Origin of the sequence: Bradyrhizobium sp. WSM2254, assembly GCF_000472645.1 — a bacterium.
Classification (GTDB): domain Bacteria; phylum Pseudomonadota; class Alphaproteobacteria; order Rhizobiales; family Xanthobacteraceae; genus Bradyrhizobium; species Bradyrhizobium niftali.
The window spans coordinates 172,739-230,222 of the sequence record NZ_AXAB01000014.1; the positions used below are offsets into that span (position 1 = coordinate 172,739).

At 64.9% G+C, this 57,484-nt stretch carries 48 protein-coding genes and 1 pseudogene (2 of these 49 cut by a window edge); 17 read left to right on the top strand and 32 right to left on the bottom strand.

The genetic code is table 11. The features are described 5' to 3' along the window. The 6 genes from A3M7_RS0111605 to A3M7_RS0111630 all read right to left on the bottom strand — a co-directional run. On the bottom strand, positions 1–16 hold the 5' portion of the coding sequence (locus A3M7_RS0111605) for an aspartate aminotransferase family protein (protein ID WP_027544095.1). The gene continues 1,313 nt to the left of window position 1, outside the view; only the first 16 of its 1,329 coding nucleotides appear in the window; it begins with the start codon at positions 14–16; its stop codon lies off the left edge, out of view. Beyond that, positions 13–828: a phosphonoacetaldehyde hydrolase gene (phnX, locus tag A3M7_RS0111610; RefSeq protein WP_027544096.1), complete on the bottom strand. Its 816-nt coding sequence runs from the start codon at positions 826–828 to the stop codon at positions 13–15. The genes A3M7_RS0111605 and phnX overlap by 4 nt, the downstream gene beginning before the upstream one ends. A 3-nt stretch (positions 829–831) precedes the next feature. Beyond that, positions 832–1,968 carry a TIGR03364 family FAD-dependent oxidoreductase gene (locus A3M7_RS0111615; protein WP_027544097.1) on the bottom strand — a complete coding sequence of 379 codons (1,137 nt, stop codon included), beginning with the start codon at positions 1,966–1,968 and terminating at the stop codon, positions 832–834. Between the two features lie 2 nt (positions 1,969–1,970). Continuing rightward, positions 1,971–3,689 carry a putative 2-aminoethylphosphonate ABC transporter permease subunit gene (locus tag A3M7_RS0111620; protein WP_027544098.1) on the bottom strand — a complete coding sequence of 573 codons (1,719 nt, stop codon included), beginning with the start codon at positions 3,687–3,689 and terminating at the stop codon, positions 1,971–1,973. Positions 3,690–3,704: 15 nt separating this feature from the next. Continuing rightward, entirely contained in the window at positions 3,705–4,805 is a 1,101-nt protein-coding gene (locus A3M7_RS0111625; protein WP_027544099.1) for a putative 2-aminoethylphosphonate ABC transporter ATP-binding protein, read from the bottom strand. A 77-nt stretch (positions 4,806–4,882) separates the two neighbouring features. After that, a complete protein-coding gene (locus tag A3M7_RS0111630) occupies positions 4,883–5,920 on the bottom strand; it encodes a putative 2-aminoethylphosphonate ABC transporter substrate-binding protein (RefSeq protein ID WP_049823332.1) in 1,038 nt (345 codons plus the stop codon). A 621-nt stretch (positions 5,921–6,541) separates the two neighbouring features. Here A3M7_RS0111630 and A3M7_RS0111635 point away from each other — a divergent pair. Next, positions 6,542–8,224: a methyl-accepting chemotaxis protein gene (locus A3M7_RS0111635; RefSeq protein ID WP_027544101.1), complete on the top strand. Its 1,683-nt coding sequence runs from the start codon at positions 6,542–6,544 to the stop codon at positions 8,222–8,224. A 79-nt stretch (positions 8,225–8,303) separates the two neighbouring features. Here the strand turns inward: A3M7_RS0111635 and hpnH are convergent, their stop codons facing one another. Beyond that, entirely contained in the window at positions 8,304–9,464 is a 1,161-nt protein-coding gene (gene hpnH, locus A3M7_RS0111640; RefSeq protein WP_027544102.1) for an adenosyl-hopene transferase HpnH, read from the bottom strand. A gap of 35 nt (positions 9,465–9,499) precedes the next feature. Then, a complete protein-coding gene (ispH, locus tag A3M7_RS0111645) occupies positions 9,500–10,426 on the bottom strand; it encodes a 4-hydroxy-3-methylbut-2-enyl diphosphate reductase (RefSeq protein ID WP_027544103.1) in 927 nt (308 codons plus the stop codon). Between the two features lie 462 nt (positions 10,427–10,888). Between ispH and A3M7_RS0111650 the strand changes: the two genes are divergently transcribed. Continuing rightward, positions 10,889–13,477, top strand: coding sequence for an MMPL family transporter (locus tag A3M7_RS0111650; RefSeq protein WP_027544104.1), 2,589 nt, complete (start codon positions 10,889–10,891; stop codon positions 13,475–13,477). Here A3M7_RS0111650 and A3M7_RS0111655 read toward each other — a convergent pair. Beyond that, entirely contained in the window at positions 13,445–14,128 is a 684-nt protein-coding gene (locus tag A3M7_RS0111655; protein ID WP_027544105.1) for a DUF2147 domain-containing protein, read from the bottom strand. The genes A3M7_RS0111650 and A3M7_RS0111655 overlap by 33 nt on opposite strands. A gap of 141 nt (positions 14,129–14,269) precedes the next feature. Here A3M7_RS0111655 and hpnO point away from each other — a divergent pair, with 141 nt between their 5' ends. Beyond that, positions 14,270–15,661 (top strand): aminobacteriohopanetriol synthase HpnO, encoded by a 1,392-nt coding sequence (gene hpnO / locus A3M7_RS0111660; protein WP_027544106.1) that lies wholly within the window; start codon positions 14,270–14,272, stop codon positions 15,659–15,661. An 8-nt stretch (positions 15,662–15,669) separates the two neighbouring features. Here the strand turns inward: hpnO and A3M7_RS0111665 are convergent, their stop codons facing one another. From A3M7_RS0111665 to A3M7_RS0111700, 8 genes are all read right to left on the bottom strand, one after another. After that, positions 15,670–15,978 (bottom strand): HigA family addiction module antitoxin, encoded by a 309-nt coding sequence (locus tag A3M7_RS0111665; RefSeq protein ID WP_027544107.1) that lies wholly within the window; start codon positions 15,976–15,978, stop codon positions 15,670–15,672. Positions 15,979–15,989: 11 nt separating this feature from the next. After that, positions 15,990–16,271: a type II toxin-antitoxin system RelE/ParE family toxin gene (locus A3M7_RS0111670; protein WP_027544108.1), complete on the bottom strand. Its 282-nt coding sequence runs from the start codon at positions 16,269–16,271 to the stop codon at positions 15,990–15,992. Between the two features lie 72 nt (positions 16,272–16,343). Next, on the bottom strand, positions 16,344–17,111 hold the full coding sequence (locus tag A3M7_RS0111675; RefSeq protein ID WP_027544109.1) for an anti-sigma factor: 768 nt from the start codon (positions 17,109–17,111) through the stop codon (positions 16,344–16,346). Further along, on the bottom strand, positions 17,108–17,656 hold the full coding sequence (locus tag A3M7_RS0111680) for a sigma-70 family RNA polymerase sigma factor (RefSeq protein ID WP_027544110.1): 549 nt from the start codon (positions 17,654–17,656) through the stop codon (positions 17,108–17,110). The genes A3M7_RS0111675 and A3M7_RS0111680 overlap by 4 nt, the downstream gene beginning before the upstream one ends. A gap of 127 nt (positions 17,657–17,783) precedes the next feature. Next, a complete protein-coding gene (locus A3M7_RS0111685) occupies positions 17,784–18,107 on the bottom strand; it encodes a cupredoxin family copper-binding protein (RefSeq protein WP_027544111.1) in 324 nt (107 codons plus the stop codon). A gap of 13 nt (positions 18,108–18,120) precedes the next feature. Beyond that, positions 18,121–19,065 carry a metallophosphoesterase gene (locus A3M7_RS0111690; RefSeq protein ID WP_027544112.1) on the bottom strand — a complete coding sequence of 315 codons (945 nt, stop codon included), beginning with the start codon at positions 19,063–19,065 and terminating at the stop codon, positions 18,121–18,123. A gap of 178 nt (positions 19,066–19,243) precedes the next feature. Further along, positions 19,244–20,134: an alpha/beta fold hydrolase gene (locus A3M7_RS0111695; RefSeq protein WP_027544113.1), complete on the bottom strand. Its 891-nt coding sequence runs from the start codon at positions 20,132–20,134 to the stop codon at positions 19,244–19,246. 12 nt (positions 20,135–20,146) lie between these two features. Further along, positions 20,147–21,766, bottom strand: a complete 1,620-nt coding sequence (locus A3M7_RS0111700) for a GMC family oxidoreductase (protein WP_027544114.1) — start codon at positions 21,764–21,766, stop codon at positions 20,147–20,149. Positions 21,767–21,967: 201 nt separating this feature from the next. On the opposite strand from A3M7_RS0111700, the gene A3M7_RS0111705 reads away from it, so the two are divergent. After that, positions 21,968–23,140: a M20 aminoacylase family protein gene (locus A3M7_RS0111705; protein ID WP_027544115.1), complete on the top strand. Its 1,173-nt coding sequence runs from the start codon at positions 21,968–21,970 to the stop codon at positions 23,138–23,140. A 72-nt stretch (positions 23,141–23,212) separates the two neighbouring features. Here A3M7_RS0111705 and A3M7_RS0111710 read toward each other — a convergent pair whose 3' ends face one another. Beyond that, positions 23,213–24,841: an inorganic phosphate transporter gene (locus A3M7_RS0111710; RefSeq protein ID WP_027544116.1), complete on the bottom strand. Its 1,629-nt coding sequence runs from the start codon at positions 24,839–24,841 to the stop codon at positions 23,213–23,215. A gap of 98 nt (positions 24,842–24,939) precedes the next feature. Next, positions 24,940–26,361, bottom strand: coding sequence for a UdgX family uracil-DNA binding protein (locus tag A3M7_RS0111715; RefSeq protein WP_027544117.1), 1,422 nt, complete (start codon positions 26,359–26,361; stop codon positions 24,940–24,942). Positions 26,362–26,524: 163 nt separating this feature from the next. Between A3M7_RS0111715 and A3M7_RS0111720 the strand changes: the two genes are divergently transcribed. Genes A3M7_RS0111720 through A3M7_RS0111730 form a run of 3 tightly spaced genes read left to right on the top strand, consistent with a single transcriptional unit; the run spans position 26,525 to position 32,254 of the window. After that, complete coding sequence (locus A3M7_RS0111720; RefSeq protein WP_027544118.1) at positions 26,525–27,313, top strand: ImuA family protein; 789 nt, start codon at positions 26,525–26,527, stop codon at positions 27,311–27,313. Continuing rightward, positions 27,210–28,802: a DNA polymerase Y family protein gene (locus A3M7_RS0111725; RefSeq protein WP_049823328.1), complete on the top strand. Its 1,593-nt coding sequence runs from the start codon at positions 27,210–27,212 to the stop codon at positions 28,800–28,802. The genes A3M7_RS0111720 and A3M7_RS0111725 overlap by 104 nt, the downstream gene beginning before the upstream one ends. Continuing rightward, a complete protein-coding gene (locus A3M7_RS0111730) occupies positions 28,799–32,254 on the top strand; it encodes an error-prone DNA polymerase (protein ID WP_027544120.1) in 3,456 nt (1,151 codons plus the stop codon). The genes A3M7_RS0111725 and A3M7_RS0111730 overlap by 4 nt, the downstream gene beginning before the upstream one ends. A gap of 296 nt (positions 32,255–32,550) precedes the next feature. Here A3M7_RS0111730 and A3M7_RS0111740 read toward each other — a convergent pair whose 3' ends face one another. Both A3M7_RS0111740 and A3M7_RS0111745 read right to left on the bottom strand, forming a co-directional pair. Continuing rightward, a complete protein-coding gene (locus A3M7_RS0111740) occupies positions 32,551–33,321 on the bottom strand; it encodes an SDR family NAD(P)-dependent oxidoreductase (RefSeq protein ID WP_027544122.1) in 771 nt (256 codons plus the stop codon). A 226-nt stretch (positions 33,322–33,547) separates the two neighbouring features. Then, positions 33,548–33,835: a hypothetical protein gene (locus A3M7_RS0111745; protein WP_027544123.1), complete on the bottom strand. Its 288-nt coding sequence runs from the start codon at positions 33,833–33,835 to the stop codon at positions 33,548–33,550. Between the two features lie 123 nt (positions 33,836–33,958). Here A3M7_RS0111745 and A3M7_RS0111750 point away from each other — a divergent pair, with 123 nt between their 5' ends. The 3 genes from A3M7_RS0111750 (at position 33,959) to A3M7_RS0111760 (ending at position 39,940) form a co-directional block, all read left to right on the top strand. Then, on the top strand, positions 33,959–35,371 hold the full coding sequence (locus A3M7_RS0111750) for a CoA transferase (protein ID WP_027544124.1): 1,413 nt from the start codon (positions 33,959–33,961) through the stop codon (positions 35,369–35,371). A gap of 169 nt (positions 35,372–35,540) precedes the next feature. Continuing rightward, positions 35,541–36,785: an efflux RND transporter periplasmic adaptor subunit gene (locus A3M7_RS0111755; protein ID WP_027544125.1), complete on the top strand. Its 1,245-nt coding sequence runs from the start codon at positions 35,541–35,543 to the stop codon at positions 36,783–36,785. Between the two features lie 38 nt (positions 36,786–36,823). Then, positions 36,824–39,940 (top strand): efflux RND transporter permease subunit, encoded by a 3,117-nt coding sequence (locus A3M7_RS0111760; protein ID WP_027544126.1) that lies wholly within the window; start codon positions 36,824–36,826, stop codon positions 39,938–39,940. A 20-nt stretch (positions 39,941–39,960) separates the two neighbouring features. Here the strand turns inward: A3M7_RS0111760 and A3M7_RS0111765 are convergent, their stop codons facing one another. From A3M7_RS0111765 to A3M7_RS0111795, 7 genes are all read right to left on the bottom strand, one after another. Further along, positions 39,961–40,923 (bottom strand): amidohydrolase family protein, encoded by a 963-nt coding sequence (locus A3M7_RS0111765; RefSeq protein ID WP_027544127.1) that lies wholly within the window; start codon positions 40,921–40,923, stop codon positions 39,961–39,963. A gap of 50 nt (positions 40,924–40,973) precedes the next feature. Further along, on the bottom strand, positions 40,974–41,531 hold the full coding sequence (locus tag A3M7_RS0111770) for a hypothetical protein (RefSeq protein WP_027544128.1): 558 nt from the start codon (positions 41,529–41,531) through the stop codon (positions 40,974–40,976). A gap of 88 nt (positions 41,532–41,619) precedes the next feature. Beyond that, positions 41,620–41,970, bottom strand: coding sequence for an addiction module antidote protein (locus A3M7_RS0111775; RefSeq protein ID WP_027544129.1), 351 nt, complete (start codon positions 41,968–41,970; stop codon positions 41,620–41,622). After that, positions 41,970–42,260 (bottom strand): type II toxin-antitoxin system RelE/ParE family toxin, encoded by a 291-nt coding sequence (locus A3M7_RS0111780; protein ID WP_027544130.1) that lies wholly within the window; start codon positions 42,258–42,260, stop codon positions 41,970–41,972. The genes A3M7_RS0111775 and A3M7_RS0111780 overlap by 1 nt, the downstream gene beginning before the upstream one ends. Positions 42,261–42,358: 98 nt before the next feature. Then, positions 42,359–43,789: a TolC family outer membrane protein gene (locus A3M7_RS0111785; protein ID WP_027544131.1), complete on the bottom strand. Its 1,431-nt coding sequence runs from the start codon at positions 43,787–43,789 to the stop codon at positions 42,359–42,361. A gap of 187 nt (positions 43,790–43,976) precedes the next feature. Then, on the bottom strand, positions 43,977–44,756 hold the full coding sequence (locus A3M7_RS0111790) for an enoyl-CoA hydratase (RefSeq protein WP_027544132.1): 780 nt from the start codon (positions 44,754–44,756) through the stop codon (positions 43,977–43,979). 184 nt (positions 44,757–44,940) lie between these two features. Then, positions 44,941–45,645 (bottom strand): hypothetical protein, encoded by a 705-nt coding sequence (locus tag A3M7_RS0111795; protein WP_027544133.1) that lies wholly within the window; start codon positions 45,643–45,645, stop codon positions 44,941–44,943. Positions 45,646–45,933: 288 nt separating this feature from the next. Between A3M7_RS0111795 and A3M7_RS0111805 the strand changes: the two genes are divergently transcribed. Together A3M7_RS0111805 and A3M7_RS0111810 are read left to right on the top strand one after the other, a co-directional pair. Further along, on the top strand, positions 45,934–46,479 hold the full coding sequence (locus A3M7_RS0111805) for a sigma-70 family RNA polymerase sigma factor (protein WP_027544134.1): 546 nt from the start codon (positions 45,934–45,936) through the stop codon (positions 46,477–46,479). 2 nt (positions 46,480–46,481) lie between these two features. Beyond that, on the top strand, positions 46,482–47,120 hold the full coding sequence (locus tag A3M7_RS0111810; protein ID WP_027544135.1) for an NrsF family protein: 639 nt from the start codon (positions 46,482–46,484) through the stop codon (positions 47,118–47,120). A gap of 61 nt (positions 47,121–47,181) precedes the next feature. Here the strand turns inward: A3M7_RS0111810 and A3M7_RS0111815 are convergent, their stop codons facing one another. Further along, complete coding sequence (locus A3M7_RS0111815; protein ID WP_156936856.1) at positions 47,182–49,212, bottom strand: hypothetical protein; 2,031 nt, start codon at positions 49,210–49,212, stop codon at positions 47,182–47,184. Between the two features lie 112 nt (positions 49,213–49,324). Between A3M7_RS0111815 and A3M7_RS46400 the strand changes: the two are divergent. Further along, positions 49,325–49,460, top strand: a pseudogene (locus tag A3M7_RS46400) (NrsF family protein); the annotation flags it as partial. Positions 49,461–49,657: 197 nt separating this feature from the next. On the opposite strand, the gene A3M7_RS0111820 reads toward A3M7_RS46400, so the two are convergent. Then, positions 49,658–50,761, bottom strand: a complete 1,104-nt coding sequence (locus A3M7_RS0111820) for a DUF2336 domain-containing protein (protein WP_027544137.1) — start codon at positions 50,759–50,761, stop codon at positions 49,658–49,660. A gap of 62 nt (positions 50,762–50,823) precedes the next feature. Then, positions 50,824–51,981, bottom strand: a complete 1,158-nt coding sequence (locus tag A3M7_RS0111825; RefSeq protein WP_027544138.1) for a GGDEF domain-containing protein — start codon at positions 51,979–51,981, stop codon at positions 50,824–50,826. Between the two features lie 439 nt (positions 51,982–52,420). Between A3M7_RS0111825 and A3M7_RS0111830 the strand changes: the two genes are divergently transcribed. The 4 genes from A3M7_RS0111830 (at position 52,421) to A3M7_RS0111845 (ending at position 56,683) form a co-directional block, all read left to right on the top strand. After that, on the top strand, positions 52,421–52,990 hold the full coding sequence (locus A3M7_RS0111830) for a sigma-70 family RNA polymerase sigma factor (RefSeq protein WP_027544139.1): 570 nt from the start codon (positions 52,421–52,423) through the stop codon (positions 52,988–52,990). Then, a complete protein-coding gene (locus tag A3M7_RS0111835; protein ID WP_027544140.1) occupies positions 52,987–53,682 on the top strand; it encodes a hypothetical protein in 696 nt (231 codons plus the stop codon). The genes A3M7_RS0111830 and A3M7_RS0111835 overlap by 4 nt, the downstream gene beginning before the upstream one ends. Before the next feature lie 15 nt (positions 53,683–53,697). Further along, on the top strand, positions 53,698–55,386 hold the full coding sequence (locus A3M7_RS0111840; RefSeq protein WP_027544141.1) for a S8 family serine peptidase: 1,689 nt from the start codon (positions 53,698–53,700) through the stop codon (positions 55,384–55,386). A 484-nt stretch (positions 55,387–55,870) separates the two neighbouring features. Continuing rightward, entirely contained in the window at positions 55,871–56,683 is an 813-nt protein-coding gene (locus A3M7_RS0111845; protein WP_049823334.1) for a TIGR03809 family protein, read from the top strand. A 99-nt stretch (positions 56,684–56,782) separates the two neighbouring features. Here A3M7_RS0111845 and A3M7_RS0111850 read toward each other — a convergent pair whose 3' ends face one another. Then, positions 56,783–57,484 carry the 3' portion of a TIGR03808 family TAT-translocated repetitive protein gene (locus tag A3M7_RS0111850; RefSeq protein ID WP_027544143.1) on the bottom strand. Its footprint extends 669 nt past the window's final position, so only the last 702 of its 1,371 coding nucleotides appear in the window; the start codon falls outside the window, past its right edge; the stop codon is at positions 56,783–56,785.

Genomic DNA, 57,484 nt, shown 5'->3' on the forward strand with positions numbered 1-57,484 from the left:
CCTCGGCGGCACTCATGGCCGCTCTCCGCGGGCCAGCCGGCCATCGATCGCCGCGATCACGGGGATGATATCGGCGACGCCGTCGATGACGTAGTGGGCGCCCGCGGCCTCCAGCCGGCCGGCCGCTGCCGCGCGCCGCTCGGCGAAGGCTTTCGGCGGCAACGCCGCCGTGTCGGCAAGCGACAAGCCGAACACGTTGCCGGTGACGGCAACGCCGACGGTCCAGCAGCCGCCGTTGAGACCTTCTTTGATCCCGACCTCGGTGTCGTCGACCTTGACGCAGCTCCAGGCCGGCCAGACGGCGAGCTCCAGAAAGGCCTTGTAGAGCATGAAGGGCGTGGGTCGGCCGTCGGGCGTGTCCCCGGTGCAAACGATGCTGTCAGGCGAATAGCCCTGCGCCGCCGCAACCGGAATGACCTCGGCCATGATCTCCCGCGTGTAGCCCGTGCTCGAGCCGATCTTCAGGCCGCGGCGCCGCAGGCCGGCGACAGCTTCGGCCACGCCCGGGATCACGTCGGCATAGCGGGCGGCGACCTCGACATTCATCGGCACGAACACGGCGTAGAGCGCATCGATGTCGGCTTCGGTAGGCTCGCGCCCATGCTTGTCGCGCCATGCGGCGGCGATCCGGGGCAAGCGCAGGAGGGCGGCGATGTGCGGGCGCTTGGCCATGCCCATCGGCCCGCGCGCCTCGTCGACCGTGATCGTCACTCCGAAGCGCGCGAATGCCTCGACGAACACGCCCATCGGCGCCAGCGAGCCGTGGTCCACCGTCGTGCCGGCCCAGTCGAACACCACGGCCTGGACGTGCTCGAATTTATCGGTCATGGCTCAGCTCCCGGACGTCAATTCGTCAATCACTTCCTCGGCGATCGCAAACGAGGTGCTGGCGCCGGTGCCACTGGTGATCATGACGAGGCGCACGTTGTCCTGTGGGCGGTCGACCAGCATCAGCCGGTCGGACGCCGAGGCATAGGTGCCGATCCAGCGCTCGCGGATGACAGGCGTTGGCCACGCCAGAACCTGGCGGAATTCGTCCATGATCAACTCGTCGACCGTTTCAGGGGCGAACGGGTCCGGCGTCGCGCCGTAGTGATGGGAATCGCCGACGACGAGCGAGCCATCCTCGCTCTGCACGGCGATCAGATGCACGCCATTGGCCAGATGCTCGCCCTGCTCCGCCTCGAGCCGCTGCTTCAGCGCGGCGGCCTCAGGCAATTCGGCGTAGCCGAGATAGCGCACGAGGCCCAGGTCCGACATCACGGCGGCATTGAACCGCGGCATCGCGGCCGCCGATCCGACCCGCAGCATGTGTAGCTTGCAGCGGACGAGCCCGTAGGCACTGATGCGTTCCGGATAGAGGCCCAGAAAATCGTCGCCCGGGCACACCACGCAGAGCCGGGCGCGGACCGACCCGCGCGTCGTCTCGATCACCGGTGGCGCGACCTCCTTGGCCTGCGTCTGATACATGAAGGTGACGCCGTGCACCTCGGCGAGCCATTTCGCCAGGGCCGGTACCGCGATGCGCGATTCCACCCGCAAATCGTGGGGGCTCGCCAGCACGGCTTGCAGATTGTCGGTGCGTAGCATCGGAAAGCGTCGACCCGCTTCAGTCGGGCTCAAGAGTTCGCAAGCCTCGCCCATCTCGGTCGACCGGAAAGCCTCGAGCACGGCCACGGCTTCCGGTCGCCGCACGGCAACCGCGAGCCCGAAATGCTCGATCCTGATTCCCGCGGCCGAGGCGACTTCGGCCCAGACCTGCCGCGACCGCATCGCGCGCTGCCAGCATGGGCCCTGCTGCTGCCCGGTGACGGTGATAAAGCCGAAATTGCGGATCGAGGCGCCGTTCGCCCTTGCATCGCGCTCAATGACCACGACCTTCAGGCCCCGGCGCACGCTCGCGAGCGCATGGGCGAGGCCGCAGATGCCGCCGCCGATGACAGCCAGATCGAATTCGCCTGTCGCCATGCTCACCGCTTTCTCCACAATTGCGCGCGCGCAAGATAACCCCGTGTGAGCACCATGTAGATGGCGCGTGTCACGGCCGAGGTGGCGAAGATGACGATCGCCATGGCGGCCGCGGGCGCCACGTCGCCCGCATCATCCATGTTGAGCACGGCGATCGCCGCAAGCGTCGTGTGCGGCGCGTAGATGAAGACCACCGCGGAGACTGTCGTCATCGCGTTCACGAACAGATACATGGCGATATCCAGCACGGCCGGCAGGCAGACCGGCAGAGTCACGCGCATGAAGGTACGCCAGAACGGCACCCTGAGCGATGCCGAAACGGTCTCGAACTCCCGGTCGATCTGCTTGAGCGCCGTCACCGCGGTCAGGTGCGCGACGGAGTAGAAATGCGAGATGGTGCAGATCACGAGAATGGCCATGGTGCCGTAGATGAAGTTCAGCGGATTGGCCGGATTGTTGAAGAAGAAGATGTAGCCGAGGCCGAGCACCAGCCCCGGAACGGCCAGGGGAAGCAGCGCGAGAAACTGCACGAAGCCTCTGATAGTGCGAAAGCGCGGGGTCTTCTCGACCAGATAGGCGCCGGCAAAGATCACGGCCGTCCCGAACAGCGCGGTGAGGCCGGCCATGACGAGCGAGTTGAAATAGCTGCGCCAGCCGCCGCCATCCATCATGTCGAAGTCGAAGTTCTTGAAGCTGGGCGTCAGATTGTAGGGCCAGAACGTCGCGATCGAGGCGAAGAAGGACACGCCGAGAATGACCAGAATCGCGAATGCGATCAGCGAACAGATCGCCAGCATCGCGCGATCGATCCAGGCGTCGGGTTTGGGCGCATAGGGTACGGCGCGCGCGGAGAGCAGCGCCAGCTGGCGTCGCTGCATCAGTTGATCGACGGCGAAGGCGAGCACCGCGGGCAGTAGCAGGATCATTCCGACTACCGCGCCCATCTGGAAATTCTGCTGCCCGACCACCTGCTTGTAGATGTCGGTCGCGAGCACGTTGAAGCGGCCCCCGATGACCTTCGGCACGCCGAAATCGGTGATGACAAGCGTGAAGACGACGAAGACTGCGCTGATCAGGCCATAGCGTGCCCCCGGAATGGTCACGGTCCAGAAGGTGCGGCTGGGACTTGCCCGTAGGGCCTCCGCAGCCTCGTACAGACGCGCGTCCGAGATGGCCAGCGCTGTGGTGATGATGATGAGCGCGTGCGGGAAGGTCCAGAAAACCTCGCCCATGACGATGCCGATCGGGCCGTAGATCGACGCGCCGAACAGCATCCATTTGACCAGACCCTGGTTACCGAACAGGTAGACGAGGCTGATCGCTGGCAGCAGCGAGGGTGCGAGAATCGGGATCTGCGCGATGATGCGGAACAGTCCCCGTCCTGGCATGCAGGTGCGGGTGAGTCCGTAGGCGTAGACGAAGGCGAGCAGAACGCAGATGACCGTGCTCAGCAGCGAGACCCAGACCGAGTGCCAGATCGAATTGGCCAACGCAGGGTTGGCGAAATAGGCCTGGAAATTGGCCAAGCCGACGAAGCTGCCATCAGCCGCCTGGAAGCTCTTGGACAGCAGCGCCCAGAGCGGCAGCAGCACGGTCACGACCAGCCAGAGGCCGAGCGCCACGACCGCGCCGCGCATGAGCCAGTCGTCGCGCCCCAGCTTCTGCCTCAGCGGGGCGATCGCGGCGGCACGGTTCGGCAGACTCAATGTCTCGGTCGCCATTGCTGGTCTCCGGTGTCAGGCAGCAGAGGGCGGTTGGGCAAAGACGCGCAACCGGTTCGGCGGCAGCGCGACCTCGATGGTCGCGCCCGACGAAATGCCGAGGTCGCGCACGGCGTTGATGGAAAAGTCGGCCGAGAAGTTCAGGCTCGTGCCCGTCGCATGCAATGTCGTTGCGAAATGATTGCCGATGAATTCCATGACGCCGACCTGGACCGACAGGCGGTTTTGCGGTTGCTCGTCGATGCCGCGCACCACCACGTCCTCCGGCCGGAGGCATACCGTGACGGCGGCGCCTTCGCCGAGCGGCACCTCCTCGCTGAAGTCGAGCACGGCGCCCCTGACATTGGCGCGCTTGCTGGTGACGAGCCGCCCGTCCAGGAAGTTCATCTTGCCGACGAAGTCGGCGACGAAGGCCGTCGCGGGGCGGCCGTAGATCTCGTCGGGCGTACCTACCTGCTCGATCCTGCCATGGCTCATCACCACGATCCGGTCGGACATGGTGAGCGCCTCTTCCTGGTCGTGGGTCACCATGACGGTGGTGAGCCCGAGGCGGCGCTGCAGATCGCGGATCTCGCCGCGCAGGCGCGCCCGGACGCGGGCGTCGAGGGCGGAGAGCGGCTCGTCCAGCAGCAGAAGGCCGGGCGACAGGGCCAGCGCGCGGGCGAGCGCGACGCGCTGCTGTTGGCCTCCCGAGAGCTGGGCCGGATATTTGCCGGCCTGCTCGGGCAGGCCGACAAGTTCGAGAAGCTCCTGGACGCGCTTGTCGATCTCGGCGCGGGGCTTGCCGGTCGACACCAGGCCGTAGGCCACATTGTCCTTGATCGTCAGGTTCGGGAACAGCGCATAGGATTGGAATACGATGCCGAAGTCGCGCGCGGCGACCGGCAGCGTCGAGATGTCGCGCCCGCCCTGATGGATCGACCCAATGGTCTGCACGTCGAGGCCAGAGATGGCGCGCAGCAGCGTGGTCTTGCCGCAACCGGACGGGCCCAGGAAGGAGACGAACTCCCCCGGCATAATGTCGAGGTCGACCTTGTCCAGCGCAGTGAAGGCACCGAACTTTTTCGACACGTTGCGGATGCGGAGATAGGGCTCCGTCGTCGGCATGCTGTCCATGACACTATCCCGCATTGGCCGGCGGCCGCCCATGCACCGCCGGCTTGGTCGATCCCGATAGTCCTGGTTCTTGATCCCTAGTTTTTGGGCTCGGACTTGCCGTCGTAGCGCTTGCTCCACTCCGCCAGGATCTTGTCGCGGTTCTCCGCGGCCCAGGCAAAGTCGTTCTTGATCAGCATCTTGTTGATGTCACCCTGGATGAACTCCATGGAGCTTGCGATGCCGGGCAACGCGACGATGGCGAAGTTCTCGGCGTAGAGCTTGTTGGCCTCCGCCGTCGCGGCCCAGTCGGCAAGCTTCTTCGCCGCCTCGGACTCCTTGGTGGTCTTCATGATCCCGATAGCTTCCATATCCCAGCCGAGGCCTTCCTTGGGCAGGACAATGCTGATGGGCGCTCCACCCTTCTTGGTCTTGTTGGCGCGATATTCGAACGAGAGGCCTATCGTGTACTCGCCGGCGGCGGCCTGTCGGCACGGCTTCGAGCCGGAATGCGTATAGGCCGCGATGTTCTTGTGAAGCTCGTCCATGTACTTCCAGCCCTCGTCCCAGCCGAACATCTGGAGCCAGGCGGAGACCATCAGAAAACCGGTCCCCGAGGAGGCCGGGTTCGGCATGGCGATTTGCCCCTGATAGACCGGCTTGGTCAGATCGGCCCAGGAGGCGGGCTCCGGCAGGTTCTTCTTGCCGGATTCCACGGTGTTGACGCAAAAGGCCGATGCCCAGACGTCCATGCCCACCCACTCCGGCGAGCCAGCGGGATCGCGCATCTTGGCGTCGACCTTGTCGAGACCCGCCGGCGCGTAAGGCATCAGCATGCCTTCCTTCTGCAGCAGCATCAGCGAGGTTGCGGCAAGACCCATGACCACATCGGCCTTGGGGTTTGCCTTTTCCGCGAGGAGCTTCGCGGTGATGATGCCGGTGGAGTCGCGGACCCAGAGGATGTTGATGCCCGGATTGGCCTTCTCGAACGCGGCCTTGTAGGGCTTGATCTGGTCGGCCTCCAGCGCCGTGTAAACGGTGAGGTCCGCCGCGCGAGCTGCAGTGCTGAGGCAGAACATGGCGGCGGTGATCGACACAACAGCGCATCGCAGACCGCTTTTCGTGCACAGGTTCATGTCGGGCTCCATCGATGTTGGCCGCGGGCTGGCACCGTCCGGGCAGGGAACCGATATTGTTAGATGACATTTCCGTCACGTACATGTCGGATTTTGTGCACGGCGCGCCTCGATCGCGGTGTCTCTGCACATCTTGAGTGCAATGTTGCCAGTGCAAGCGTCTGCTCCCGCGGGCCTTGAATCGCGCCCGGCTGACGGCGTGTCCGTCTACGAAGACGAACCCGCCCAGCGGATGCCGCGTTTCTTGCCGTTTCCCGCTGATTTGCTTGACGCGGCAATGGCTTGACGGCACGGGCCCTGTGCCGGCCAGCAGCCGCGGTTCTACTGTGCATGGGGTTGTTTTTCATTTTTTCGCAGAAGGGGCCCGAGGCGGCCAAGCGAGGAGGGTAGGGAGTGCGGCCCGCGGATCCGACTCCGGTCGCCTCGGGCGGTTGCGATGGACAAGAAAAGGCCCGGTCGCCAATGCGACCGGGCCGTTTCTTTTGGTGTCTGTAGCCCGGGAGGGCCGAGACGCCGGGAGGGTTAAGGAAAAGATTGGAACTTCGCAGCTAGGGTTGAGACGACGACGTCCCGACGAAGCATGCCCTTCCCGAAGTCATCCACATCAGCGCCGAAACATTCATGCCGCATCTGGTTGATATGTCGATTCGCGTCCGGACCTTTGTCGCGTTTGGATTGGTCCTGCTCGTTACGATCGGGCTCGGCTCCTTCGCGCTCATTCAGATCGCGGTTGTCGACCGAGCGGCAAACGACCTCGGCGGCAAGGCTATGCCCGCGCTGTTCCAGAGCAGCGAGATGCTCAATGCGGTCATCAATTTTCGGCGGGAGGAAGCCAATCGTCTTCTGAGCGTGACGCCTGAGGACGGGCGATACCGCGAAGGACTGATGGACAAATACGCGACGAAAGCCGTCGACGTCAGGAAGACCTATCAACCCAATTCCGCCGAGGAAAAGACGGCGATCGATCAATTCGATTCGACCTGGCCGGAATTCCAGAAATCCACTTCCACGATAGTCGATGCGCTGAGAGCCGGGGACAGCGCCTCGGCCCGCAAATACTACGTCGCCGAAAATCGAAACCAGTTTGACGCTCTCAACATCACCCTTGCGAAGATTGTCGAGCTGAATGAACGGGCGGGACGCCAATCCTATGATTTGGTCAATGCGGCGACGGATCGGGCGCGCCTCGGCGTCATTGTCGCCCTGGTCGTCGCGACCTGCATCGCGCTCGCCGCCGGCATGGTTACGGTCCTGACCACGGCATCGCCGATCCGGCGGTTGACCGGCGTGATGGCGCAGTTAAGCGGCAACGATTTGCACGTTACGATTCCGGATGCGGACCGGCGCGACGAGATCGGCGCGATGGCGCGCGCCGTCCAGATTTTCAAGAGCGGACTCGTCGAAGCCGACAGGCTGGCCGCGGTTCAAAAGGCGGACGAAGCGGAAAAGACCCGCAGGGTCGGCATGATCGATGCCCTGGTGTCCGACTTCGACGCGCGGTCGTCCGACGCGCTGGCGAGCTTCGGAGCGGCGGCGACGGAGCTCGACTCGACGGCCCAGAGCATGTCGGCACTCGCAAAGCAATCGGCCCAGCAGACCAACATTGCGGCCACGGCAGCGGCCTCGACGACGACCAATGTCCAAAGCGTGGAATCGGCTGCCGAGGCGATGGCAACCAGCATTGCCGACATCAATAGCCAGGTTGGATACGCCAAGGAGATTGCGGACCGCGCGTCTGACGACATCCGGCGAACCAGCACGACCGTTGTCGGCCTGACCCAGGCCACCCAGAAGATCGGAGAGATCGTCACGCTGATCCAGGCGATTGCCGCCCAGACCAATTTGCTGGCGCTGAACGCCACGATCGAAGCGGCTCGGGCCGGCGACGTCGGCAAGGGATTTGCCGTCGTGGCAGCGGAAGTGAAGGGGCTGGCCAACCAAACGGCGAAGGCGACGGACGAGATCGCGACGCAGATCGCCGCGGTTCAGAAGGTCTCCGGCGAAACGTCGTCGGCCATCCAGTCAATTGGCACGACCATCGAGGAGCTCAACGCGATCTCGACCCGCATCGCTGGCGCCATGGACCAGCAGGGCGCTTCGACCCACGACATCAGTCGCAACGTCAAGCAGGCAGCCGCAGGCACCCGAGAGATGGCCGAAACCATGGTCCACGTGACCCGTGCTGCCGGCGAATCCGGCACTGCTTCCGCTCAGGTGTTGCAGGCGGCGTCAGATCTCTCGGTTCGGTCCAAATCCCTACAGTCGCAAGTCGCAACCTTTTTGGCAGCGATCAAGACCGCCTGATTGCGCTTGAACTAAACAAACCAAAAGGCCCGATCGCGATGGCGACCGGGCCTTTCTCGTTTGTAGACGCCTTGCGCGCTTACGCAGCCGTCGAAGCCTTCCGCGCGGCCTTCTGCTCGGCGGCGGCCGCCTCGTCCTTGCGGATCTCGGAGAGCTTCTTCTGGACCTGCTCCGAGAAGATGTACTGCGCCGGGCGCTGCTTGCTCATGTCGATCTCGGGCGCCATGGGACCCGTGGTCTTGACGCCGCGCAGCGACACCCACATCGCCTTCAGCGGATTGTTGAAGGCTGCGGTCGCCGCGGTCGGCTCGTAGCCGCAATGGGCCATACAGTCGGCGCACTTCTCGTACTTGCCGGTGCCGTAGGTCTCCCAGTCGGTGGTGTCCATCAGCTCCTTGAAGGTCTTGGCGTAGCCTTCACCGAGCAGATAGCAGGGCTTCTGCCAGCCGAAGATGTTGCGCGCGGGCATGCCCCAGGGCGTGCACTCGTATTCCTGGTTGCCGGCGAGGAAGTCGAGGAACAGGCCGGAATGCATGAAGTTCCACTTCTTGCCCTTGCCCATCGCGAAGACGTCGCGGAACAGCTTCTTGGTCTTGGTGCGGTTGAGGAAGTGCTCCTGGTCCGGCGCACGCTCATAGGCGTAGCCCGGCGACATCGAGACGCCGACACCGAGCTCGACGGTGAGGTCGAGGAATTTTGCGATCTCCTCGGCCGGATGGCCGTCGAAGATGGTGGCGTTGACGTTGACGGTGAAGCCGCGCGCCTTGGCCGCCTTGATCGCGGAGACGGCGCGGTCGAACACGCCCTTCTGCGACACGGCCTTGTCGTGATGGTCCTTCAGGCCGTCGAGATGCACCGAGAAGAACAGGTACGGCGAGGGCTCGAACAGATCGAGCTTCTTCTCGAGCAGCAGCGCGTTGGTGCAGAGCGAGACGAACTTCTTGCGCGCGACGAGGCCGCGCACGATCTCGCCGATCTCCTTGTGGATCAGCGGCTCGCCGCCGGGAATCGCCACCATCGGCGCGCCGCATTCGTCGGCGGCGTCCCAGCACTCCTGCGCCGTCATGCGACGGTTGAGGATCGCGTCGGGATAGTCGATCTTGCCGCAGCCCACGCAGGCGAGGTTGCAGCGAAACAGCGGCTCCAGCATCAGCACGAGCGGATAGCGCTTGCGGCCAAGCAGTTTCTGCTTGAGCAAATAACCGCCGATACGCATTTCCTTGAAGAAGGGGATAGCCATTACACGTTTCTTTCTGGGCTTGAAATTCGGGTGGGTCAGCTCGCAGCCAGTTCGGCCGGAAGCCGGAATTCGATGTTCTCCTCGCGGCCCGGCAGCACCGAGACCTTGACTGGTCCGATCCGCCGCATCGCCTCGATCACGTCATCCACGAGTACCTCAGGCGCCGAAGCGCCGGCCGTGACGCCGACGGTCTTGGCATCTTTCAACCACTCCGGATTGAGCGCGCTGCCGTCGGCAATCAAATAACTCGCGACGCCGGCCTCAGTGCCGATTTCGCGGAGCCGGTTCGAGTTCGAGCTGTTGGCAGCGCCCACCACCAAGATCACGTCGACCAGCTTGCTCAAGTCCCTTACCGCAGATTGGCGGTTCTGTGTCGCATAGCAGATATCCCGGATATCCGGGCCTTGAATATCTGTAAAGCGGGCCTGAAGGGCCGAAATGATGTCCCGGGTGTCGTCGACCGACAGGGTGGTCTGGGTGATGTAGGCCACTGGCGTACCCGCCGGCAGGACAAGGGCCTTAACCTCTTCAACGCTTTGAACAAGCAGCACCGGCCCCGGAACCTGGCCCATCGTGCCCTCGACCTCGGGGTGGCCGGCATGGCCGATCAGGATCAGCGTGCGGCCCTTGGTGATATAGCGCTTCCCCTGATTGTGAACTTTCGTGACCAGGGGGCAGGTGGCGTTGAGCACCGGAAGGTCGCGCGCGGCGGCCTCTTCCTCGACGCTGCGGGCGACGCCATGGGCGCTGAAAACGGTCACCGCCTTCGGCGGAACCTCGGACAGCTCCTCGACGAAGATGGCGCCTTTGTTCTTCAGGCTCTCGACCACGTATTTGTTGTGCACGATCTCGTGGCGCACGTAGACGGGCGGGCCGTACTTCTCCAGGGCCCGTTCCACGATCTCGATCGCGCGCACCACCCCCGCGCAGAAACCGCGCGGCTGCGCTAGATAAACTTCCATAGGACGCCCATCACGCAAGTTGCACCAATCCGCTTCAAAGTTCCCCGGGGGCACCCGTACTGACCAATGAGTTGCAATATCCGCACCATTGGTTTCGCGCACGCGGTAGCCACCCACCCCCGTCGGGGCTCCGGCGCTTGGAGGCGCAATACTTTGTGTCAAAAAATCGGCAGAAAGGAAAGGTCGGATGGACCTATTGTTCCCCGCCGGCTCAATCGAGGGGTAATATAGTACAGAAAGCGCCGTGAGCAAGATGGCGACATTTGTGCTCACCCCTTCGTCACTTTCCCGCCTCAACTCCCCGGCTATACCGACCGTCCCGCATGATTTTGCCATGGTCTGCGCCGTTTACCTCGAACCTTCGGGCGGCGAGAACCACTCAAAACAGCAATAGGTTTCGCCCGGGAACTCCGATAAAGAGCGGGCGTTTCCGGCAAGCTGTTAACAGCAGAAAGAAAAGAAGTGCTGCAAAGCGTCGTCGTTGCCATCGTCAGGGCCTGCACCCGGTTTGCCTCCCTCGTCGTCGTTCTCGGGCTCCTGCTTTCGGTGGGGGCCGGCTATTACACGTCCCAGCACTTCGCCATCAACACCGACATCAATTCGCTGATTGCCCAGAATCTGGACTGGCGCCAGCGCGACCAGCAGTTCGACCGCGCCTTCGACCGTGACGCGACGATCACGGCAGTGGTCGAGGCCAGGACGCCGGAGATGGCGACCGCGGCGTCGGACGCGCTCTTTGCCAAGCTGAAGGACGACAAGACCAATTTCCAGTCGATGCAGCAGCTCGGCACCGGCGAGTTCTTCGAGAGGAACGGCCTGCTGTTCCTGCCGACCGAAGAGGTCGCCAAGGCCACCGGCCAGTTCGAAGCTGCGGCGCCCCTGATCGAGATCATGGCGGGCGATCCCTCGATCCGCGGCCTGACCGGCGCGCTGGAGACGGGACTTGCCGGCGTCAAGCGCGGCCAGGTCAAGCTCGACAATACCGCGCGGCCTTTCAACCTGATCGCGCAGACGGTCGAAACCGTGCTCAACAAGGGCAATGCGAGCTTCTCGTGGCGCGAGCTCGTCAGCGACGAGCCGCTGTCGGCTTCCGACAAGCGCGCCTTCATCGAGTTCAAGCCGATCCTCGACTACAACGCGCTGGAGCCCGGCAAGGGCGCCACCGACGCGATCCGCAAGGCCGCGGTGGAGCTCGATTTCGCGACCAAATACCAGGCGCGGGTGCGGCTGACCGGCCCGGTGCCGATCGCCAATGAGGAATATGCCACCGTCCAGGAAGGCGCCGTCGTCAACGGCGTCGGCACCGTCCTCGTCGTGCTGCTGATCCTGTGGCTGGCGCTGCATTCGTCGAAGATCATTTTCGCGGTATTCGTCAATCTCTTCGTCGGCCTTGCGCTGACGACCGCTGCCGGCCTGATGATGGTCGGCTCGTTCAATTTGCTGTCGATCGCGTTTGCCGTGCTGTTCGTCGGCCTCGGCGTCGATTTCGGTATCCAGTACAGCGTCCGCTACCGCTCGGAGCGCTACAAGCATAACGATCTCTCCGGCGCGCTGGTGCTTGCCGCCAAGCGCTCCGCGGTGCCGCTGTCGCTGGCGGCAATGGCGACCGCCGCCGGCTTCCTCTGTTTCCTGCCGACCGACTACAAGGGCATCTCCGAGCTCGGCCAGATCGCCGGCGTTGGCATGCTGGTGGCGTTCCTCTCCAGCATCACAGTACTGCCCGCGATGCTCAAGCTGTTGAACCCGCCCGGCGAGCAGGAGCCCGTCGGATACGCCTTCCTGGCGCCGCTCGATCACTTCCTGGAGAAGCACCGTGTGCTGGTGGTGGGCGGCACGCTGCTGCTCGCGCTCGCCGGCCTGCCGCTGCTCTACTTCCTGAAATTCGACTTCAACCCGATGAACCTGCGCAACCCGAGGGCCGAATCGATCGCGACCTTCCTCGACCTGCGCAACGATCCCAACACCGGCGCCAACGCCATCAACGTGATGACGACGTCCGAGGAGCAGGCAAGGCAGGTCGAGGCGAAGCTGGAGAAGGTGCCGGAGGTGCTGCGCGTGATGTCGCTCGACAGCTTCGTGCCGCAAGACCAGCAGCCGAAGCTGAAGCTGATCGCACAGGGCGCCAAGGTGCTGAACCCCGCGCTCAATCCCGACCAGATCGATGCCGCGCCGACGGACAAGGAGAACGTCGACGCGCTGAAATCCTCGGTCGACAATCTGCGCCGGACCGCCGGTGATGCGAAGGGGCCGGGCGCGGTCGCCTCGCGCCGCCTTGCGGACGCGCTCGATAAGCTCGCCAATGCCGACGAGGCCACGCGGAACAGGGCGCAGGCCGTGTTCGTCACGCCGATGAAGATCGTGTTCGACCAGCTCAGGAACGCGCTGCAGGCCGAGCCGGTCACCCTGAAGTCGCTGCCGCCCGATCTCGTCAGCGCCTGGAAGAGCAAGGATGGCATCATCCGTGTCGAGGCGCTGCCCAAGGGCGATCCCAACGACAACGACACGCTGCGCAGATTTGCGGCGGCGGTGCTCGTTGCCGAGCCGACCGCGATCGGCGGGCCGGTCTCGATCCTGAAATCCGGCGACACCGTGGTGAAGGCGTTCATCCATGCCGGCATCTACGCGCTGCTGGTGATCGGCCTTCTGCTGTGGATCACGCTCCGCCGGTTCGTGGACGTGCTGATGACGCTGGTGCCGCTCCTGGTTGCAGGTGCCGTGACGCTCGAGATCTGCGTGCTGATCGGCCTGCCGCTCAACTTCGCCAACATCGTCGCGTTCCCGCTGCTGCTCGGTGTCGGCGTCGCCTTCAAGATCTATTATGTCGTGGCCTGGCGCTCGGGCAGGACAAACCTGCTTCAGACCAGCCTGACACGCGCGATCTTTTTCAGCGCGCTGACGACGGCGACCGCGTTCGGCAGCCTGTGGCTGTCGAGCCATCCCGGCACGTCCAGCATGGGCAAGCTGCTGGCGCTCTCGCTGGTGACGACACTCGCCGCCGTGCTGCTGTTCCAGCCGGCCCTAATGGGCAAACCCCGCAATCTCAGGGAGTAGGCAGATGTCGCCGACGGTGTCGGCGGCGCCCTTCTGACCGGGCTTGGCCGTGGTGGCGGTCTTCGGGGCCGCGGCAGGCGCAGGCGCTGTGGCGCCGGTCGTGCCTTGGGACGTGCCTTGGGGCACTGCGGCTTGGGCTGTGCCTTGTGGTGCCGTGCCTTGGGCTTTCGGCGCCGCGCCGGTAGGCTTCGGCGCGCCCTTGGCCATGGCGTTGGCGGGGCTCAGGGGGATCGGCGGGCCAACCCGGGTCCAGGTCTCGCCACCGCAGAGGAAGCCCATCACGCAGCCCTTGATCTCGAGCTGGTCGGTCCCGGCCGGCGTGATGGTGGCGCTGTAGAGCTGGCCGTCCTTGGCGTTGTAGACCTGTCCTTCCCACTGATCGACGCCGGGCTTCTTCTTCATGTCGATCAGGGTCGCCATGGCCAGCGTCGGCCTGTTCTTTTTCGAGACATCCGGATTGTTCTCGTCGCGGCCGCCGGGCTGCTTTTCCCAGGAAACCGCGCCCCACATGCTGCCATTGCATTGGGCAACGCGAATGTTGGCGACGCCGTCGGCGACCCGCCAGTCGCCGGTGGGATCGGCGGCGAGAGCAGGAGTCAGGCAGGTGTAACCGCCAGCCAGTATAATTCCGGTGTAAAGGGCCAAACGCATGAGTGTTCCTTGGCAGTGCAACATGGTTTAAAGCTGTGCTTGCGAAGATGGTCCGAAAAAGGGCAAAAGGCCGCACAGACCGTTTTGAGTAACGGTCCGTTTTCAGTTGACGAGACGGCCCTCAACCGAAGTATGTAGCGGATGCACAGCCCAAATCCAGACATGTCTCAACTGTTCGCGGACCGTCAGGCCCAGCGCAGTGCCCTGCATAATCGGTATCTGAACGAGCAGTTCGTTCGGGTTCTCAAGACCATCGGCTACGATGTCGGCTTCCAGAAGGGGCAAGGGCAGTACCTCTACGACCGCGACGGGGCGCGCTATCTCGACCTGTTGTCCGGCTTTGGCGTGTTTGCGATCGGGCGCAATCATCCGGTCATGCGCGATGCGCTCAAGAGCGTGCTCGATGCCGACCTGCCCAACCTCGTCCAGTTCGACGTCTCGACGCTCGCCGGCGTGCTCGCCGAGCGCCTGCTGAAATACGTTCCCTATCTCGACAAGGTGTTCTTCGCCAATTCCGGGGCGGAATGCGTCGAGGCCGCGATCAAGTTCGCGCGAGGCGCCACGGGGCGTCCCGGCATCGTCTATTGCGCCCACGGCTATCACGGCCTGACCTATGGCGCGCTGTCGCTGACGGGGGATTCGAACTTCCGCACCGGTTTCGAGCCGCTGCTGCCCGGCTGCACGCCGGTCCCCTTCAACGATCTCGCCGCGCTCGAAAAGGCGCTGGCCTCGCGCGAGGTTGCGGCCTTCGTCGTCGAGCCGATTCAGGGCAAGGGCGTCAACATGCCCACGGACGAGTTCCTGCCGGGTGCGGCCGCACTCTGCAAGAAATACGGCACGCTGTTCGTCGCCGACGAGATCCAGACCGGCATGGGCCGTACCGGCCGCTTCCTCGCGGTCGAGCACTGGAACGTCGAGCCGGACATGGTGCTGCTGTCGAAGTCGCTGTCGGGCGGCCACGTGCCGGTCGGCGCGGTGCTGACGCGCAAGGCCATCTTCGACAAGATCTTCAACCAGATGGACCGTGCGGTGGTGCACGGCTCCACCTTCTCCAAGAACGACCTGGCGATGGCCGCGGGCATCGCCACGCTCGATGTCATGGAGTCCGAGAAGCTGATCGAGTCCGCCGCCAAGCGCGGCGCCGAGCTGCGCCTTGCGCTGACGCGCATGGTGCCCGGCTACGAGCTGATGAAGGAAGTGCGCGGCAAGGGCCTGATGATCGGCGTGGAGTTCGGCCCGCCGAAGTCGCTGCGCCTGCGGGCGTCCTGGAACGTGCTGGAAGCCGCCAACAAGGGCCTGTTCTGCCAGCTCATCACCGTGCCGCTGTTCAAGGACCACAAGATCCTGACGCAAGTGGCCGGCCACGGCAGCCACACCATCAAGCTGCTGCCGCCGCTCACCATCACCGAGGAAGACTGCGGCTGGATCGAGCGCGCCTTCGACGACGTCATCGCCGGCAGCCACAAGGTCCCCGGCGCGATCTGGTCGCTCGGCAAGACGCTGGTGGACAACGCGGTGCGGCGGTCGGCTTAGTTAGGCCGTCATTCAGCCGCTTGCGGCCTGTTCACGGTCTCGATGCGCTCGAGTGCCTTGCCGAGATTGCGCTTCGCGATCTGGATGTCATAATCGTTCTGAAGATTGAGCCAGAGTTCGGTCGTTGTGCCGAGCGCCTTGGCGAGTCGAAGCGCGGTGTCGGCGGTGATTCCGGTCTGCTCATTCGCGATCCGCTCGATGCGCGTGCGCGGCAAGCCGCACGTCTTTGCGAGCGCGCCGGCGGACATGTTCAGCGGAATTAGAAACTCCTCCCGTAGAACCTCACCGGGATGCATGGGCTTGAGTTTTTTGGCCATTGCCGCATTCCCTAGTGATAGTCCACGATCTCGACCTCAACGGGCCCTTGCGCTGTCCAGATGAAGCACACTCGGAACTGATCATTGATCCTGATCGAGTGCTGTCCCTTGCGATTGCCGCTCAGGGCCTCCAGACGGTTGCCGGGTGGCGCCCTTAAATCGCCGAGCTCGCCGGCCGCGTGCAGATAACGCAATTTCCGGCGTGCAACCTTCACGAGATCGGCTGGAAAGCCTTTGGGACTTTCTCCGTTGAAGACTGCCTCAGTCGTTTTGTCCCGAAACGTCCTGATCACCCAATCGATGTATCATTATCCGATACATTTGGCAATACCCGCGTATCGCGGAATGATACATCGTCGAGCCAGCTACCCCTCCACATTCGCCTTCATCGCCACCTCGAACTTGTCGACGAACTCGGCGAGCTCGTCGGCGCCGATGTCACTGACGGCCCAGAAGTTCAGGCCGCGATTGCCCCAGCGGCGGCAGTTGAAGCCCTGCATGGCCTCGGTCTTCGGCGCGCGATATTCCGCGTTCGAGGTCTGCGACACGAACAGGTTGATCACGTGCTGCCGGCGCTTGTAGACGACCGCGCCGATCGCGCGTGCGTCGATATAGTCGAGCCGGCCGCCGACCAACGTAAAGCCCTGCGCGGTGAGGTCTATCACGGGCGGAGCGACGTCGAGCTTGCCGTTGAACCAGGGCTTGACGGTGTGCTGGTCGGTCGAGATCACGTCGGTGAGATGGCCGGCCTGGAGCGAGCGCAGATGGGCGGAGACGACCTCCGACAGGATGCGCTGCTGGTCGTCCTGGCGCAGCACCACGGCAACGACGCCGGTTGCGGCGAGCGCGGAGACCGCCGAGCCCATGGCAAAGCCGCGCAGCACGGAGCGGCGGGTGGGTTGCTGGCGCTGCGGCCGTGGCAGCGAGGCTTCGATCCGGGCGCGCAGGCTGGCCGGCGCGGTATAGCGCAGATCGGTGTCGGCCAGCACGCGCTGCATCTCGCGTTGTGCGGCAAACTCGGCAGCGCAGGCCGGGCAGCTCGCGATATGGGCTTCGACTTCGCGCGCGTGCCCGGCATCGAGCTCGTTGTCGAGCAGCGCGTGAAGCAGGATCCTCGCTTCGTCGCAGGTCATCTCGCTTGCTCCTCTTCCGCCGTCCAGGCCGCGCGCAGCATGGCGCGGGCGCGGGCGAGGCGGGACATCACGGTGCCGACGGGGGCGCCGACGGCCTCGGCGATTTCACGATAGGACAGGTGGTTGATCTCCCGCAGCACGAAGGTTTCCTTGAACGGTTCGGCGAGCGCGTCGATCAGCTTGCGAATGGCGCCGGCATCGCGGCTGCGCAGCACTTCGGTTTCCGGGCTCGCCTCGCTCTCCTGCCAGATCGGCGTCTGCTCGGCGGCGCCGGGCGTATCCTCGATCGCGCTGGGCCTGTGCGCGCGACGCGCATATTCGGCGTTGCAGACGTTGCGCAGGATCGCGAACAGCCAGGGCTTCATCGTCGGTCCGCGATAGCTGTCGAAGTGCTTCAGCGCGCGCAGATAGCACTCCTGCACCGCGTCCTCGGCATCGGCGGCGTCGCGCAGCAAATAGCGCGCGAGCGTGTAGACGTCGTCGAGATGGGGCAGCGCCGCCTCGCGGAAGCGCTGCGCCTTCTGCAGATCGTCGGTAGCGGGCATCGCTCCTCGCTTTGCCTCTTGTTCCGCTTGCGGCTTCGTTTCGTCCCCGTGTGCGACCGGAGGCACACGAGCCCGACCGGCGTGGGACCACCGGCCGGGCAAGACGTTGATGCCTTGGTTGGAGACGTTACTCAACCTTGATCATCCCCGTCATGTGCGGGTGCAGCGAACAAAAATACTTGTAGTCGCCCGGATTGGTGAAGGTGAACGAGAACTTGTCGTCGGTGTCCAGGGTTTTGGACCTGAACTTGCCGGCCGAGACGATCGTGTGCGGGATGTCGTCCCGGTTGGTCCAGGTCACGGTGGTGCCGAGCTTGACCCTGAGCTCGGCCGGCTGGAAAACGAAATTGTCGATGTGCACGTCCATGTCGTCGGCTCGGGCAGTCGTTGCGGGCAACAGGACGGCCGCGGCCAAAGCGACGCCGAAGTCGCGGCGATTGAGTGTCTTCATTGTCAGCTTCCGTTCAGCCCTGAAGCGGCGTGTCGATGATCGCGAGCCGCTGCTCGTTCTGCTTGAAGTTGATGCTGGCAACGCCAAGCATGGAGCGGAGCCTTGCGTCCTCGACCTTCATCGGACCGGGCGAGGGCGCGGCCCCCGGCGCCGGCTGCGGGAAGGCGGTCGAGCGCGCGGTGTGGAAGGTGACGTTGCCCTCGACCTTCTGCATCACCTGGTGGATGTGCCCGTTCAGCACGGTGACCGAGCCGAAACCCTTGACGTGTTCGAGCGCGCGGCCGCCATCCTCGGTGCCCCAGCCCCATTCCGGATAGACCGTCCAGAGCGGGATGTGGGCGAACAGCACGACCGGCGTCGATTTCGACTTGCCGCGCAGATCGTCCTCGAGCCAGGCGAGCTGCTCGGCGCCGAGATTGCCGAGCCCGCCGGCCTTGAGGTCGACGACGTTGACGAGGCCGACGAAGTGCACGCCGCCGGCGTCGAACGAATACCAGCCCTGGCCCTTGGTGCCGCGGCCGTAGCGCTCGCGATAGAACTTCACCTCCTCGTCGAGGAAATCATGTTCGCCGGGGACGTAGTGCACGTCCAGCTTGGCCTGCGAGATGATGCGATCGGCATTATCGAACTCGGCGGCTTTCGACAGATGGGTGATGTCGCCGGTGTGGATCATGAACGATGGCTTGGCCGGCATCGCGTTGATCTTGCCTACGGCTTCCTCGAGCGTGCCGAGTGCGTTGGGATTGGCCGGCTTGTCGAAGCCGACATGGCTGTCGCTGATCTGAAGGAAGCTCATGCCGGGCGCTGCCGCGGTCGCGGCCTGCGCGGAATCGATGATGCCGAGCGAGCGCGGCACGCCGCCCGTGACGGTCCAGAGCACCCCGGTGCCGGCCCAGGTCATGCATTCCAGCACCTTGCGTCGGCTGACGCCGTCGTCCCCGTGATCGTGTCCGCTCATCGCACGTCTCCTCTCGCCCGGAATTGGGCTTCGGGGAGGTGATCGGGGGAGGGCGGGGCTTATTCCCGGATGCGATGACGATTTCGTGAGATGGCGAGATCTGTAGCCCGCATGGAGCGCAGCGGAATGCGGGGGCCAGTGCGTAGCTGTCCCCGGATTACGCTTCGCTCCATCCAGGCTACGGATCGGATTTCGCGAACTCCCGCACGGCCTCAACCACGCGTTCCGGCACTTCCTGCGCCACACAGTGCCCGGCGCCCTCAAAGACCATCGTGCTGACACGCGGAATCAGCGACACGGCGCGTCGCGCCATCTCCTTGTAGATCGGTCCCGACTTCGCGGCGGTCGCGACGCGGACAGGACAGTCGATCTCGGCGAGCGCTGCAAACGGATTGCCGCGGGTGTCGCCAACGTAGACCTGCTCCATTGCCTCGTAGATCGGATGCAGGATCGCGGACTCGATCTCGGGCGTGCAGCAGAGCCGCACCCTGCCATCGTCGAGCGGCACGAAGCCATGCCTCACATAGGCCCGGAGCGAGGTCTCGGTCCAATCGGCAAATGCCGGCGCGGTGCGGTAGCGCTCGAACACGGTGTCGGCACTGTCGAACTCGGCCCGCCGTCGCAGCGTGCCCTGGACGCGCGCGAGGGACTCTTCGTTCAATCCTCCGGAGCGTGTCGCGCGCGGGTCCATCACGGTCGGCTCCATCACGAACAGGCGCGTAAAACCTCCGGGGCGAAGTTTTGCCGCGAGCAGAAGATCGGTGGCGCCCGCGCTGTGGCCGATACCGTAGATGTCGCGCAGCGCGAGCGCATCGATCACCCGGCAGACATCCTCGGCATAGTCAAGGAAATGATAGGTGCCGGGCTTGTGGCTCGCGCCGTGGCCGCGACGGTCGAGCGCGTAGACGGTGTAGGTCGATGCGAGCTCGCGCGCGACCTCGTCCCAGACGTCGGCGACGAAACCGGTGCCGTGCACGAGCAGGGCGGGCAGCTTGCCGCTCTCGCCCCATTGCAGCATCGCGATCTGCGCATCAGTGGGGCCGATGGAGAAGCGATGTGGATTGATCATGGGGACAGGATGCTACTTCGCATCCTCCAGGATCATGCTCGCGCCCTTCTCGGCGATCATCGCGGTCGGCGTGTTGGTGTTGCCCGACGTGATCGTCGGCATGATCGAGGCATCGACGATGCGAAGGCCGCTGAGGCCGTAGAAGCGCAGGCGTTCGTCGACCACCGCCATCGGATCGCTCGCCGCGCCCATCTTCGCGGTGCCGACGGGATGGAAGATGGTGGTGCCGATATCGCCCGCGGCTTTGGCGAGCGAGGCATCGTCGTCACCGACGGAAGGGCCGGGCAGATATTCGCTCGGGCGATATTTTGCGAGCGCCTTCTGCTGCATCAGCCGCCGGGTGGTGCGGATGGCGTCGGCGCCGACCTGGCGGTCGTCGTCGGTTGACAGATAGTTCGGTGCGATGATCGGCTTCTCGTCCGGGCTCGCCGCGCGCAGCCGCACGGTGCCGCGCGAGGTCGGCTGGAGATTGCAGGCGCTCACCGTGATGGCGGGGAAGCGGTGCAGGGGATCGCCGAACTTGTCGAGCGACAGCGGCTGCACGTGAAACTGGATGTTGGCGCGAGCGCGTGTTGCATCCGAACGCGTGAAGATGCCGAGCTGCGACGGCGCCATGGTCAGCGGACCGCGGCGGCGGACGGCGTAGTCGAGCCCCATCAGGCCGCGGCGGAACAGGTTGTAATAGGTCTCGTTCAGCGTGCGCACGCCCTCGACCTTGTAGATCGCGCGCTGTTGGAGATGATCCTGAAGATTGCGGCCGACGCCGGGCCTGTCCATCACCACGTCGATGCCGAGCGGCGACAGCCAGTCGGCAGGCCCGATGCCGGAGCGATGCAGCACCTGCACCGAGCCGATCGCGCCTGCCGACAGGATCACCTCGCGCTTCGCGCGCGCCTCGATGACCTCGCCGTTCTGGATGAAGCGCACGCCGACGGCGCGGCCCTGCTCGATGATGAGGCGGTCGACCAGCACGTGCTTCTCGAGCCGCAGGTTGGGCCGGTTCAGCGCGGGCTTGAGGAAGCCGCGCGCCGACGACCAGCGTCGGCCGCGCTTCTGGTTGACGTGGAAATAGCTCGTGCCTTCGTTGTCGCCGGTGTTGAAATCGGGGATGCGCTTGATCCCCATTTCTTCCGCGGCATCGCCGACGGCGTCGAGAACGTCCCACGATATCCGCGGCGGCTCGATGCGCCAGCCGCCGCCGACACCGTGATGCTCGCTCGCGCCCAGGAAGTGATCCTCGATCCGCCTAAACAGCGGCAGCACGTCGTCATAGCCCCAGCCGGTCATGCCGAGCTGGCGCCAGTGGTCGTAATCGGCGGCCTGTCCGCGCATCGAGATCATGGCGTTGATCGCGGAGCAGCCGCCGATCACCTTGCCGCGGGGATAGGCCAGCGCGCGGCCGTTCAGGCCCGGCTCGGCCTCCGTTTTGAACATCCAGTCCGAGCGCGGATTGCCGATCGCGAAGAGATAGCCGACCGGAATGTGGAACCAGATCCAGTTGTCGTCACCGCCGGCTTCGAGAATGAGAACGCGGTTTTTCGGATCGGCCGACAGGCGGTTGGCGAGAATGCAGCCCGCCGTGCCCGCCCCAACGACAATGTAGTCAAACTCACCTTCAAGCCGCCTTGGCATTCTGCTTCCACCCAAACAGGCGTCATGCCCGGGCTCGTCCCGGACATCCACGCGCTTTCTGTCCTAATAGGCAGACGCAGCGGATCGGGACAAGCCCGGCCATGACGAGAGGACAGGGCTCCCCCCGATCCGTAGCGGTTAGGTGGACTGCGGCTTGCATGGTAGACAGTCCTGTATTCCCAACAGAGCTTGAGACCATCCATGCCCATCGTGAACCGCGTCGCCGACCTTCAACCCGATATTCAGGCCTGGCGCCGGGACATCCACCAGCACCCCGAATTGCTGTATGACGTTCACCGCACCGCAGCATTCGTTGCGGACCGGCTGCGCGAGTTCGGCTGCGATGAGGTCGTGACCGGCCTCGGCCAGACCGGCGTGGTCGGCGTGATCAAGGGCAGCAAGCCGGCCGGCGACGGGCTCAAGGTGATCGGCATGCGTGCCGATATGGATGCCCTGCCGGTCGATGAGCAGACCAACCTGCCTTACGCTTCCAAGACTCCGGGCAAGATGCACGCCTGTGGCCATGACGGCCACACCGCGATGCTGCTCGGTGCGGCCCGCTACCTCGCCGAGACCCGCAACTTCGCCGGCGATGCCGTCGTGATCTTCCAGCCGGCCGAGGAGGGCGGCGCCGGCGGCGCGGCCATGGTCAAGGACGGCCTGATGGAGCGCTTCGGCATCGAGCAGGTCTACGGCATGCATAACGGCCCGGGCATCCCGATCGGCTCGTTCGCGATCCGGCCGGGTCCGATCATGGCGGCGACCGACGAAGTCGACATCATGATCGAGGGCCTCGGCGGCCATGCCGCGCGTCCGCACAAATGCATCGACTCCGTTCTGGTCGGCGCGCAGGTGATCACGGCCTTGCAGTCGATCGTGGCGCGCAGCGTCGATCCGCTGGAATCCGCCGTGATCTCGATCTGCGAATTCCACGCCGGCAATGCCCGCAATGTCATTCCGCAGACCGCGACGCTGAGGGGCACCATCCGCACGCTGTCGCCGGAGGTGCGCAAGCTGGTCGAGAAGCGCGTGCACGAAGTGGTGGCGGGCGTGGCGCAGATCACCGGCGCCAAGATCGACCTGCACTACAAGCGCAACTATCCCGTCGTGAACAACCACGCCGCGGAGACCGAGGTGGCGCGGCGTATCGCGAGGCAGGTCGCGGGCGATGCCAACGTGCACGAGATGCCCCCGCTGATGGGCGGCGAGGATTTTGCCTATATGCTGGAAGCGCGCCCCGGCGCCTTCATCTTCTGCGGCAACGGCGACAGCGCCGGCCTGCATCACCCCGCCTACAATTTCAACGACGAGGCGATCGTGTTCGGCACGTCGTACTGGGTCAAGCTGGTCGAGGAATCGCTCGCGGCGTCTTAAAGCCTAGCCAGAAGCACATATGAAAAGGGCCCGTGCATCGCACGGGCCCTTTGTTTTGAGGATCTGATCGGCTCAGAAGATCCGCGAGAAGATCACGTAGAGCGTGGCCGACAGCATGATCGCGCAGGGCAGCGTCAGCACCCAGGCCATCAGCAGGTTGCGGATGGTCGCCATCTGCAGGCCCGAGCCGTTCGCGGCCATGGTGCCGGCGACGCCTGACGACAGCACGTGGGTGGTCGAGACCGGCAGGCCGAACACGTCGGCGGCGCCGATCGTGGCCGCGGCGACGAGCTCGGCGGAGGCGCCTTGCGCATAGGTGAGATGGGTCTTGCCGATCTTCTCGCCGACCGTGATCACGATGCGCTTCCAGCCGATCATGGTGCCGAGACCGAGCGCGATGGCGACCGCGATCTTCACCCAGTTCGGGATGAACTTCGTGGCGCTATCGAGCCCGCCCTTGTAGGCGTTCAAGGTCGCGACCTCTTCCTTGTTGAGGTCGTTTTCTTTGTCCTTCATCAGGAAGCGGATGGCTTCCGAGGTCAGGTACATGTCGTTACGGGTGTTGCCGACCACTTCCGCCGGTACCTTGTTGAGCGAGCCGTACTTCACGACCTGGTCGCCGACATCCTTCACCAGCACCGACAGCGAGGGGTAGGTGCCTTCGCTGATGTGGTGCGAGGTGATGTACTGCGTCACCGCAGGACGGGGATCGCCTATGATCGAGTGACCGGCGCCCTTGGCCGCGATCACCTTGGAGGCGGCCTCCGAGACCTTCTGGAACTGGGCGACCTGGGATTCCGGCAGCGCGCGGTTGAGCGCGTAGGCGGTCGGCACGGTTCCGATCAGGATCAGCATGATCAGGCCCATGCCCTTCTGGCCGTCGTTCGAGCCGTGGGCGAAGCTGACGCCGGTGCAGGTCGCGATCAGCAGGCCGCGGATCCAGAGCGGCGGCGCCTTGTTGCCTTCGGGCGCGGCATAGAGCGCAGGGTTGCGCACGATGAACTTGAGGAGCAGCAGCAGCACGGCGGCGCAGATGAAGCCGAACAGCGGCGACAGCAGCAGCGCGTAGCCGATCTCGGTGGCCTTGCTCCAGTCGACGCCCGTGGTGCCGTCGCGGCCGCGCATCACGGCGTTGGCGATTCCGACGCCGATGATCGAGCCGATCAGCGTGTGCGAGGAGGAAGCGGGCAGGCCGAAATACCAGGTACCGAGGTTCCAGAGGATCGCGGCGATCAGCAGCGCGAACACCATCGCGAAGCCGGCGCTGGAGCCGACCTGGAGGATCAGCTCGACCGGCAGCAGCGAGACGATGCCGAAGGCGACCGCGCCGGAGGACAGCAGCACGCCGAGGAAGTTGAAGAAGCCCGACCACATCACGGCGACTTCGGCCGGCAGCGAATGGGTGTAGATCACGGTCGCCACCGCGTTGGCGGTGTCGTGGAAGCCGTTGACGAATTCGAAGCCGAGCGCGATCAGCAGCGCGACGAACAGCAGGATGTAGGGCAGGAAGGTCGTCACCCGCGTGCCGGTCGCGTTGACGTCGGCATAGATGCTGTAGGCGACGAACAGCAGGCCCGCGGCGAGGATGCCGAAGAACAGGATCATCGTCAGCGGATTGAAGCCCTTGTCGAGATTTGGCCGCGAGGCCGGCTGGATCGGCGCGGGATCGGCTACCGCGCGGTCGAATGCTACATCGGTCATGTCAGGACGCCCCTTAACTTTCAGGTAAGGGTATTGTCCGCGATGGATTTGAAGGCTGGATGACAAGCGGTGGTTGAAAGGCGTTTTCCCGCCGTTATTTAGGCGGCGCGCGCGGATTTCTTCTGTAAGTTGGCCGCGATCTTCAGATCTTCGACAAAACGCTGATATTCCAGCACTTTGGCTTCCGGGTCGGGCAGCCGCAGCAGATAGGACGGGTGCACCGTCACCAGCGCCTTGCGGCCGTCGGGAAGGTCGATCAGCCGGCCGCGGGTCTTGCCGATCGGGGTGATCTTGCCGAACACGCTTTGCGCGGCGGTGGCGCCCATCGCCACGACGAGATCGGGTTGAACGGCCGCCAGCTCCCGCTCATACCATTGCCGGCATGCCCGGATCTCCTGTGTATTCGGCTTCTGATGCAGGCGGATTTTTCCGCGCGGCACGAATTTGAAGTGTTTGACCGCGTTGGTGACATAGACCTTCTTGCGATCGACGCCGGCTTCCTCCAGCGCGCGGTCGAGCATCTGGCCGGCGGGGCCGACGAAGGGATGGCCGGCGAGGTCTTCCTTGTCGCCGGGCTGCTCGCCGACCAGCATGATGGTGGCGTCTTTCGGCCCCTCGCCGAACACGGTTTGCGTCGCGTCCTTGTAGAGCGGGCAGGCACGGCAATGCGCGGCCTGCTCGCGCAGCGCTTCGAGATCCTTGGCGGCTGCTTTGTGTCCCATGATGGCTTCCGGACGTGGGGAAATCCGTCCGCCGGTCCAGCGTTCGGCATCGGCGAGCAGGGGTCCAAGTATCGATCCAAGTGTTGATCCAAGCGTCGATGCGTCCTGGAGGTTCCTCCGGCGCTTCACCGGCGCGTCGGTTGTGGTCAGCCGGTCAGGCTGGAAATGGCGCCGCCAGGTTTCCTCCAGGCGCCCTGGGGCCGGCCACTCCGCCCGGCTGATCCCAGGCGTGAAGGAGATCGCGTGACCGTTCCAATGGGCACAAACGTCAGGCGTGAGGATCGACCAGGGCATGTCGGCAAAACGACGTGCGAAGAACGGCGCGGCGAATGCGACGATGTGATGCTCCGGCTCGAACCAGGCGGCGTAATGCGCCTTCTGCTCGCGCCCGATCTCGCGGAAGCGGACGAGATCGCGCATCCGCTGCGCATCGCGCTGCACCGCGCCTGCCATCGTGATTATCTGCGCCACGTCGGGATCGCTCATCGTTGCGAGCAGGTCGTGATCGACCTTCAACCGCCAGAGCAGGCGATAGAGCAGCGCAAAACGCTCGCCCTCGCGATGCAGGATCGCGACGCGGGCAAGCTCGATGAAATTGGCCGGCACGGTGAACGTGCTCTCGGTCTCGATCGGCGGAAGGCTCGGCGCTTCGGACAGGCCGGGCGGCATCTGGTCTTCCGTCTGGCCTTGCACGTGCCACACCACGTCCGCCGGGGCGACGTGATGCAGGGCGAATGCGCGAGCGGCTTTGCGCCAGCCGTCGAAATCGGTCTCGCTGTTCAGGGTGACGAGGTACATGGCACTCGAATCCTCTTGATTCCGCTCATGAATCCGAAGGCGCGCCAATTCGATTGACTCTCAGGGCGCCGTTAGCTTTATATTAGAACATATCATGAACAAATGAGCCAGCCGCGGGTTCTTATTTTTGAGCCACGGCACCTATCTCAAAGGAGCGGCGAGCATGAGCGGCGCACGCATGAGCGCGCTTGCGACCCTGCGCGGCCAGATCGAGCGCATCGAGACGGCGGAGGTCGTGCATCAGCGCGATCGCGTCGCGCTTGGCCACGGCGAGGTCGACAGCGCGCTGAAGGGCGGACTTGCGCGTGCGGCGATCCACGAGGTGTTTTGCGAGGGGCGCCAGGGCGCCGCCGCGACCGGGTTTGTCATGGGCGTTGCGGGACGCGTGACCGCGCGCCGGCCGCTGCTGTGGGTGCGGCAGGATTTTTCGGAACTGGAAGCCGGCGCGCTGTCGATGAGCGGGCTCGCCGAACTCGGCCTCGACCCGCGCCGCGTGGTGATGGTGCGCGCGGCCGATGTGGAGAGTGCGCTGCGCACTTCGGCCGATGCACTCGCCTGCGATGCGCTCGGCGCGGTCGTGCTCGAGCTCTGGGGCGAGACGCGGCAGTTCGATCTCGTGGCGAGCCGCAAGCTGACGCTGGCCGCGCAAGGCTCCGGCGTCACCGGCCTGCTGCTGCGGATGGCCGCGCAGCCGCTGCCCTCGACCGCGGAGACGCGATGGATGCTGCGTGCGGCGCATTCGCCGCCTGGCTCGATGTGGAGCGCCTGGGGCGCGCCGCGCTTCGATGCCGAGCTGTTGCGCAATCGTCATGGCCCATGCGGCCGGTGGATCATGGAATGGAAATGTGATGAGTGCCAGTTCAGTGAATCGTCGGCGTATCCTCAGCCTGTGGCTGCCGCACCTGCCCATCGAGCGGATCCAGCGGTTCCTTGGCAGCGCCGGACTGGGTAATAATCCTGAACCCAGCGTCGTCGTCATCAAGGACACCAATGCGCTGGTGATCCATGCGCTCGACGATGCGGCGTCGCGTCTCGGGCTGCATATTGGCCAGCCCTTGGCCAATGCCCGGGCGATGTGCCCGGACTTGCGGGTGTTCGATGCCGATGTCGTCGCCGATGCGAAGACGCTGAGCGACATCGCCGACTGGTGCGACCGTTTCACGCCGCTGGTTGCGCTCGATCCGCCGCACGGGCTGTTTCTTGATATCACCGGCTGCGCGCATCTGTTCGGCGGGGAAGCCGCGCTGTTGCAGACGCTGGTTCGCGCGCTCGGCCGACAAGGCTTTGCCGTCAGCGCTGCGATTGCCGGTACCTCGGTCTGCGCGCGGACGCTGACGCGCCAGGTCACAGGCACCATCGTCGCCGATGGCGGGGAAGCGGAGGCGATCAGCCGGCTGCCGGTGTCTGCGCTCGGCGCGGGCGAGGCCATCACCACCGGCCTGCGCCGCGCCGGCCTGAAGACCATCGGCGATGTCGCATCGCGCAGCGCCCACGAGATCACGGCGCGGTTCGGCGCGCGGTTCTCCACGCTGCTCGCGCACGCGCTGGGGCAGGGCGATGCGCCGATCAATCCGCGAAAGCCGCTGCCTGATTACATCGTGGAGAAGCGCTTTGCCGAGCCGATCGCGACCGACACCATGATCGCGATGACATTGTCGCGGCTCGCCGACACGTTGATCGCGTCCATGGAGAAGCAGGGCAAGGGCGCGCGGCGGCTGGAGGCTGCCTTCTTCCGCACCGACGGCGTGGTGCGCGCGATCATGGTCGAGGCCGGACGTCCGGTGACGCGAAGCGCGGTCATCGACCGCCTGTTCCGCGAGCGGCTCGATGCGCTCGCCGATCCCCTCGATCCCGGCTTCGGCTTCGACATGGTGCGGCTGTCGGCGAGCCGCACCGAGATCGTGGTGCAGGAGCAGCGCGATCTCGACGCCCATGTCCACGACAATGACGAGCTCGCCGCGCTGATCGACCGCATCGCCGCGCGGATCGGTGGAAAGCGCGTCGTCGTGCACCTGCCGCAGGACACGCATATCCCTGAATGTGCGGTGACGGCCGCGCCGGCGCAGCATCATCTCGCCGCCGCCATGCAGGCCGAATGGCCGGCACGTGTCGAGAGCGAGCCGCCGCTGCGCCCGCTCAGGCTGTTCGACAAGCCGGAGCCGGTGACAGTGCCGTTCGCGACCGTGCCGGATGGTCCGCCGCATCAATTCACCTGGCGGCGCGCGCTGCATGCGGTGGTGCGGGTGGAGGGGCCCGAACGCATCGCGATGGAATGGTGGCGGCAGGACGGCAAGCAGTTGACGCGGGATTATTTCCGCATCGAGGATGCCGAGGGGCTGCGTTTCTGGATTTTTCGCGATGGTCTTTACGAGGGGGAGGTGTTCGACGGCGACGGCAAGCCGGTTCCTCCCGGCTGGTATGTGCACGGTCTCTTCGCATGACTACGCTCGATTATGCCGAGATCGGCATCACCACCAATTTCTCCTTCCTGCGCGGCGGTTCGGATCCGCGGGCCTATGTGCATCAGGCAAGTATCCTCGGCATTGCCGCGATCGGCATCGCCGATCACAACACGCTTGCCGGCGTGGTGCGGGCCTACAAGGAGCTCGACAATGACAAGGTGCTGCACAAGCCAAAGCTGCTGATCGGCGCGCGCATCGTCTTCATCGACGGCACGCCCGACATTTTTGTCTATCCGCGCGACCGCGCAGCCTATGGCCGGCTCTGCCAGCTTCTCACCCGGGGCAAGCGCGGCGACGACATCACGCGGATCGAGAAGGGCGAGTGCCGCCTTGCCTTCTCCGATCTCCTCGCGTTTTCGGAAGGCCAACTCCTGGTCCTGACCCTGCCGCATCGCTTCGAGCCGGCGCGGGCGCTGGATGTTCTTGCAAAGCTCAAAGCGACCCGCGCCGATGGCGTGTGGCTGGCGGCGAGCCTGGTCTATCGCGGCGATGACCGACGCCGCCTGGCGCGGCTCGATGATCTCGCGGGAAAAGCAAAGGTGCCGCTGCTCGCGACCAACGAGGTGCTCTATCACGATCCCGGCCGCCGCCCCCTTCAGGACGTGCTGACCTGCATCCGCGAAAAGACCACGATCGAGGCGGTCGGACGGAAGCTCGAGGCCAATGCCGAGCGCTTTCTCAAAACTCCACGAGAAATGTCACGGCTGTTCCGTGACTTCCCCGAGGCGATCGCGGAGACCATGCGCTTTGCGAACAAGATCGACTTCTCGCTCGACCAGCTCAAATATCAATATCCGGACGAGCCGGTGCCGCCGGGCAAGACCGCGCAAGGGCATCTGGAGGATCTGACCTGGGCGGGCGTCGATAAATATTTCGCCGGCGAAATCGATGACAAGCTGCGTGCCACACTCAAGAAAGAGCTCGCGCTGATCGCCGAGCTGAAATACGCGCACTACTTCCTCACCGTGCACGACATCGTCCATTATGCGCGCAGCCAGAACATCCTGTGCCAGGGCCGCGGCTCGGCGGCGAATTCGGCCGTGTGCTACGTGCTCGGCATCACCTCGGTCGACCCGACCAAGGTCGATCTCTTGTTCGAGCGCTTCATCTCCAAGGAGCGGCTGGAGCCGCCCGACATCGACGTCGATTTCGAGCATTCGCGGCGCGAGGAGGTGATGCAATATGTCTATCGCCGCTATGGCCGTCACCGCGCCGCGATCATCGCCACGATCATCCATTATCGTCCGCGCAGCGCCATCCGCGACGTCGGCAAGGCGCTGGGTCTGACCGAGGACGTCACCGCCGCGCTCGCCGACACCGTCTGGGGGAGCTGGGGCAGTGGCCTCAACGACATGCAGGTCAAGCAGGCCGGGCTCGATCCGCAAAACCCCATGATCAACCTCGCGGTCGAGCTTGCGACCGAGTTGATCGAATTCCCGCGTCATCTCTCCCAGCATGTCGGCGGCTACGTGCTCACCCAGGACCGGCTCGACACCTATGTGCCGATCGGCAACGCCGCGATGGACGACCGCACCTTCATCGAATGGGACAAGGACGACGTCGACGCACTCAACATGATGAAGGTCGACGTGCTCGCGCTCGGCATGCTGACCTGCATCCGCAAATGTTTTGATCTGATTGCGGACCACAAGGGCGAGCACTGGGTTCTGGCGAGCGTTCCGCAGGACGATCCCAAAGTCTACGACATGCTGTGTGACGGGGAGTCGCTCGGCGTGTTCCAGGTCGAGAGCCGCGCCCAGATGAACATGCTGCCGCGCCTGAAGCCGCGGACGTTCTACGACCTCGTGATCGAGGTCGCGATCGTGCGGCCGGGGCCGATCCAGGGCGACATGGTGCATCCGTATTTGCGGCGGCGGAACGGCCAGGAGAAGGTGAGCTATCCCTCGCCATCACCCGAGCATGGTCCCGCGGACGAGCTCTACAGGGTGCTGCACAAGACGAAGGGCGTGCCGCTGTTCCAGGAGCAGGCGATGCGCATCGCGATCGAGGCGGCCAAATTCACCCCCGAGGAGGCCAACGGCCTGCGCCGTTCGATGGCGACCTTCCGCAATGTCGGCACCATCGGCACATACGAGGACAAGCTGATCGGCAACATGGTCGCGCGCGGCTACGATCCCAACTTCGCCAAAAGCTGCTTCGACCAGATCAAGGGCTTTGGCAGTTACGGCTTTCCTGAGAGTCACGCGGCGAGCTTTGCGCAGCTCGTCTACATTTCGTCATGGCTGAAATATTATCACCCTGATGCGTTCTGCTGCGGCCTTTTGAACTCGCAGCCGATGGGTTTCTACGCGCCGGCCCAGATCGTCGGCGATGCCCGCAAGAACGGCGTCGAGGTGCGTGACATCGACGTGTCCTACAGCTTTGCGCAGAGCACGCTGGAGAATACTGGCGGCAGATATTGCGCCGTGCGCCTGGGCTTCCGCCAGATCGACGGTTTTCATTGGCTCGATGAAGACGAAGAGAGGTTGAAACGTTCTCAGCTGTCATTCCAGGGCGCGCCGCATGGCGCGAGCCCGGAATCCATTGGATCGCATACGCCTGGCGGAATGGATTCCGGGCTCGACGCTGGCGCGTCGCCCCGGAATGACAAGAAGGAAGACTGGGCCGACCGCATCGTTGCCGCCCGCAACCGCCGTCCCTTCACCTCGCTGGAAGACTTCGCCCGCGACACCGGCCTGCCCAAGCGCGCGCTGATCCTGCTCGCCGATGCCGACGCGTTCCGCTCGCTCGGGCTCGATCGCCGCGAGGCGCTGTGGCAGGTGCGGCGGCTGCCCGACGGCGTGCCGTTGCCGCTGTTCGAGGCCGCCACCGCCCGTGAGCAGCCCGACGAGCACGCAAAGCCATTGCCCGTGATGCCGCGCCCTGAGCATGTGGTCGCGGACTACCAGACCATCCGGCTGTCGCTGAAGGGCCACCCGATGGAATTCCTGCGCGAGATGTTTTCGCGCGAGCGCGTCGTCGCCTGCAAGGATGTCAATCATCAGAACGAGCGGCGCCGCGTCCGCTGCGCCGGCGTGGTGCTGGTCCGGCAGCGGCCGGGCAGCGCCAGCGGCGTCGTGTTCATGACGCTGGAGGACGAAACCGGCATCGCCAATGTCGTGGTGTGGCCCAAGATCATGGAGCAGTACCGCAAGGAAGTGATGGGCGCGCGCCTCATCCTGGTCGAAGGCTATATCCAGAGCAGCCCCGAGAAGGTGACGCATCTCATCGCCCAGCGCTTGGTCGACCGCTCGCACGATCTGATCGGCCTTGCCAACGAATCGCTGACCCGCAAGCATCCGGTGCCATCAGGCGCCGCGCTGATCGAGCCTCTCAACGACGACCGCCGCGATCACGCGGACGCGCCGGCGCAGAAAATGCGCCACCCCCGCAACGTCCGCATCCTGCCGCCGTCGCGGGATTTTCATTGAGGATGTCATCTCTCTCCCACGTCGTCCTGGCGAACGCCAGGACCCATTACCCCAACGGGTCGTTGTTACGCTCGCCGATGGCCACGCAACTGGGAGTTTTCGCCAAACTGCTCTCGGTGGCTATGGGTCCTGGCGTTCGCCAGGACGACGCCGAGTTTGTTGAGCGATCGCGCTCCACGCTCTCAGTCGTCATGCCCGGGCTTGACCCGGGCATCCACGTCTTTCTGCGCGCGGCGGCGCGTGGATGGCCGGGTCAAGCCCGGCCATGACGGCGAGGGAGTCCCGCGCGCGCGCCTCTAAAAATTCACCCGGTTCGAGATCGCCCCGTCCACGACGAGATTGGAGCCGGTCGTGAACCCCGACACCGGGCTTGCCAGAAACACCGCGGCGCTTGCGATCTCCTGCGGCGTTGCCATGCGGCCGGTAGGGTTGCGCTTCATCGCATCCTTGTAGCGCTCGGGCATGTTCTGCTCGATCATCTCCCAGACGCCGCCCTTGAAATAGACGGTGCCGGGCGAGACCACGTTGACGCGGATCTTTTTCTTCGCGTATTGCCGCGCCAGCCCCTTGGCCATGTGGATCAGCGCCGCCTTGATCGGGCCGTAGGAGCTGGCGAGATCGGCCTGTGCGGCCGAGATCGAGGAGATGATGACGAAGGCGGCGTCACCGCTTGTCTCGCCGCTCGCTTCGAGGAACGGTCGCGCGGCATCGAATGCATGCACGGCGCCGAGCACGTCGAGCCGGAAATTCTGCTCCCAGGACGCCGCATCGTGACCTTGCGCCATCGCGCCGGCATTGGAGAACAGCATGTCGATGCCGCCGAGCTCTTTGGCAGCGCCCTCGACCCAGGATTTCAGCGCCGCGCCGTCGGTGACGTCGACCGGGCTGCCGGTGGCGCGGATACCGCTCGCCTTCAGCTCAGCGACGGTGGCCGCAACCTGATCCGCGTTGCGCGCGCATACCGCGACATTGGCGCCTTCGCCGGCCAGTGTCGCCGCAATCGCCCGCCCGATGCCGCGCGTGCCGCCGAGGACGATGGCGTTCTTTCCCTTGAGACCGAGATCCATTGTTTTGTTTTCCTTGTTGTTGGTCGCGCACCGTCGTCGCGAACGAAGCGCAGTGCCTCTCCAATGTCGTCCTGGCGAAAGCCAGGACCCATTACCACAAACTTCCGTTGCTGTGCGATGTTGTGGCCAGACGTGTTGTAACAACATTCGACCGGGGTAATGGGTCCTGGCTTTCGCCAGGACGACACCGAGCGTGTGGTTGATTGCTTCGCCCGCGGCGACGACCTCACTCCGGCGCCGCCCCCACCGGCGGGCCGCCGGGCGGGCGGTGCAGGTAGGTCAGCGAGACGTAGGCGCCGGCCCAGGAGCCGAGCGCCGCGAAAGCGACATAGAAGGCGTTTTCCGTGTAGCTGATCACCGCGTAGGAGGAGAGCATGTACCAGACCGCGCTCCAGTTCGCCGCTGGCACGCGCTTGCGCGCGATCACGGCCGAGGTGAACATGACATAGACCGCGTCGGTGGCCGCCGTTGCGATGAACACGGCGCCGGCGGTAAGGGGATCGATGGCGGCCATTGCATTCCTTTCTGCGATCGTGACATGGTCGCGAAAAGTACAGCATGATCCGGAAAAATGCGCAGCGGTTTTCCGGAAGGATCCGTACTTTAAAACAATAGCCCGAAAGGGAGAGACGCGGCCATGCAAAGCCCCGCCGATATTCTCAAGGGTATCTGGACCTCCGTTGGCGGCGATCCTGTCGCGCTCGAACGTGTACGGCTGACCGGCGAGGAGCCGCAGATCCCGTCCTCGTTTCGTGTCGCTGTCGCCGGCCAAACCACAATCGCTGCCGCAGGCCTCGCCGCCGCCGAAATCTGGCGACTGCGAAGCGGTGAGGCGCAGGACGTCGATGTCGACATGCGCCATGCCGTGGCCGAATGCCGTTCGGAGCGCTATTTGCGCCTCGACGACAAGCCGCCGCCGCCGGCCTTGGACGCCATCGCCGGCGTCTACAGGACCAGCGATGGCCGCTTCGTCCGCTGCCACACCAACTTTCCGCATCACCGCGACGCGGTCTGCAAGGTGCTTGCCTGCGAGGCGGAGCGCGAGAAGGTGCAGGCCGCGTTGATGCAATGGAAGGGCGAGGATTTCGAGACCGCGGCTTACGCTGCAGGCGGCGTCGTTGCCCTGATGCGCTCTTACGACGAGTGGTCCGCACTGCCGCAGGCGCGTGCGCTCGCCGAACTGCCGCTGATCTCGATCGAGAAGATCGGCGAGGCCCCGCCAAGGCCGTGGCCCCACGGATTATCGAACAGTGATCGCCCTCTCGCAGGCCTCCGCGTGCTCGATCTCTCCCGCGTCATCGCAGGGCCAGTCGCCGGCCGCACGCTCGCCGCGCATGGTGCGGATGTGCTGCTGGTGTCGGGGCCGGAGCTACCCGCCATTCCCTGGCTCACCATCGACACCGGCCGCGGCAAGCTCACCACGTTCGTCGCGCTGAAGAGCGAAGCGGGCAGGGCGCAGTTGCGCGAGTTGCTAAAGGACGTCGACATTGTCTCGCAGGGCTATCGCCCGCGTGCGCTTGCCGCCCTCGGCTTCGGGCCCGAGGAGGCCGCGAAGATCAATCCCGGCATCGTCTACGTGACGCTGTCAGCCTACGGCCATGCCGGCCCCTGGGCCGAGCGGCGCGGCTTCGACTCTCTGGTGCAAACCACCACCGGCTTCAACCATGCCGAGGGGCAGGCCGCCGGCATCGACGGTCCCAAGGAACTGCCGGCACAGATACTCGATCACGCTACCGGCTATCTCATGGCGTTCGGCGCGATGATGGCCAGGGTGCGTCAGGCCCGCGAAGGCGGCAGCTGGCACGTGCGCGTGTCGCTGGCGCAGACCGGCCGCTGGCTGTGGAATCTCGGCCGGCTCGACGGCGGACTGGACACCCCGGATCTTACGGGCGAGGCCGTACATGCAGCGTTCATCGAGAGCATGCCATCTGGCTTCGGCACGTTGAAAGCGGTGCGCCATTCGGCGCTGCTGTCGAGAACGCCGGCGCAATGGAGCCATCCGGCGATGCCGCTCGGCAGTCATCCGGCACAGTGGCCGCTGAGAAGCTGACAATTAGCTTACTTGGATAGCTTACTTGGAGCTGACGCGTCGTAAAATTTTAACGCAAACGGAAAGGTGCGGGGCGTTTTTTAGGTTGTTTGAAATCTGAATTCGGCACTATTAGCGCGACCGATGAGGCAGTCATTTGCCGAGATCGTCGCAGACATGACCGGGCCCCATGGTAGTTGAAAATACCAAGCGATTGCAGGTGCTTACAAAACAACGGGTGATCACATCCGTAGTTTTACTGGCACTCGCCGGCGCCGGTGCCTATGGCTTCCTCTATGCGGGGGCCAGGGAAAAAAGTCATTCCGAGGTCTCCAGCCAGTCGCGCAGGAATGCGCAGAACTTCACGCCGACGCCGTCCGAATGGGCGACGCTGACGATCGAGCCGGTCAAGGCCAAGACCTTCCGCGCCGAATATGTCACCGAAGGCAAGGTCGCGGTCGACGAGGATCGCTCGACGCCGGTGTTCTCGCCCTATGCGGGCAGAGTCACCAAGCTGCTCGCCAAGCCGGGCGAGATGCTGAAGCAAGGTCAACCGCTGTTCACGATCGAGGCCGCCGACACCGTGCAGGCCCAGAACGATTTCATCGCGGCGATGACCTCGCAGAACAAGGCGAAGTCGGCAATCGATCTTGCCGACATCCAGTTCAAGCGGGCCAAGGATCTCTATGAGGGCCACGCCATTCCGCTGAAGGACTATCAGCAGGCGGAAGCCACCCAGGTTCAGGCGCAGAACGACATGCGCTCCTCGGCGACGGCGCTGGAAGCCGCACGCAACAAGCTGCGGATTCTCGGCTTCACCGACGAGACCATCAAGGTATTCCAGGACAAGGGCGTCATCGATCGGGAGATCACGATCTACTCGCCGATCTCCGGCACGGTCGTGCAGCGCAAGATCGGCCCGGGCCAGTACGTCAATTCCGGCGCCAGCGATCCGGTCTTCGTGATCGGCGACCTCTCCACGGTCTGGCTCACCGCCTTCGTGCGCGAGAGCGATGCGGCCGCCGTATGCATCGGGCAGGACATCACCGTCAACGTGATGGCGCTGCCGGGGCGGCCGCTGACCGCCAAGATCAACTACGTCGCCGCCGCGATCGATCCCAGCACCCGCCGTCTGCTGGTTCGCGCCACCATCGACAACAAGGACGGCCTGCTCAAGCCGGAAATGTTCGCCAACGTCACGATCTACTCGGCTGGCGACCGTGCGGCACCGGCGGTGCCGAAACAGGCGCTGATCTATGAAGCCGACAAGGTTCGCATCTGGGTGGCGCGCGAGGACAAGTCGGTCGAGCTGCGCCAGATCAAGATCGGCCTCATCAACGGCAACCTCGTCGAAGTCACGAGCAACCTGAAGCCCGGCGAGCAGATCGTCACCAAGGGCAGCTTGTTCATCGACCGCGCGGCGTCCGGCAGCTGATCGACGACCCAAAAACTGACAACAAACTGAAGAGCTGAATGGATCGTCTCGTCGCCCTTGCCGTCAACCGGCGCTTCCTGATGGTCGGCATGTTCGTTGCCGTGCTGATCGGCGGCCTGATCGCGTTCAACCAGCTCAACATCGAGGCCTATCCCGACCCGACCCCGCCGATGGTCGACATCGTGACGCAGAGCCCGGGCCTGTCGGCCGAGGAAATCGAGCGTTACATCACGATCCCGATCGAGACCCAGGTCGCGGGTCTGAAGAACCTCACGACCATCCGCACCATCTCGCTCTACGGCCTCTCCGACATCAAGCTCCAGTTCTCCTTCGCCTACACCTATGACGAAGCGTTGCAGCAGGTCTTGAACCGCCTGGCGCAGCTCGCGCCGCTGCCGGGCAATGTGCAGCCGCAGATCTCGCCGCTCAGCCCGATCGGCGAGATCTTCCGCTACCGCCTGGTCGGCCCGCCGAACTACAGCGTGCTCGACCTCAAGACCATCCAGGACTGGATCCTCCAGCGCCGCTTCCGCGCCGTGCCTGGTGTCATCGACGTCACCGGCTGGGGCGGCAAGAGCAAGACCTACGAGCTCCAGGTCGACTTCAACAAGCTCGTCGCCAACGGCCTGACGCTGCCGCAATTGCTCCAGGCGGTCGGCAATGCGAACGTCAATGTCGGCGGCAACACCGTCAATATCGGCCAGCAATCGGCCGTGGTGCGCGGCGTCGGCCTGATACGTTCGATCGACGACCTTGCCAATACCATGGTCTCGCAGACCAACGGCAACCCGGTGCTGGTCAAGGACGTCGCCACCGTCACCGTCGATCAGAAGCCTCGCCTCGGCATTGCCGGCATCGACGATGCCGACGACATCGTGCAGGGCATCGTCCTGATGCGCCGCGGCGAGCAGAGCTCGCCAACCATCAAGCGCGTCCACCAGCTCGTTCAAACCATCAACGACTCAAGCATCCTGCCGCCCGGCGTGCGCATCGAGCGCATCTACGACCGCGGCGACCTGATCGAGCTCACCACCCACACCGTGCTGCACAACATGGTGGTCGGCATCCTCCTGATCGTGCTGTTGCAGTGGATCTTCCTCGGTGACCTGCGCAGCGCGCTGATCGTCGGCGCCACCATTCCGTTCGCGCTGTTCTTCGCGGTGATCATCCTGGTGCTGCGCGGGGAATCGGCGAACCTGCTGTCGGTCGGTGCGATCGACTTCGGCCTGATCGTCGATGCCACCGTCATCATGGTGGAAGCGATCTACCGCCGCCTGACGCAGACGACGCCGGTGTCCGAATCCGAGCATATGTCGTCCGAGACGCTGTTCGGCATGAAGAGCCACGCCATCCTCAGCGCCGCGGCCGACGTGTCGCGCTCGATCTTCTTCGCCGCCGCCATCATCATCGCGGCCTTCCTGCCGCTGTTCACGCTCTCCGGCGTCGAAGGCAACATCTTCGGGCCGATGGCGCGCACCTACGCCTATGCGCTTGCCGGCGGGCTGCTGGCCACCTTCACGGTGACGCCTGCGCTGTCCGCGATCATCCTGCCCGCGCATGTCGAGGAAACCGAGACCAGGGTCATGCTGATCCTGCACCGGATCTACATGCCGGTGCTGCATTGGGCTGTCGCCAATCGCGGCATCATGCTCGGCGGTGCGGTCGGTCTCGTGCTGATGACGGTGGCGCTCAGCCGGCTGCTCGGCCTCGAATTCCTGCCCAAGCTGGAAGAGGGCAATCTCTGGATCCGCGCCACGCTGCCGCCGACCATCTCGCTCCAGGAAGGCAACACCTACGTCAACGAGATGCGCAAGGTGATCCGCGCCCGGCCCGAGGTGGAATCCGTGGTGTCGCAGCACGGCCGTCCCGACGACGGCACCGACGCGGCCGGCTTCTTCAACGCCGAGTTCTTCGCGCCGCTCAAGCCCGTGAGCCAATGGCCCGGCACACGCGACAAGGAAGAGCTGACCGCGCAGCTGTTGAAGCAGCTCGACGACCGCTTCCCCGGCGTCGAATTCAACTTCTCGCAATACCTCCAGGACAACGTCTCCGAAGCCGTCTCCGGAGTGAAGGGCGAGAACTCGATCAAGCTGTTCGGCAGCGATCTGCAGGCGCTCACCGACACCGCCAACAAGATTAAGCAGGTGCTGTCGACCGTGCAGGGTGTCACCGACCTTGCGGTGTTCACCTCGCTCGGCCAGCCGACCATCCAGATCGACATCGACCGCGCCAAGGCCGCGCGCTACGGCCTCGCACCGGGCGACATCAACGCCACCATCAAGGTCGCGATCGGCGGCGACACCGCGGGCGATCTCTACGAGCCCGGAAGCGACCGCCATTTCCCGATCATCGTTCGGCTTGCACCGGAATACCGCCGGAGCGCGGAGGCGATCCAGAATTTGCGCATCGGGGCGCCCGGCCCCAACGGCACCGTCACGCAGATCCCGTTGAGCGAGGTCGCCAGCATCAGCCTCGTCTCCGGTGCGGCCTACATCTATCGCGAGCAGCAGGAGCGCTACCTGCCGATCAAGTTCTCGGTGCGCGAGCGCGATCTCGGCAGCGCGATCCGCGAGGCGCAGCAGAAGATCGCCGACCAGGTGCAGCTGCCGCCCGGCTCGCACATGGACTGGGTCGGCGAATTCGGCAATCTCCAGGACGCGATCCGGCGCCTGTCGATCGTGGTGCCGATCTCGCTGGCGCTGATCGGCGTCCTGCTCTGGTTCAATTTCGGCTCGATGACCGACACGCTGCTAGCGATGAGCGTGATCCCGATGGCGATCTTCGGCGGCGTGCTCGGGCTGTTGATCACCGGCACCGCGTTCAGCGTCTCCGCGGCGATCGGCTTCATCGCGCTGTTCGGCATCGCGGTGATGGACGGCATCATCATCCTGTCGCAGTTCAATCAGCTCATCGAGGAAGGCATGGACCGCGTGAGCGCGGTGATCCGCACCGGCGAGCTTCAGCTTCGGCCCGTGCTGATGACCTGCGTCGTCGCCGGCGTCGGCCTCTTGCCCGCTGCGCTGTCGGAGGGCATCGGCTCGCAGGTGCAGAAGCCGCTTGCGGTCGTCGTCGTCACCGGCATGATGCTGGCGCCGGTCGTGATCCTGGTGACGCTGCCGGTGCTGATCTCCTTCTTCTCCCGCCGCGCGCGCTGATCGCGGGCGGCCGTCGCGACTCAGAATCCGTAGAGTCGCGCCGGATTGTCGACCAGGATCTTCTTGCGCATATCCGCATCCGGCGCCCAAACCGGGAGCTGGTTGAGCAGACGACCGTCGTCGATCTGGTAGAGCGGCGCGATGTCGGTGGCTTTCCGTCCCTCGACGCGGCTCGAATCCGGATGCGGCCAATCGGTGCCCCAGACGATGCGATCCGGATTGGCCGCGATCAGCGCACGCGCATAGGGCGCCATGTCCTGATAATCCGGCGCGAGCTTTGACGAGCGATAGGCGCCGGAGATCTTCACATAGGCCTTGCCGGATTTGACGAGCGCGACCAGGTCCGCAAATCCCGGCTGCTCCAGCCCGAGCGAAGCCTCGAGGCCGCCGAAATGATCGAACACCGCGGGCACGGGCGCGGCCAGCACCCGGTCCTTGATTGCCGAGATCATCGGCAGCGTGGTGTAGAGCTGCACGTGCCAGCCGCGCGCCTTCATGCGCTCCACGGCCACTGTAAAGCGGGCCCGGCCGACATTGGGATCGCTGACGCCGCCGGTCGCAAGGTTGATGCGAATGCCGCGGAAGCCGTCCTGCTGCATCGCGTCGAGCTGGGCTTCCGTCGTCTCGTCGTCGATCACGGCGACCCCGCGCGCGGTTCCGCCACGCGCCTTCATGCCGAACAGAGAGGAGGAGTTGTCGGTGCCGTAGACGCTCGGCGTCACGATCACCACGCGCTCGATCTGCAGCGCCTTGTGCAGAGCGGCCATTTCTTCAGGGCTTGCCGGCTCAGGCGTATAGACCCGTCCTGCGAAGAACGGAAACTTTTCGACATCGCCATGGATGTGGGTGTGGCAGTCGCAGGCATGCGCCGGAACGTCGAAATTGACCGGCGTCGCGGGGTGCGACGCGCGGGCGTGGGCTTTGCTGGTCATGGCTACTCCGGCGGCAAGTGAGGCAAGCAGGACGCTGCGTCGGTTGAGCATGGTTGTCTCCCTGCTTCGTTATTTGGAGGTGGGACCGAAACAATATCACATCAGCCGGGTAGCCGCTCCGCTTCGCTGCATAGCTGCTCGACAAGATCCGCAAGCAGGCGTGAGCCGTCGATGCGCACGACCGGGCAGGGCAGGCCCGCGAGCCAGGCCTCATCTTTTGTGAGACTGCGGCCCTCGCGATCGCCGGCTTCGTAGCGCGAGGCCCATTCGACGAACGACTCCGTCTCCTTATGACGCCAGCCGCCCTGTGCGACGGCATCAGCTCCGAAATGCGCAGCCTCGCGGCCACGCAGGCGCTGCAAGCGAAGCTCGCGCGGCGTCGTCACAAAGACGACAAGATCGAAGAACGGGACGAGCTCGTTGCCCCAGCCGGTGACGGTTCCGCTGAGCACCCAATCGAGACGCGGCAGAAACATCTCGCGCATCAGGCGCAGGCGCTCTGCGGCGGGGCGCGTCGTCTGGTAGGGAGGCGCGGTCGGCAGCCAGAAATAGTCGTCGCTGTCGTGATGCGGAAGCGCAAGCCGGGCCGCGAGCGCGCGACCGAGCGTCGTCACGCCGGAGCCCGAAGCTCCCATCAGATGGATGCGGCGGCTTTTCATATTCACGTCCAGAGAAGGCTTGAACCGGTTTAGCGACTGGTCACGGCGACCGCGACGTTCCAGGGCGCCGGGAGTACGGCGCGCTCCTTTACGCGGCGCGGCGGCGCTTTGACATCCGTCCGCTTGTCGCTGGTTGGGCCGACAATGTCAGGCCCAATGCTCCGACAATGCGCATGACCGTGCCGAACTCGGGATTTCCGGTCTCTCCGAGTGCCTTGTACAGGCTTTCGCGGTTCAAGCCGGCTTTCTTCGCGATCGTACTCATGCCGCGCGCACGTGCGACGAGGCCAAGCGCGTCACGCACGAAATCGGCATCGCCGGTCTCTAATGCGGCCGCAATATAGGCGGCTTGACGCTCCTCTGTGTTGAGGTAGTCGGCGGCGTCGAAGCGCGTCGTCCTGGATGCCGATTTGTTCGTCGTTTTTGCTGCCTTTGGCATCACAATGTCTCCGCTAGTTGCTGGGCTAGCTTGATGTCTTGTCGCTGTGCGCGCTTGTCGCCGCCACACAATAAGATCACGATCTCCGCTTCGCGCTGCACATAGTAGATCCGGTAGCCCGGGCCATAGTCGATGCGCATTTCCCGGACGTTGCGGCCGACGCTCTTGCTGTCGCCGGGATTGCCCATCTCCATGCGGCGAATGCGGACAGTGATCCGGGCAACCGCGTTGGCGTCCTTGAGGCGGTTCAGCCACGCCGAAAAATGCTCGGTTTGCCTCACCTCGATCATGAGGCACAGTTGTAGCCCATGGGCTACAGAATGTCAAAGAGGCCGAAGTGGCGCGCCGGGACGGGAGGCGGTGCAGGGAGGCGCCGCGCCGCGAACGTCTACTGCCCCGACGGCGTGCGCAGGCCGTGCCAGGCGTCGCGGACCTGCTGGTAGTGCACCTCGGGCAGGTAGTCCGGCGTGTTCAGGCTCAAGGTCTTGACGTCGAGATGGCCGACGGCGCTGAGCAGCGTGTAGGAGGCGATCACGCGGTCGCGCAGCGCGCCGATCAGACGGGCCTTGGCCTGGATCAGATCGGCCTGCGAGTTCAGCACGTCCACCGTCGTGCGCTGTCCGCCGGCGGCCTCGCGCTGCACGCCCTGGAGCGCGACGGTCGCCGCCTTCACTTCGGACTCGGAGGCCGAGACTGCGATCTTGGCGCCTTCATTGGCAACCCAGGCGCTGACCGCTGCGGTGCGGGCCTGATTGCGCACCTGGTCGAGCACGAGCCGGCTCTGCGCGGTGACGTCCTTGGCCTGCCGCGTCTGCGCGGCGGCCTGGCCGCCGTCATAGATCGGGGCGGTGACGTTGGCGACGATTGAAGCCTGGTCCTCTGCGAAGGTGCCGAGTGTCGGGTCGTTGTTGCGGCTTTTGCTGGCGCTGCCCTGGATGCTGGCGCTCGGCAGCAGCGCGCCTTCGGCGACGCGGATGTTGGTGGAGGCGACATCGACGTCGAAACTTGCGGCCATCACCGCCGGGTGCTGGCGGATCGCCATCGTCATCGCGTCTTCGCGGCTCTTCGGCAGGTAGCGATCGACGACCTCGGCGGGCCGGAGCTGCGACGGCGCATTGCCGATCACCTGCGCGTACATCGCCTGGCTCACGGCGAGCGCGACTTCGGCGGCGTTGAGATCGGCAAGGCCGCGGTTGAGACGGGCTTCGGCCTGCGCGGAGTCGGTCGGCGTGACGTCGCCGGCGTTGAGGCGGCGCTGGGTGACGGCGAGCGTCTCGCGCAGGAAGGCGACGTTGGAGCGCTGCGCCTCGACCAGCGACTGGTTCGCCAGCACGTTGGTGTAGGCGGTGACCGCGTCGAGCAGCACGCCCTGGCCGACATTGCGCAGCGCCTCGCGGCCCGACTGGACCTGGAGTTCGGCGGCCCGCACGTTGTTGGCGGTGCGGAACCCGTTGAAGAGGGTCTGCGTCACGGTGACGCCGATCACCCACGGCTTCAGATTGGCCGTCTGGATGGTGTTGTCGGGCAGCAGATTGCGCACCGATTGCAGGCCGGCGCTGAGGCTTGCCACGATCTGCGGCCGGTAGCCGGCCAGCGCCTGCGGCACGTTCTCGTCGGTCGCGCGCTGCCGCGCGCGCTCGGCATTGAGCTGCGGGTTGGTCTGGTAGGCCTTGGCGAGCGCCTCCGGCAGGGCTTCGGCCCATGCAGCGGAGGAGAGGGCGCAACACAGCGCCAGCGTGGTCCATGTCGCAAGCACAGGACCCACGCCCGATCGATGCCGCGTCATCACGCGACCAGCTCTGGCGGCTCGCCCAATCATGTAATCCCGCTAACCCCGGCTGTCCGCCCCCGCCGACGGTGGCCTCTTAGCTGTTTAACCAGCCGGGGTCCCGCAGGCAAACTGCCGCGGGGAAAACCCCCATGTATTCCGTGCTTGTTGCAGGTGCGTCACAGGGGTTGTGCGGGGAAGCGGCGGAGTCTTACACCGGCCTTACCGTTTGCCGGCGTTACCGGTTTTTGTTCACCGGCTTGCGCTTCTCGATGAACGCCGCCATGCCCTCGGAGCGGTCTTCCAGTGCGAAGGTCGAGTGGAACAGGTTGCGCTCGACGCTCATGCCCTCGGCAAGCGTGGTCTCGAAGGCGCGGTTCACCGCTTCCTTGGCCATGGCGACGGCAGGGCGCGACATCGAGGCGATCTTCTCGGCGGCGGCCATGACTTCGTCCATGAGCTTGTCGGCGGGCACGATGCGGCTGACGAGGCCGCTGCGTTCGGCCTCCGCCGCATCCATCATGCGACCGGTGAGGCAGAGGTCCATCGCCTTGGACTTGCCGATGGCGCGGGTCAGGCGCTGGGTGCCGCCGATGCCGGGAATGGTGCCGAGCGTGATTTCGGGCTGGCCGAACTTGGCGGTGTCGGCGGCGATGATGAAATCGCACATCATGGCGAGCTCGCAGCCGCCGCCGAGCGCGTAGCCTGCGACCGCGGCGATGGTCGGCTTGCGGCAGCGCGCGATGCGGTCGCCGCCGATCGCGGCGAAATCCTCGGAGAACATGTCGATGAAGCCCTTCGGCTGCATCTCCTTGATGTCGGCGCCAGCGGCAAAGGCTTTCTCGCTGCCGGTCACGACGATGCAGCCGATGGCATCATCGCCCTCGAGATCGTCGACCGCGGCCGCAATCTCGCGGAAGACGCCGAAGGAGAGCGCATTGAGCATCTTCGGCCGGTTCAGCTTGATGATGCCGACTGCGCCTTTGCTTTCGACGATGATGTGTTCGAACGTGCTCATGCTCCACCCACGCTTTTGATTGGGCGGGCAATGTGCCCGCTGCCGCGGTGGGCTTCAAGGGGGCCTGAAAAGCTGCTGGAACAAGGCCGCCCGGAATGCGCAGCAAACTGCGCGTCCCGGACGAGGTCCGTCGGGCCAAAAGATCAGGCCAAGAAAATCGGGCCCAAGAAATCAGGCCAGGGAATCAGGCCATGAACATCCGCGCGGCGGAGGCCAGCGTCAGCAGCGTGCCGACGCCGATGAAGATCTTGCCGATCAGGGAGCTCTGGTCCCAGGCCGTGCTCTGGTGGCTGCTCGCCATCACCGGCGCGGGTCGCGGCTGCGCGTCGGTTGCGGCGATCACCGCGTTCTGCTTCTGCGTCGGCGGGCTGTCCTGTTGCAGGGCGCGGTCGAGGTCGTTGAGCTGGTCGGGCGCCACCACCTGGCTCTCGGCATTCGGGGCGGCGGTATTATCGGCCGCTGCCTGGACGTTGTCGTTGGCGCGGCCTGTCATCGCGGAGGCCGCAGCTGCGGGCGGCGTATCGGCGGCGGCGAGCTGCGCATTGGCGTTGGCGACTTCCGGCGGCATCTGGCCCGAGGCCGGCACGTCGCCACCGGCCTTGCTGTCAGCCTTGTTGTCGGCCTTGTTGTCAGCCTTGGCCTCGTCGGTCTTGGCGGCGGCGTCCGTCTTGCCGGCCTTGTCGTCGGTGGACTTCTGCGCCGTCTTGCTGCTGGTGCGGCGAGCATCGTGGCGCTTGTGCTTGCTCGGCTGGACTGCATCAGCCTGTTTGCCCGCGCTGTCCGATTTGCTGCTCGCAGCCGAACTCGGTGCCGCCTGTGCAGCGCCTCCGAACAGCAGGAAAAGCCCGGCCATAAGAATCAGGGCAGCGCGCCCGCTGGCTTTCATCATGTTGACGATCTCCCCAATCCACCCATGCCCGGACCGAACAGAGACGCCGTGGCGTGACGACAGCGGGGCAAAAAATGGGAATCTTCGGGCTAGACCGGGCAAAAACGGGGCAAGCCGCCCCTTCGGGGCTGGCCGCCGGATGCGGACGGGATCGATCGGTGTTATGAGCCGTCGCAGATTTCCGCGGCCGCATTGGACGGTGGCATGGCATCGATCACGACTTCGTGATCATGCGGGTGCCGGCGTAACAAATTGAAAGAGCGGCCGAATTGCATGGTGAGGGCGCGCGTGCGCGGACGTGAGGACGAATGGACCGGCCTGATGCGGTCGGCCATCGCAGGCGATGATGCGGCGTATCATCGCCTGTTGAAGGCGGTCACGCCGGTGCTGCGCGCTGCTGCGAGGCGCGGGCTGGCGCGGGCCGGCCAGCCTCCCGACCAGGCCGAGGATATCGTGCAGGAGATTCTGTTGGCGGTGCATCAGAAGCGGCACACCTGGGACAGCGAAGCCCCCTTCGCACCCTGGCTGTTCGCGATCGCCCGCAACAAGCTGATCGATGCGCTAAGACGGCGGGGCCGGCGGGTCTTCGTCAACATCGATGATTTCGCCGAGACCCTGCCGGGTGAAACGCCGCAGGAGACGGCTTCGGCGGGCGAGGTCACAGCGCAGCTCAATACGCTGCCGCAGCGCCAGCGCGACGTGTTGCAGTCGATCGCGGTCGACAGCGCGTCGATCAAGGACACGGCGGCAAAGTTTTCGATGAGCGAGGGCGCCGTGCGGGTCGCTTTGCATCGCGGACTTGCGGCGCTCACGGCCAAACTGCGGGACGACTAGTCATGGATACCGATCAACTCATTCGCTCGCTCGCGGCCGACAACGCCCATCGCGCCCCGCGCGTCGGCACCGTGCTCACCATGGCGCTGCTGGTCGCCGCGCCCCTGTCGATCCTGATCTTCGCGACGTTCCTCGGCGTGCGGAGCGACGTGATGAGCGCCATGCACAACCCGTTCTTCGACATGAAGTTCGCGGTGACGCTGTCGCTCGCGATTCCCGCGATCATCGTCAGCCTGCATCTGTCGCGGCCCGAGGCCTTGCTGCGCGGCTGGGGCTGGCTGCTGCTGCTTCCCGTCGGCCTTCTTGCGGTCGCGATCGGCGGCGAGGCGATGATGGCGCCGGCCATGCCGATGACGATGCGGCTGATGGGCAAGAACTCCAGGGTTTGCCTGCTGGCGATCCCCGCGATGTCGCTGCCGCTGCTGGCGGGGGCGCTGTTCGGCCTGCGCCACGGTGCGCCATCGCACCCCGCGCTCGCCGGTGCACTCGCAGGCCTGGTGTCCGCCGGGCTCGCTGCGACGCTCTATGCCTCGCACTGCACCGATGACTCGCCGCTGTTCGTCGCGACCTGGTACACGCTCGCGACCGCGCTCGTCGCGGCAGTCGGCGCGTTGGCCGGCTCGAAAGTCCTGAGATACTGACCGCGCAGCCAGGCCGCGCGCTCCGTCGTCGGCGCTCAAACAACCCGCGCAAGTTTCGGCGTCATGACTTCCTGCGATAGAGGATGAACCGGGTCGATTCTTCGGAGCGTTCGAACTGCTCCTGCAAGATCTCGTCCACCATCTCTTTCGTCCAATCATATTGGTAGGTCGCGCCGCGTTCCAAAAAGAAATAGTCGGCCCCGGCAAAACTCCTGATCACCTGGTCCCGGCTGAACGCGTCCCGGAAAGGCAAGAATTCGCTCTTGGGAGCCCGGCCAAGCGTCGGGAGAACAGCCCAATCCTGGTCCGACAACAGCAGCATGCGGCCACCGGGTGGCACGACCTTGTTGACCAGGTCGACGTCGCTGGCGTCGAGCGCGACCTTGACCGGGTCCGCGCTTTGTTTCCATCGGAAGCTGGCGATGCTTGGATACTTCAAATACGACCGCAGGCCGATCGTCATCGTCTCGGCCTGTCGCCGATCCTGCGCACTCAGAAGCACGGCGACCGAGACGACGGCGACCGCCGCCAGCGACACGGCCGGGACCAACTGCGACTTGGTTCGGCCGACAGCGGCACGAAATGCCGATCGGCCCCACCAAGCGCCAACGGTAAGATAGGCAAACGCGTTCTGCTGCCATACCGCGTCGAGCGATCGGTTCACCCACTTGGTCATGAACACCAGCGCGACGAGAGACAGAACCAGCAGATAAGCGCGCTCGATCGTGCGTGAGCCGGTCCACGCACCGGCGACGCTCACCGCCGTGGCGATGGCGATCGCGGGCATGACGATCTGGTAGACCGTCCCGAAACCGGGATTCCAGATCAGGATCACCGCTACCCAGTTCGAGAAGCTGTGCAGACCGAGCGGGGCAAGGAAGACGTACAGGAAGTCCTTTGAAAGGACGGCCGGGCCGAATGCGGCAACGAACAATGCCAGCAGGAACACGATCGACATGCCGGTGAAAGCTGCGACCTCCCAAAAACGGCGCCGTTCCAGCAACCGCACGCATAATGCGGCACAAGCCACAGCCCAGGTATAGATCCCGGTCTCGGTGTTCCAAAAGATCGAGGCAGCGCAGACGGCGGACAGCGCCACCAGCAACCAGTCGGACGGTTTCACCATGAGACGCGCCAGAATGCCCACGGCGATGAACACGAACATGTACCGGATCGCGAGCGCGGACGGCCCGCCGAAAGCGTCACCGTTGGCGTACTGGCACAGGGCGAGAAACACGACCGTCAAGACGAAAGGCATCGCCCGGTTCTGGAAGAAGTCCCGCAACACCCAATAGGCCGACAGGTGGAACACCACGAGACTTGCAGCAATGATCCGGATGTAGTGGCCATACAGGGCGTTGACGTCCGTGGTGAGGAACCTGCTCAACACGTAAGGCGGTCCGTATCCGTAGAACGACAGGAAGTCGCGGCCGGGCACCATGTCCTTTGCAAAGTGATAGAGCGCGGGCCCCGTCAGGTAGGATACCGGATGATTGCCGACCAACGCCCGCGTGGCCAAGCCCTGCACGTCCCCGGGCAGGATCAGGGCCAGCAGTGCAGCGATCAGCACCGCATCGACCCATCGAAATTCGAATAGCCCGATCGGCCTGGATTCCGCATCGCCATCGATGTGAATGCGGATCGGGAAGCGTTTCACGAACGGGATGAAGCCGGCGACGACAAGGACGGTGAGCGCGACCCTTTGAAGTCTGGGCTCGAATGTGGCCCGCAGGAACGGATGCAGCTCTGTGACGATGATCACCAACGAGACGTAGAACAGAACGAGCGACCGGCCTTCGAAAAACTTTCGGAGCTTGAGGGCAGCAAACGCTGCGGCAGCGCCGAACCCGTAGAACAGGACATAGAAGATTTTCTCGGCGCGCTTGATGGCCTCACTGTTCGGGACGTCTGATTGAACGACTGGAAAGTCCTGTGCCAGGTTGACGGCAAGGTCCGGCCTGGCGGCATTCAGGATCAAATAGGCCGACAGGCCAGCTGCAACGGCGCCAACGCAAGCCCCCCACAGTGCCAAGCTCTGAAAACGCCAAAGCTCAAGTTCTGACCGTGTTATCGGCTTGACAAGACGCAACAATACCACCCCCCAGGGACGAATCCTCCGGAAGGCTAAAACAAAAAAATCGCCGGCGCCATAAGCGGCGCCCCGTGGATGGCCCGTGGGGAGAAGGCTCAGGAGCTTGATCCGGTCCGCCGGGCTCGCTGCGACGCTCTACGCCTCGCACCGACGACTCGCCGCTGTTCGTCGCGACCTGGTACACGATCGCGACCGCGCTGGTAGCCGCGATCGGTGCGCTCGTGGGCTCGAAAGTCTCGCGCTACTGAAGCCCTGCGCGGCTAAAGGCGTTCCGCGCAAATTGACGTCGCGTCACGTGGCCGCGACTTCCGATTTTCGATCAGCCCGATCGCGCCTGCATTCATGAACGACGCACATAAGTTCATGCCATTGTGAAGGGCTAATCCCGTTCGCGGCTGGAAACTAACTTCGGTTGGACGACTTCTATCCGGGGCCGCACGTCTCCTCAGGCCGCCGGCGTCGTGCTGTGCTGCATGCGGTGGAAACGCAGCACCTGCTGCGCGGTCGATGAGCGCAGGGCCTCGTAGGTATCGCGCAGCGTCAGCATGTCGGTCTGCGAGTCGCCCGAGAGCTTTTCGCGCATGGCGATGATTGCGCGCACGCTCGCCCACGACATGCCCGCGACCTTGGCGAGGATCATCACGCCCTCGGTGCGGCTCTCGATCATCATGTTCTCGGCGGTCTCGACCGCGACGCCCGCGAGCGCCGCAAGCCCCGCATTGGTCTCGTCGAACTTGCCCTGGTCTGCGAAGGCGGCGACCTGGACCTCGTTGAGGCGGCCGTCCTCGTAGAGCGACTTCACCAGCGCGCGCGCCATCTCGGTCTGCCTGGTCATGGCCGCGGCGCGGACCCGCTGGGCCGCTTCCTGGACCACGCTCGACACCTCGTCCGCGAGCTCCGGATGCGCGGCCTCGAGCTTCCTGCGCACGCTCAGCGACGCCTTCGCGACCAGCCTGAGGTAGTGATGGCGCGGCAGGTCGGGCCGCAGGCCGATGCAGGTGGCGAGGTCGTCGTCGCGCTCGGCTCGCGTGACGAGGTCGGTGAGACTGACCTCGGAAAGCTGCGCGCCGGGATTGCTGACGGTCGATTGCACCACCTCCTCGTTGCCGCGCGTCACCAGCACGTCGGTCAGCGCCTCCGACAGCACCCGGCGCAGCGAGATCGCCTTCAGATGCGCCTGGCTCCGCGTGCGCGCGATCTCGATCAGGGTCGCCTCGTCCAGCCGTTCCGATTTCGACAGCACCGGGCCGGCGACCTCGATGACCTCGTCGAGCGCGAGCGTGCGGATGATCTTCGGCGGTGCCGCCGCGATCGGTGCGAGGCGGTCGGCGAGCAGCGTCCTGGCCGAGGTCTCGATCTGTTCGATCAGGCACTGGAACACGTCGTCGAACACGCGGATGTGGTCGTCGGAGTAATCCACAGCATTGCCCACGAAGAGATCGGTGACGCGGCGTAACGTCTCGACCCGGCGCGCAACGGTGCCGTGCGAGAGCGCAGCCTGCAATTCCTCGAGCAGGTTCTCGGATGGTCTGGCGGATCTGGATATCATTGCCCTGTCCTGGAGCGTTCGGTCCGGCGGCGGCTTCTCACGCGCCGGAGAAAATGGATTGGTCAGCTCGTTGCAATACGGTTGCGCCCTTGCGCCTTGGCGGAATAGAGCGCGCTGTCGGCGCGCGCGAGAATCGTGTCGGCAGTATCAATGTCGCGCAGCGTCACGACGCCCGCGGAAATCGTCACGCGCATGCCCAGGGAGAATGCGCTCCAGTCGAGATCGGCGACGATGCTGCGCAAGCGCTCGAGCATGCGCGCGGCCGCCTCGCCATCGGTATCCGGCAGCAGCAGCAGGAATTCCTCGCCGCCGTAGCGGCCGAAGCAATCGGCCGGGCGGATGTTGGCGAAGATGGTAATCGAGAAGGTGCGCAGCACCTCGTCGCCGACGGGATGACCGTGGGCATCGTTGATGCGCTTGAACCAGTCGAGATCGATCAGCGCGATTGCGCAAGGTGTCGATGCCCGCCGCGACTTCTCCATCTCGGTGTCGAGCAGCCGCATGATGCAGCGGCGGTTGTAGGAACCGGTCAGCTCGTCGAGCTCGGCCAGCTCCTCGATGCGCTGATAGGCAGCCTTCAGCTCGATGCTGCGCTGGTACAGGATCTTGCGCAGCGTGGCGCCGAACAGGCCGAGGAAGGCGCACTGGCCGATCACCAGCACGAAGCACAGCATCGAGGCGGTCCGCTGGAGCCGCGTTGCAACGGGCATGCCGATCGGCAGGTCGGAGGCGAGGAAGACGGCGGCAAGGCCGATGGCCGCGAGCGTCCAGGTGATCATCGCCTGCGCCGAGGTCATGCGCAGCGTGCCGAAGGCGAAGATCAGGAACAGCACGCAGATGAAGGCGATGCCGATGGTCGGGACCGACAGCAGGAACACGAATTGCAGCGCCATATGCGCCGAGATCTGGAACACGGTGAGATAGTGGTCGGTGAATCTGTCACCGACGCCGGCTTCCGACAGCACGGTGAACGTGCCGATGATCAGGAGGCCGCCGAACCAGAACAGCGAGGCAATGTCGACCGAGATCGCGCCGTCATAGGCGTAGATCATCAGGACGGAGGCTCCGAGCGAGTAGCTCGCCACCTGGCCGATATACATCTGGCGGCGCTGCCGGGCCCGGCGCGCCCGGACTTCGGGCGCCGCCGCCTCGGGCGCGAGAACGAGCTCCGCGACCTCAGCGGCATTCCTCTCGGGAAGGGACGTCGCGGCCGTGTTCATGGTTCCGCCAATGGTGGATGTCAGCCCAAAAATCTACGTGGCAAGCCTTTAGGTTTGGTATCCTTTGAAAACGAATCCGAACCGTGCAGCGCAAAACAGGGTGGTGTCGGTCGCAGGGGAAATTTGCCGGCGATTAGGCATCGTTTGCGATGCGGTCGAGCCAAAGCAGGGCTTCGTGAGACATACGTCGTGCAGGACTGCTATGGAACCGAACTTGGTCGGCCCATTCGTGCCTGGGCAGGCATTCCGCAGGGAAGTGTTGCAGTATTATGTTACCTATCTGGATCGAAACGGCCAATCCGCGCGGGCGGGGCAGGAAAAATCCGCGTATGTGGGGTAGATTACACAAGCTCCCGTATGACTGCGGTAGGTTGAACAATTTTGCGCCTGCCGTCGAACCGTCCGCTGCATCGACCCGACCAACCTTGCGAGACGGCCTTTGAGCGTGACACAGGCGGCTTCGGACGAGATCCTCATCGCCAGGATCGCTCAGGGTGACCGGCTTGCCATGCAGGTGCTGTACGGGCGGCACCATGTCAGGGTCTACAGGTTCGGCCTAAGGCTTGTACGGGACGAGCAGGCGGCGGAAGACCTCATCAGCGAGGTGTTTCTCGACGTCTGGCGTCAAGCCGGCAAGTTCGAGGGTCGATCCGCAGTTTCCACTTGGCTGCTGGCCATTACCCGATTCAAGGCCCTCTCGGCGCTCCGGCGCAGGAAGGATTTTGAGTTGGACGAAGACGCCGCGAACGCGATCGAGGATACCTCCGACGATCCGGAAACGGTGGTGCAGAAGAAGGATACCAGTCAAGCGTTGCGGGAGTGTCTGACGGGCCTCTCGCCGGAACACCGGGAAATCGTCGATCTTGTCTACTACCACGAGAAGTCCGTGGAAGAGGTGGCCGAAATCGTCGGGATACCGGAGAACACTGTGAAGACGCGCTTGTTCTATGCGCGCAAGAAACTGGCCGAACTGCTGAAGGCAGCCGGCGTTGAGCGAGGCTGGCCATGATGGCTTTGAGCAAGAAGATGCTGGAGCAAGAGCCCAGTGAGATTGAACTGCTTCTGCCGTGGCACGCGGCCGGCACGCTGAACGCGCGCGACGCACGCCGCGTCGAGGAAGCGCTGGCGCGTGATCCCGAGCTCGCCAAGCAATATGCCGCGATCCGCGGCGAGTACGAAGAGACCATCCATCTGAACGAGAGCCTGGGTGCTCCGTCGGCACGCGCGATGCAGAAGCTGTTCGCCGCGATCGACGTCGAGCCGGCGCGTGCAACCGGATCGCTGCCGCTGTCGGCGCGCATCTCGACCTTCTTCGCGAGCCTGTCGCCGCGGACGCTGGCCTGGTCGGGGAGCCTCGGTGCCGTCGCGCTCGTGCTTCAGGCCGGCATCATCGGCGCGGTGCTGATGAAGACCCAGCCCACGACCTTCCAGACCGCCTCGCTTTCGACCAGCGCGCCGATCACGCGCGAGCTTGGGACTGCGGTTGCACCGGCACGCGCGCTGGTGCGCTTCACGCCCGAGGCGCGGGTCGCCGAGATCACGGCGCTGCTCGACAGCTACCAGGCCTCGATCATCGGGGATGCCAAGGGCGGCATGTTCCGCCTCCAGTTCGACAAGGCAATGAGCCAGGACGAGCTCGCCTCGCTGCTCGGCAGGATGCAGCGCGAGAAGGTCGTCAACCTCGCCGTCGCGGCGCCGTAAGGCGCCACTGAACCGATGACGCGCAAGTCCGAGAGTAAGTTGCGAGCCGGGGCCTATGCTTCGTCCGTAGGAGCCGCGCTGCTGCTCGCCGCCTGTCTCGGCGTCGAGGTCGCGCAGGCGCAGGCGATCATGCGCACGCCCACGATCAGCGTCCCCTCGCGCACGCCGACCATCTCTCCCAGCGTCGCTGCGCGGGCGGTGAGCATCGATCGCGGCCCGCGCACGATGACGACGGCGCGTATTCCTTCGCCCCGGATGGGGCCGGCGGCGCCGGTGCTGCCTTATGCGCGCTACTCGCCGAACCTCTATCCGTCCTGCACGGCACCCTACCGCGACGCCGACGGCGAATGCCTGGCGCAGCCAAATGCAGGCGGTGACGGCGCCGGCAAGTCCGGCAAGAAGAGCGCGGGCAAGGGGCGCGGCAACAACACGCCCGTTGCGCTGAACCAGCGCATCTTCGCAGGCGAATTCGTCGCCGAGATCGACGGCGCGCTGTCGGTGGCCGAAGCCGACCAGCTCGCGCGTCGCCACGGCCTCGCGCGCATCGCGTCCGAGAACTTCCCGCTGATCGGGGCGACCTTCGGCCTGTTCCGCATCACCGACGGCCGTCCCGCCGAGACGGTGCGGCGCGAGTTCGCCGCCGACGGCAGCGTGCGCTCGGTCCAGCCCAACTTCCGCTATGTGCTCCAGGACCAGAAATCCTCCGTGCCGACCGAGGGCGATCCCGCGCAATACGTGGTGGCAAAGCTCCGCCTTCCGCAGGCGCACACGCTGGCGCACGGCGCCAACGTGACGGTTGCGGTGATCGACTCCGGCATCGACGCCAAGCATCCCGAGCTCGCCAATTCCATCGCCGACAATTTCGACGCGCTCGGCAGCGCCGAGGGCCCGCATATTCACGGCACCGGCATCGCCGGGGCGATCGTGGCGCATGCCCGGCTGATGGGCAGCGCGCCCGAGGCGCGCATCATCGCGATCCGCGCCTTCGGCGGCACCACGGGCGGTGCCGAGAGTTCGTCCTATATCATCCTGCGCTCGCTGAACTACGCCGCCGAGCATGGCGCGCAGATCGTCAATATGAGCTTTGCCGGTCCGAAGGATGCCGTGATCGAGCGGGCCATCGCGGCGACCGCCGCGCGCGGCCTCGTGCTGATCGCGGCCGCCGGCAATGCGGGTGCGAAATCGCCGCCGCTCTATCCCGCCGCCAATCCCAACGTGATTGCGGTCAGCGCGACCGACCAGCAGGACAAGCTGTTCACCGCCTCCAACCGCGGCAACTACATCGCGCTGGCGGCGCCCGGCGTCGACATCTTCCTGCCGGCGCCCGAGGGCAAATACCAGATGACGTCGGGAACCTCGTTCTCGGCGGCCTATGTCTCCGGCGTCGCGGCGCTGCTGCTCGAGCGCAACTACGCGCTCAAGCCGGAAGTGCTGCGCATGACGCTTGCGAAGACCGCGCGCGATCTCGGCTCACCCGGGCGTGATGATCTGTTCGGCGACGGCGAGGCCGATGCGTTTGCCGCGGTCATGGCCGTTCCCGCCAATAGCTCGACGCCGGTGGCGGCTGCGTCAGGTACAACAAAACGTGAAGATGGGCAGCCACGTCGCGACGAGCCCGGCATTCGGGCGATCGAGCAGCCCTCGCTGTCGAGCACGGATGATAAATCCACGATTTCTCAGGCGGATAGGCCGGTGCGGCGATAGGCGCTGCGGCAACCTTGCGCGCGGGCCGAAGGTTAAATAATCGAACGCCGCATTGAACGTTCGGCCGGCTGCCACGACCAAATTAAGTGGGAGCGGTCATCCCTCCCCATCAGTCATATCAGGCGCGAGCGCCCATCCACCCCAAGCGCCCATATGGCTCGACCCGTCCGGTTGTCCCCCCGGACGGGTCTTTTCTTTTCGGGCCTCCGATTCCTTGAAGCCGTGTTTGAGATCAGCTTCCGGTTGAATGGTCGCGTTTGCGTTCATCGCCATCGGTCGGCCGGCATCCCGCACGCCCGCTATGCTTGTGCGAAGCTTGACTCGAAAACACAGCAAATCTCCGCGCGACTACGGTATTTCGCGACGAACGAAGTGTCGTTGCTGGACAAGTCAAAACTTTTCCACAAAATATTCATGTCGCGTCTAAATTGATTCGTGTGCGTTGCGTCCCCGCGTCCGTATTTTTCTCCTGACGGGCTGGATCATGACACATCGCCAAGAGTCTGTTCGCGAGTTTGTTCGCGGCGCGGCCGGTAGCCGTGAGATCGCGGCACGCTGGTGCGCTCTCGCCGAACAGCGGCTCGAGCATCTCTCCGAAATGTTCGAGACCGGACGCTGGCGCCGCTATCATTCCGAGATCGCATTTCTCGAAAACATCCAGGAAGCCAAGCGCGCCGTCCAGACCTGGCGCGCCATCGCCACCGGCGGGGACGTCGCCGCGGCGGCCGCAAGCGTCACCTCCGCATTCGGCTGGTCGCCGGCGACGATGCCCCGCGTGTTTCCGCGTGAGCAGCAGGCGCAGACCGTGCAGCCCAAGATGTTGCAGCCAAAGGCCGTCCACATCGCCCCCGAGACCGCCGTGCCGGTCAAGCTCGCCCCGACGCCGAATGTTCTCGCCGAGGTGACCGAAGCTCCGCTCGCGCCGCTCGCTCCCAGCGCACCGCTCGCGGCGCCCGCTGCGATGGCATCGTTCACTGCACCCGCCGCCGTCCCCCCGCTCAAGGCTCCCGCGGCGAGGGCGCTGCTGACGGTACCTGTCGTGAGGCCGCCGTCCGCAGCGCCTGCTGCGTTGGCGCCGCGCACCGCGCCTCCTGTGAGGTCGCCGTTCGCCGAGCCCGCTGCAATAGCATCGGTTGCCGCGCCTGCAGTGAAGGCGCCTGCCGCGGTGGCAACGCTGCTGCAGCAATTCTCGCCCCCGGCGGACGAAATCGTCGCCGCCCCCGAGCGCGTCGTCGAATTCACCCTCAGCCTCGACGGCATCGAAGCGAAATACCCGCTGCTGCGGAACGCGTTCTAAGGGGAAGGGTGAGAAGGCGGCCGCGCCTTTTCAAACCCGTCATCCTGAGGCGCGAGGCATGCGGTGCAGGATGAACGGCCCCATTTGCCAACCGCGCGCCTACCGCCGCACCGCATTCCCCCCGATCACCACCTGCGCAAAGCGCTGTGCGCCGTCCGCCGACAGATCCGCCGTCACCGCGCGCGCGTGATCGAGGCCGACCACGGCGCCGCGCGGCGTCTCCGAGATCATGTTGTTGTTGACGAGCGCGGTGCCGGCGCCCGGCACCACGGAGACGCCGATTCCGGCCAGCGCCTTGCGGATCACGTTGCCGGTGATCGCGACGTCGCGCAGGTATTTGCCCCAGCCGGCGACGATGCCGTAGGACGGCGCATTCTCGATCACGTTGCCGGTCACCGAGGTATCCGCCTCGATGTAGATGCCGACGCCGGCATCGTCGTCGGGCGCGGTGCCGATCGGCCGCTTCGGGATCAGGTTGCGGATGATGTTGCCCTGGACCACCGCAATGCGGCCGCCCTCGTTGAAATTGCAGACGGAGACGCCGACGGCGGCGCCGTCCACCGTATTGTTGGCGATCACGGCCGCCTCGAACGCGAACTCGGAATAGAGCGCGACCTCGCGCACGTCGCTGACGCTGTTGCCGGATATGTGGATGTTGGAGGCGGAATTGCCGCGTACCGCGGAGTAGTCGCAATTCTTGATGCGGTTGCCGCGCACGATCACATTGCCGGCGCGGAAGGCGTTGATGGCGTTGCCGTACTGGCCGGAGCCGCCGGGACCGGCCTTGATGTCCTCGATGCG

Excerpts from the sequence above, each read along its gene's own strand:
- phnX (WP_027544096.1), bottom strand. The coding sequence starts at position 828 with ATGACCGATAAATTCGAGCACGTCCAGGCCGTGGTGTTCGACTGGGCC.
- A3M7_RS0111615 (WP_027544097.1), bottom strand. The coding sequence starts at position 1,968 with ATGGCGACAGGCGAATTCGATCTGGCTGTCATCGGCGGCGGCATCTGC.
- A3M7_RS0111620 (WP_027544098.1), bottom strand. The coding sequence starts at position 3,689 with ATGGCGACCGAGACATTGAGTCTGCCGAACCGTGCCGCCGCGATCGCC.
- A3M7_RS0111625 (WP_027544099.1), bottom strand. The coding sequence starts at position 4,805 with ATGGACAGCATGCCGACGACGGAGCCCTATCTCCGCATCCGCAACGTG.
- A3M7_RS0111630 (WP_049823332.1), bottom strand. The coding sequence starts at position 5,920 with ATGAACCTGTGCACGAAAAGCGGTCTGCGATGCGCTGTTGTGTCGATC.
- A3M7_RS0111635 (WP_027544101.1), top strand. The coding sequence starts at position 6,542 with ATGCCGCATCTGGTTGATATGTCGATTCGCGTCCGGACCTTTGTCGCG.
- hpnH (WP_027544102.1), bottom strand. The coding sequence starts at position 9,464 with ATGGCTATCCCCTTCTTCAAGGAAATGCGTATCGGCGGTTATTTGCTC.
- ispH (WP_027544103.1), bottom strand. The coding sequence starts at position 10,426 with ATGGAAGTTTATCTAGCGCAGCCGCGCGGTTTCTGCGCGGGGGTGGTG.
- A3M7_RS0111655 (WP_027544105.1), bottom strand. The coding sequence starts at position 14,128 with ATGCGTTTGGCCCTTTACACCGGAATTATACTGGCTGGCGGTTACACC.
- hpnO (WP_027544106.1), top strand. The coding sequence starts at position 14,270 with ATGCACAGCCCAAATCCAGACATGTCTCAACTGTTCGCGGACCGTCAG.
- A3M7_RS0111665 (WP_027544107.1), bottom strand. The coding sequence starts at position 15,978 with ATGGCCAAAAAACTCAAGCCCATGCATCCCGGTGAGGTTCTACGGGAG.
- A3M7_RS0111675 (WP_027544109.1), bottom strand. The coding sequence starts at position 17,111 with ATGACCTGCGACGAAGCGAGGATCCTGCTTCACGCGCTGCTCGACAAC.
- A3M7_RS0111680 (WP_027544110.1), bottom strand. The coding sequence starts at position 17,656 with ATGCCCGCTACCGACGATCTGCAGAAGGCGCAGCGCTTCCGCGAGGCG.
- A3M7_RS0111685 (WP_027544111.1), bottom strand. The coding sequence starts at position 18,107 with ATGAAGACACTCAATCGCCGCGACTTCGGCGTCGCTTTGGCCGCGGCC.
- A3M7_RS0111690 (WP_027544112.1), bottom strand. The coding sequence starts at position 19,065 with ATGAGCGGACACGATCACGGGGACGACGGCGTCAGCCGACGCAAGGTG.
- A3M7_RS0111695 (WP_027544113.1), bottom strand. The coding sequence starts at position 20,134 with ATGATCAATCCACATCGCTTCTCCATCGGCCCCACTGATGCGCAGATC.
- A3M7_RS0111700 (WP_027544114.1), bottom strand. The coding sequence starts at position 21,766 with ATGCCAAGGCGGCTTGAAGGTGAGTTTGACTACATTGTCGTTGGGGCG.
- A3M7_RS0111705 (WP_027544115.1), top strand. The coding sequence starts at position 21,968 with ATGCCCATCGTGAACCGCGTCGCCGACCTTCAACCCGATATTCAGGCC.
- A3M7_RS0111710 (WP_027544116.1), bottom strand. The coding sequence starts at position 24,841 with ATGACCGATGTAGCATTCGACCGCGCGGTAGCCGATCCCGCGCCGATC.
- A3M7_RS0111715 (WP_027544117.1), bottom strand. The coding sequence starts at position 26,361 with ATGTACCTCGTCACCCTGAACAGCGAGACCGATTTCGACGGCTGGCGC.
- A3M7_RS0111720 (WP_027544118.1), top strand. The coding sequence starts at position 26,525 with ATGAGCGGCGCACGCATGAGCGCGCTTGCGACCCTGCGCGGCCAGATC.
- A3M7_RS0111725 (WP_049823328.1), top strand. The coding sequence starts at position 27,210 with ATGAGTGCCAGTTCAGTGAATCGTCGGCGTATCCTCAGCCTGTGGCTG.
- A3M7_RS0111730 (WP_027544120.1), top strand. The coding sequence starts at position 28,799 with ATGACTACGCTCGATTATGCCGAGATCGGCATCACCACCAATTTCTCC.
- A3M7_RS0111740 (WP_027544122.1), bottom strand. The coding sequence starts at position 33,321 with ATGGATCTCGGTCTCAAGGGAAAGAACGCCATCGTCCTCGGCGGCACG.
- A3M7_RS0111745 (WP_027544123.1), bottom strand. The coding sequence starts at position 33,835 with ATGGCCGCCATCGATCCCCTTACCGCCGGCGCCGTGTTCATCGCAACG.
- A3M7_RS0111750 (WP_027544124.1), top strand. The coding sequence starts at position 33,959 with ATGCAAAGCCCCGCCGATATTCTCAAGGGTATCTGGACCTCCGTTGGC.
- A3M7_RS0111755 (WP_027544125.1), top strand. The coding sequence starts at position 35,541 with ATGGTAGTTGAAAATACCAAGCGATTGCAGGTGCTTACAAAACAACGG.
- A3M7_RS0111760 (WP_027544126.1), top strand. The coding sequence starts at position 36,824 with ATGGATCGTCTCGTCGCCCTTGCCGTCAACCGGCGCTTCCTGATGGTC.
- A3M7_RS0111765 (WP_027544127.1), bottom strand. The coding sequence starts at position 40,923 with ATGCTCAACCGACGCAGCGTCCTGCTTGCCTCACTTGCCGCCGGAGTA.
- A3M7_RS0111770 (WP_027544128.1), bottom strand. The coding sequence starts at position 41,531 with ATGAAAAGCCGCCGCATCCATCTGATGGGAGCTTCGGGCTCCGGCGTG.
- A3M7_RS0111775 (WP_027544129.1), bottom strand. The coding sequence starts at position 41,970 with ATGCCAAAGGCAGCAAAAACGACGAACAAATCGGCATCCAGGACGACG.
- A3M7_RS0111780 (WP_027544130.1), bottom strand. The coding sequence starts at position 42,260 with ATGATCGAGGTGAGGCAAACCGAGCATTTTTCGGCGTGGCTGAACCGC.
- A3M7_RS0111785 (WP_027544131.1), bottom strand. The coding sequence starts at position 43,789 with ATGATTGGGCGAGCCGCCAGAGCTGGTCGCGTGATGACGCGGCATCGA.
- A3M7_RS0111790 (WP_027544132.1), bottom strand. The coding sequence starts at position 44,756 with ATGAGCACGTTCGAACACATCATCGTCGAAAGCAAAGGCGCAGTCGGC.
- A3M7_RS0111795 (WP_027544133.1), bottom strand. The coding sequence starts at position 45,645 with ATGATGAAAGCCAGCGGGCGCGCTGCCCTGATTCTTATGGCCGGGCTT.
- A3M7_RS0111810 (WP_027544135.1), top strand. The coding sequence starts at position 46,482 with ATGGATACCGATCAACTCATTCGCTCGCTCGCGGCCGACAACGCCCAT.
- A3M7_RS0111820 (WP_027544137.1), bottom strand. The coding sequence starts at position 50,761 with ATGATATCCAGATCCGCCAGACCATCCGAGAACCTGCTCGAGGAATTG.
- A3M7_RS0111825 (WP_027544138.1), bottom strand. The coding sequence starts at position 51,981 with ATGAACACGGCCGCGACGTCCCTTCCCGAGAGGAATGCCGCTGAGGTC.
- A3M7_RS0111835 (WP_027544140.1), top strand. The coding sequence starts at position 52,987 with ATGATGGCTTTGAGCAAGAAGATGCTGGAGCAAGAGCCCAGTGAGATT.
- A3M7_RS0111840 (WP_027544141.1), top strand. The coding sequence starts at position 53,698 with ATGACGCGCAAGTCCGAGAGTAAGTTGCGAGCCGGGGCCTATGCTTCG.
- A3M7_RS0111845 (WP_049823334.1), top strand. The coding sequence starts at position 55,871 with ATGACACATCGCCAAGAGTCTGTTCGCGAGTTTGTTCGCGGCGCGGCC.